Annotated in this window: 48 protein-coding genes and 1 tRNA gene (2 of these 49 running past the window's edge); 28 read left to right on the top strand and 21 right to left on the bottom strand. The window is 72.6% G+C overall.

All coding sequences use genetic code 11. The annotated features are described in order from the left end of the window. The 6 genes from ABZ810_RS19545 to ABZ810_RS19570 all read left to right on the top strand — a co-directional run. Nucleotides 1-1,188, top strand: the 3' portion of a protein-coding gene (locus ABZ810_RS19545; protein WP_358404759.1) for a helix-turn-helix domain-containing protein. The gene continues 78 nt to the left of window position 1, outside the view; 1,188 of the gene's 1,266 nt are visible here — the last part of the coding sequence; its start codon lies off the left edge, out of view; it ends in the stop codon at nucleotides 1,186-1,188. 186 nt (nucleotides 1,189-1,374) lie between these two features. After that, nucleotides 1,375-2,628: an aminotransferase class I/II-fold pyridoxal phosphate-dependent enzyme gene (locus tag ABZ810_RS19550; RefSeq protein WP_358404761.1), complete on the top strand. Its 1,254-nt coding sequence runs from the start codon at nucleotides 1,375-1,377 to the stop codon at nucleotides 2,626-2,628. A gap of 27 nt (nucleotides 2,629-2,655) precedes the next feature. After that, nucleotides 2,656-3,618, top strand: a complete 963-nt coding sequence (locus tag ABZ810_RS19555; protein WP_358404763.1) for a family 3 encapsulin nanocompartment shell protein — start codon at nucleotides 2,656-2,658, stop codon at nucleotides 3,616-3,618. After that, on the top strand, nucleotides 3,615-4,538 hold the full coding sequence (locus tag ABZ810_RS19560; RefSeq protein WP_358404766.1) for a sulfotransferase: 924 nt from the start codon (nucleotides 3,615-3,617) through the stop codon (nucleotides 4,536-4,538). Before ABZ810_RS19555 ends, ABZ810_RS19560 begins: the two co-directional genes overlap by 4 nt. 2 nt (nucleotides 4,539-4,540) lie before the next feature. Continuing rightward, on the top strand, nucleotides 4,541-5,308 hold the full coding sequence (locus tag ABZ810_RS19565; RefSeq protein WP_358404769.1) for an SDR family oxidoreductase: 768 nt from the start codon (nucleotides 4,541-4,543) through the stop codon (nucleotides 5,306-5,308). After that, a complete protein-coding gene (locus ABZ810_RS19570; protein ID WP_358404770.1) occupies nucleotides 5,305-6,504 on the top strand; it encodes an MFS transporter in 1,200 nt (399 codons plus the stop codon). Before ABZ810_RS19565 ends, ABZ810_RS19570 begins: the two co-directional genes overlap by 4 nt. Here the strand turns inward: ABZ810_RS19570 and ABZ810_RS19575 are convergent, their stop codons facing one another. Then, nucleotides 6,505-7,287 (bottom strand): transcriptional regulator, encoded by a 783-nt coding sequence (locus tag ABZ810_RS19575; protein WP_358404772.1) that lies wholly within the window; start codon nucleotides 7,285-7,287, stop codon nucleotides 6,505-6,507. 56 nt (nucleotides 7,288-7,343) lie between these two features. Continuing rightward, a tRNA-Leu gene (locus ABZ810_RS19580) sits at nucleotides 7,344-7,417 on the bottom strand. Nucleotides 7,418-7,511: 94 nt separating this feature from the next. Here ABZ810_RS19580 and ABZ810_RS19585 point away from each other — a divergent pair. From ABZ810_RS19585 to ABZ810_RS19610, 6 genes are all read left to right on the top strand, one after another. Next, entirely contained in the window at nucleotides 7,512-8,126 is a 615-nt protein-coding gene (locus ABZ810_RS19585) for a response regulator (RefSeq protein WP_358404774.1), read from the top strand. 331 nt (nucleotides 8,127-8,457) lie between these two features. Next, entirely contained in the window at nucleotides 8,458-9,618 is a 1,161-nt protein-coding gene (locus tag ABZ810_RS19590) for a branched-chain amino acid ABC transporter substrate-binding protein (protein WP_358404776.1), read from the top strand. A 107-nt stretch (nucleotides 9,619-9,725) separates the two neighbouring features. Next, nucleotides 9,726-10,694: a branched-chain amino acid ABC transporter permease gene (locus ABZ810_RS19595; RefSeq protein ID WP_358404778.1), complete on the top strand. Its 969-nt coding sequence runs from the start codon at nucleotides 9,726-9,728 to the stop codon at nucleotides 10,692-10,694. 32 nt (nucleotides 10,695-10,726) lie between these two features. Beyond that, a complete protein-coding gene (locus ABZ810_RS19600; RefSeq protein WP_358404780.1) occupies nucleotides 10,727-11,809 on the top strand; it encodes a branched-chain amino acid ABC transporter permease in 1,083 nt (360 codons plus the stop codon). Nucleotides 11,810-11,895: 86 nt separating this feature from the next. Continuing rightward, the gene (locus ABZ810_RS19605; protein WP_358405506.1) at nucleotides 11,896-12,636 is read left to right on the top strand and encodes an ABC transporter ATP-binding protein; all 741 of its coding nucleotides are present in this window, start codon (nucleotides 11,896-11,898) and stop codon (nucleotides 12,634-12,636) included. After that, nucleotides 12,626-13,453 (top strand): ABC transporter ATP-binding protein, encoded by an 828-nt coding sequence (locus ABZ810_RS19610; protein WP_358404782.1) that lies wholly within the window; start codon nucleotides 12,626-12,628, stop codon nucleotides 13,451-13,453. The genes ABZ810_RS19605 and ABZ810_RS19610 overlap by 11 nt, the downstream gene beginning before the upstream one ends. Before the next feature lie 123 nt (nucleotides 13,454-13,576). On the opposite strand, the gene ABZ810_RS19615 is transcribed toward ABZ810_RS19610, so the two are convergent. After that, a complete protein-coding gene (locus tag ABZ810_RS19615) occupies nucleotides 13,577-14,113 on the bottom strand; it encodes a DUF4352 domain-containing protein (protein WP_358404785.1) in 537 nt (178 codons plus the stop codon). A gap of 309 nt (nucleotides 14,114-14,422) precedes the next feature. Beyond that, complete coding sequence (locus tag ABZ810_RS19620; RefSeq protein WP_358405507.1) at nucleotides 14,423-14,782, bottom strand: hotdog fold thioesterase; 360 nt, start codon at nucleotides 14,780-14,782, stop codon at nucleotides 14,423-14,425. A 138-nt stretch (nucleotides 14,783-14,920) separates the two neighbouring features. Here ABZ810_RS19620 and polA point away from each other — a divergent pair, with 138 nt between their 5' ends. From polA to ABZ810_RS19655, 7 genes are all read left to right on the top strand, one after another. Next, a complete protein-coding gene (gene polA / locus ABZ810_RS19625; protein ID WP_358404786.1) occupies nucleotides 14,921-17,608 on the top strand; it encodes a DNA polymerase I in 2,688 nt (895 codons plus the stop codon). 135 nt (nucleotides 17,609-17,743) lie between these two features. Next, complete coding sequence (locus ABZ810_RS19630; RefSeq protein ID WP_358404788.1) at nucleotides 17,744-18,865, top strand: polysaccharide deacetylase family protein; 1,122 nt, start codon at nucleotides 17,744-17,746, stop codon at nucleotides 18,863-18,865. 245 nt (nucleotides 18,866-19,110) lie between these two features. Beyond that, nucleotides 19,111-20,604 carry a 30S ribosomal protein S1 gene (gene rpsA, locus ABZ810_RS19635; RefSeq protein ID WP_358404789.1) on the top strand — a complete coding sequence of 498 codons (1,494 nt, stop codon included), beginning with the start codon at nucleotides 19,111-19,113 and terminating at the stop codon, nucleotides 20,602-20,604. A 300-nt stretch (nucleotides 20,605-20,904) separates the two neighbouring features. Continuing rightward, on the top strand, nucleotides 20,905-22,860 hold the full coding sequence (locus ABZ810_RS19640; protein ID WP_358404790.1) for an endonuclease/exonuclease/phosphatase family protein: 1,956 nt from the start codon (nucleotides 20,905-20,907) through the stop codon (nucleotides 22,858-22,860). Nucleotides 22,861-22,897: 37 nt separating this feature from the next. Continuing rightward, nucleotides 22,898-23,392, top strand: a complete 495-nt coding sequence (locus ABZ810_RS19645; protein WP_358404792.1) for a GNAT family N-acetyltransferase — start codon at nucleotides 22,898-22,900, stop codon at nucleotides 23,390-23,392. 21 nt (nucleotides 23,393-23,413) lie between these two features. Further along, nucleotides 23,414-24,046 (top strand): dephospho-CoA kinase, encoded by a 633-nt coding sequence (gene coaE / locus ABZ810_RS19650; RefSeq protein ID WP_358405509.1) that lies wholly within the window; start codon nucleotides 23,414-23,416, stop codon nucleotides 24,044-24,046. Between the two features lie 247 nt (nucleotides 24,047-24,293). Further along, nucleotides 24,294-25,043 carry an integrase gene (locus tag ABZ810_RS19655; RefSeq protein ID WP_358404795.1) on the top strand — a complete coding sequence of 250 codons (750 nt, stop codon included), beginning with the start codon at nucleotides 24,294-24,296 and terminating at the stop codon, nucleotides 25,041-25,043. On the opposite strand, the gene ABZ810_RS19660 is transcribed toward ABZ810_RS19655, so the two are convergent. Then, entirely contained in the window at nucleotides 25,033-26,631 is a 1,599-nt protein-coding gene (locus ABZ810_RS19660) for an MFS transporter (RefSeq protein WP_358404797.1), read from the bottom strand. The genes ABZ810_RS19655 and ABZ810_RS19660 overlap by 11 nt on opposite strands. 95 nt (nucleotides 26,632-26,726) lie before the next feature. Here ABZ810_RS19660 and ABZ810_RS19665 point away from each other — a divergent pair, with 95 nt between their 5' ends. Next, nucleotides 26,727-29,210, top strand: coding sequence for a BTAD domain-containing putative transcriptional regulator (locus tag ABZ810_RS19665; protein ID WP_358404800.1), 2,484 nt, complete (start codon nucleotides 26,727-26,729; stop codon nucleotides 29,208-29,210). A gap of 46 nt (nucleotides 29,211-29,256) precedes the next feature. Here the strand turns inward: ABZ810_RS19665 and ABZ810_RS19670 are convergent, their stop codons facing one another. Beyond that, entirely contained in the window at nucleotides 29,257-35,142 is a 5,886-nt protein-coding gene (locus ABZ810_RS19670) for a TIR domain-containing protein (protein ID WP_358404803.1), read from the bottom strand. A 76-nt stretch (nucleotides 35,143-35,218) separates the two neighbouring features. Here ABZ810_RS19670 and ABZ810_RS19675 point away from each other — a divergent pair, with 76 nt between their 5' ends. After that, entirely contained in the window at nucleotides 35,219-36,448 is a 1,230-nt protein-coding gene (locus ABZ810_RS19675) for an SLC13 family permease (protein ID WP_358404805.1), read from the top strand. On the opposite strand, the gene ABZ810_RS19680 is transcribed toward ABZ810_RS19675, so the two are convergent. From ABZ810_RS19680 to ABZ810_RS19690, 3 genes are read right to left on the bottom strand one after another with little or no spacing between them, the layout of a single operon-like run. After that, nucleotides 36,438-37,322, bottom strand: coding sequence for an inositol monophosphatase (locus ABZ810_RS19680; RefSeq protein WP_358404807.1), 885 nt, complete (start codon nucleotides 37,320-37,322; stop codon nucleotides 36,438-36,440). The genes ABZ810_RS19675 and ABZ810_RS19680 overlap by 11 nt on opposite strands. 22 nt (nucleotides 37,323-37,344) lie before the next feature. After that, nucleotides 37,345-38,073: a hypothetical protein gene (locus ABZ810_RS19685; protein ID WP_358404809.1), complete on the bottom strand. Its 729-nt coding sequence runs from the start codon at nucleotides 38,071-38,073 to the stop codon at nucleotides 37,345-37,347. Further along, complete coding sequence (locus tag ABZ810_RS19690) at nucleotides 38,073-39,086, bottom strand: hypothetical protein (protein WP_358404812.1); 1,014 nt, start codon at nucleotides 39,084-39,086, stop codon at nucleotides 38,073-38,075. The genes ABZ810_RS19685 and ABZ810_RS19690 overlap by 1 nt, the downstream gene beginning before the upstream one ends. A gap of 173 nt (nucleotides 39,087-39,259) precedes the next feature. Here ABZ810_RS19690 and ABZ810_RS19695 point away from each other — a divergent pair, with 173 nt between their 5' ends. Both ABZ810_RS19695 and uvrB read left to right on the top strand, forming a co-directional pair. Continuing rightward, a complete protein-coding gene (locus ABZ810_RS19695) occupies nucleotides 39,260-40,417 on the top strand; it encodes a histidine kinase (RefSeq protein WP_358404815.1) in 1,158 nt (385 codons plus the stop codon). Between the two features lie 92 nt (nucleotides 40,418-40,509). Next, nucleotides 40,510-42,654 (top strand): excinuclease ABC subunit UvrB, encoded by a 2,145-nt coding sequence (gene uvrB, locus ABZ810_RS19700; RefSeq protein WP_358404817.1) that lies wholly within the window; start codon nucleotides 40,510-40,512, stop codon nucleotides 42,652-42,654. Between the two features lie 127 nt (nucleotides 42,655-42,781). Here the strand turns inward: uvrB and ABZ810_RS19705 are convergent, their stop codons facing one another. The 5 genes from ABZ810_RS19705 to ABZ810_RS19725 form a co-directional block, all read right to left on the bottom strand. Next, a complete protein-coding gene (locus ABZ810_RS19705) occupies nucleotides 42,782-43,264 on the bottom strand; it encodes a carboxymuconolactone decarboxylase family protein (RefSeq protein WP_358404819.1) in 483 nt (160 codons plus the stop codon). Between the two features lie 106 nt (nucleotides 43,265-43,370). Further along, complete coding sequence (locus ABZ810_RS19710) at nucleotides 43,371-43,772, bottom strand: nuclear transport factor 2 family protein (protein WP_358404821.1); 402 nt, start codon at nucleotides 43,770-43,772, stop codon at nucleotides 43,371-43,373. 30 nt (nucleotides 43,773-43,802) lie between these two features. Further along, complete coding sequence (locus ABZ810_RS19715) at nucleotides 43,803-44,345, bottom strand: hypothetical protein (protein ID WP_358404824.1); 543 nt, start codon at nucleotides 44,343-44,345, stop codon at nucleotides 43,803-43,805. 12 nt (nucleotides 44,346-44,357) lie between these two features. Continuing rightward, the gene (locus ABZ810_RS19720) at nucleotides 44,358-45,362 is read right to left on the bottom strand and encodes a ribose-phosphate diphosphokinase (RefSeq protein ID WP_358404826.1); all 1,005 of its coding nucleotides are present in this window, start codon (nucleotides 45,360-45,362) and stop codon (nucleotides 44,358-44,360) included. Between the two features lie 38 nt (nucleotides 45,363-45,400). After that, the gene (locus tag ABZ810_RS19725) at nucleotides 45,401-45,679 is read right to left on the bottom strand and encodes a hypothetical protein (protein ID WP_358404829.1); all 279 of its coding nucleotides are present in this window, start codon (nucleotides 45,677-45,679) and stop codon (nucleotides 45,401-45,403) included. On the opposite strand from ABZ810_RS19725, the gene ABZ810_RS19730 reads away from it, so the two are divergent. After that, complete coding sequence (locus ABZ810_RS19730) at nucleotides 45,662-45,787, top strand: hypothetical protein (RefSeq protein ID WP_358404830.1); 126 nt, start codon at nucleotides 45,662-45,664, stop codon at nucleotides 45,785-45,787. The genes ABZ810_RS19725 and ABZ810_RS19730 overlap by 18 nt on opposite strands. 51 nt (nucleotides 45,788-45,838) lie before the next feature. Here ABZ810_RS19730 and fahA read toward each other — a convergent pair whose 3' ends face one another. The 3 genes from fahA to ABZ810_RS19745 are packed head-to-tail and all read right to left on the bottom strand — an operon-like array spanning nucleotide 45,839 to nucleotide 49,034. Further along, a complete protein-coding gene (fahA, locus tag ABZ810_RS19735) occupies nucleotides 45,839-46,984 on the bottom strand; it encodes a fumarylacetoacetase (RefSeq protein WP_358405511.1) in 1,146 nt (381 codons plus the stop codon). Between the two features lie 2 nt (nucleotides 46,985-46,986). After that, the gene (locus ABZ810_RS19740; protein ID WP_358404832.1) at nucleotides 46,987-47,847 is read right to left on the bottom strand and encodes a hypothetical protein; all 861 of its coding nucleotides are present in this window, start codon (nucleotides 47,845-47,847) and stop codon (nucleotides 46,987-46,989) included. After that, nucleotides 47,844-49,034 (bottom strand): cupin domain-containing protein, encoded by a 1,191-nt coding sequence (locus ABZ810_RS19745; RefSeq protein ID WP_358404835.1) that lies wholly within the window; start codon nucleotides 49,032-49,034, stop codon nucleotides 47,844-47,846. Before ABZ810_RS19745 ends, ABZ810_RS19740 begins: the two co-directional genes overlap by 4 nt. 103 nt (nucleotides 49,035-49,137) lie before the next feature. Between ABZ810_RS19745 and ABZ810_RS19750 the strand changes: the two genes are divergently transcribed. Further along, nucleotides 49,138-49,836: an IclR family transcriptional regulator gene (locus ABZ810_RS19750; protein WP_358404838.1), complete on the top strand. Its 699-nt coding sequence runs from the start codon at nucleotides 49,138-49,140 to the stop codon at nucleotides 49,834-49,836. A gap of 335 nt (nucleotides 49,837-50,171) precedes the next feature. Then, nucleotides 50,172-50,867 carry a peptide chain release factor-like protein gene (locus ABZ810_RS19755; protein ID WP_358404840.1) on the top strand — a complete coding sequence of 232 codons (696 nt, stop codon included), beginning with the start codon at nucleotides 50,172-50,174 and terminating at the stop codon, nucleotides 50,865-50,867. Here ABZ810_RS19755 and ABZ810_RS19760 read toward each other — a convergent pair. The 3 genes from ABZ810_RS19760 to ABZ810_RS19770 form a co-directional block, all read right to left on the bottom strand. After that, the gene (locus tag ABZ810_RS19760; RefSeq protein ID WP_358404841.1) at nucleotides 50,864-51,736 is read right to left on the bottom strand and encodes a helix-turn-helix domain-containing GNAT family N-acetyltransferase; all 873 of its coding nucleotides are present in this window, start codon (nucleotides 51,734-51,736) and stop codon (nucleotides 50,864-50,866) included. The genes ABZ810_RS19755 and ABZ810_RS19760 overlap by 4 nt on opposite strands. A gap of 9 nt (nucleotides 51,737-51,745) precedes the next feature. After that, nucleotides 51,746-52,810 (bottom strand): serine hydrolase domain-containing protein, encoded by a 1,065-nt coding sequence (locus tag ABZ810_RS19765; protein ID WP_358404842.1) that lies wholly within the window; start codon nucleotides 52,808-52,810, stop codon nucleotides 51,746-51,748. 89 nt (nucleotides 52,811-52,899) lie between these two features. After that, complete coding sequence (locus ABZ810_RS19770; protein ID WP_358404844.1) at nucleotides 52,900-53,034, bottom strand: hypothetical protein; 135 nt, start codon at nucleotides 53,032-53,034, stop codon at nucleotides 52,900-52,902. Nucleotides 53,035-53,076: 42 nt separating this feature from the next. Here ABZ810_RS19770 and ABZ810_RS19775 point away from each other — a divergent pair, with 42 nt between their 5' ends. Further along, nucleotides 53,077-53,706 (top strand): hypothetical protein, encoded by a 630-nt coding sequence (locus ABZ810_RS19775; RefSeq protein WP_358404847.1) that lies wholly within the window; start codon nucleotides 53,077-53,079, stop codon nucleotides 53,704-53,706. A gap of 2 nt (nucleotides 53,707-53,708) precedes the next feature. Here the strand turns inward: ABZ810_RS19775 and ABZ810_RS19780 are convergent, their stop codons facing one another. Further along, complete coding sequence (locus ABZ810_RS19780) at nucleotides 53,709-54,200, bottom strand: RICIN domain-containing protein (protein ID WP_358404848.1); 492 nt, start codon at nucleotides 54,198-54,200, stop codon at nucleotides 53,709-53,711. 185 nt (nucleotides 54,201-54,385) lie between these two features. Between ABZ810_RS19780 and ABZ810_RS19785 the strand changes: the two genes are divergently transcribed. Further along, nucleotides 54,386-57,384, top strand: partial view of an amino acid adenylation domain-containing protein gene (locus tag ABZ810_RS19785; protein WP_358404850.1) — the 5' portion only. 1,420 nt of this gene lie beyond the right edge of the window; only the first 2,999 of its 4,419 coding nucleotides appear in the window; the start codon lies at nucleotides 54,386-54,388; its stop codon lies beyond the right edge, outside the window.

The following is a 57,384-nucleotide window of genomic DNA, read 5'->3' on the forward strand; positions in this document are numbered from 1 at the left end:
GACGCCGCCCCCGTCCTGGCCTCCTCCCTGCACTCCGCCGGCTCCCGCTACCCGTGGGAGGAGATCGTCCCCGAGCTCGTCGTCCGCATCCTGGAGGGCGCGGTCGCCGGCGAGCCGTCCGGCAGCGACCGCACCCAGGTCGTGGCCGTCGCCCGTCGCTGCGCCCGCGACTGGGTCCCGCTGCAGGAGCTCGAGCACTGCTGCCAGATCGTGCTCAGCACCCTCTTCCGCCATCTTTGGAACGTGGCAAGACCGCGCGCCGCACAGGACCTGCTGGGCCTGTGCGCCGGGCTCGCGCAGCTCCTCCCGCGCGTCACCACCATGCTCCGCCGCGCCTACATCGACGAGATGGGTCGTTCGGGCGGGCGCACGGTCGCCGACCTGGTCGTGACCACGCTCTGGAACGGCGGCGACGTCGCCAGCGTGGCACGGGTCGCGGGCACCGCCCTGCCCGACCCGTGCGTGCTGGTCGCCCTGTCGCCGCTGGCGCCGCCGGACGGCGCCGAGCCCGAGCCGGCCCCGGCGGGCGGCGCGGACGCCGAGCCCGGCCGGCCGCTACCGCCCGGCCGGCCGGTCCGGTTCGGCGCGGTGCCGTCAGGGGTGCTCGGCCAGCTGCCGGGGGAGGGCCTGTGCGCCGCGTCCCCGGACCAGGAATGGCTGGTCGCGCTGCTCCCCGCGCCGCACGACGAGGACCCCGAGAGCCGTCCCGCGGTGCGCGACGCGGCCACGCGGCTCGTCGCGGCCTGCCATGCCGCGTACGGCCGCGGTTTCGTGGCCGGGCTGGCCGCGGTGACCGGCGACGACGCCAAGGCGGCGCTGGAGGAGGCCATCGGCATCGGCGGCCTGCTCGCGGGCCTCGGCGAACCCGACCAGGTGGCGTTCCTGACCGACGCGGCCGTCGGCGCCGCGCTGGCCGGGCGCGGCGACCTGCGGCACCGGCTGGAGGCCCGGCTCGCCGCGCTGCGCTCCCACGAGCCCCTGTGGGGGACGCTGCGCGCGCTCTACCGCTGCGATCTGGACCGCGGCCGTACCGCGCGCTCGCTGGGCATCCACCGCTCGACGCTCGACTACCGGCTGGGCCGGATCGAGGCGCTCGCCGGCGTCTCGCCGACGAGCGTCCAGGGCATCCTGCTCTATTCGGCCGGTTTCTATTCCGAGGGACTGAACGACGACGACCCCGATCCGTGAACGGACGGCGACACGGTGGCGGCGGATCCGACAAACGTCGAAACTGCGCCTGACAATTCCGTCAATTTGCGAACGTTCTTCTCATTCTGAAGCCGATCTCCGCTGCGTACGCTCGGCGCTGCCGCCCGGGTGACGGGCCGCCGAACCGGTGGCGGCCCGGGCGTGCCGACGAGTGGAGGACGCACCGTGTTCACCAGTCAGGAGGCGGATCTCGCCGTCGCGGGGGGCGCACCGGTCCGGACCGGACCGTGGCCCACCTACGACAAGGGCGACGTCTTCATCAGCCCAGCCGACGAGGCGGCCGTCACCGAGGCCGTCCGCACCCGCCTGTACTTCCGCTACGACCACCGGCCCTACGAGGACACCTGCACGGGCCGCTTCGAACGCGACCTGACCCGCTACTTCGGCTCCGCCCACGCCCTGGCGTGCAGCAGCGGCACCACCGCCATCGCGCTCGCGCTCATGGCGTGCGGCCTGGAGCCGGGGTCGCCGGTCGCCTGCCCGGCGTTCACCTTCGCCGCCACGCCCAGCGCGATCCTGCTCGCCGGGCACCGGCCGCTGCTCGTGGAGTGCGACGCCGACCTGCACCTGGACGTCCACGACCTCAAGCGCGCGCTCGCCGAGGGCGCCCAGGCGATCGTCGTCGTGCACATGCGCGGCTTCGCCAGCGACATGCCCGCCATCCGCGCCCTGGCCGACGAATGGAACGTGCCCGTCATCGAGGACGCGGTGCCCGCCCTGGGCGCCCGGATCGGCGACCGGTACCTCGGCACCTTCGGCCGGTTCGGCGCCTTCAGCACCCAGTCCGACAAGTCGCTGAACACCGGCGAGGGCGGCTTCCTGATCACCGACGACGCCGAGGCGCACGCCCGCGCGATCGTCTACAGCGGCGCCTACGAGGACCGCATGGCCCGCCACTTCGACGGCACGCCCCCGCCCGCCGTCGACGACCTCGCCTATCCGATCTTCTCGTTCCGCATGGACGAGATCCGCGCCGCGCTCGCCGGCGCGCTGCTCGACCGGCTCCCGCACCGGCTCGCGCTGCACCAGCGCAACTACGGCCACGTCGCCGAACGGCTGGACGGCATCGACGGCCTGGCCCTCCGCCGCCCCGTGGCGCCCGGCGCCTATCTCGGCGAGGCGCTGGTCTTCCGGCTCGAAGGGGCGACCCCGGACCAGTGCGCCTGGTTCGCGCGGGCGCTCTGCGCCGAAGGCGTGGACGCGAGGGCCCTCGGCGACCGCGGCGACAAGAACGTGCGCTCGTTCTGGAACTGGCGCTTCCTGCTCGGCGACGACGCCGACGCGGCCCGCGCGGCACTGCCACAGACCACCAGGTACGTGGGGGAGGCCATCGACGTCCCGCTGTCGGCCAATCTCGGCCTGGACGACTGCGACGACCTCGTGACCGCCGTCCGCAAGGTGCTGTCCGCGCTCGCCTGAGCCGCCGGCACCCGAAGGGAGTCCCGCATGTCCGCGCAGCCCGTGCCGAACGGCGCCCCCGACACCGCCCATCGACCCCCGAACGCCCAGACCGCCGTGCCGGCCGCCGCGACGCCGGCCGTCGCCCCGCCGGTCGCCGCCGACCCCGCCGCCCCCTCACCCGGACGCGAGCTGGCCGCCGTCCTCGCCGCCGCGTCGCCCGGCGCGTCCGAGGTGGCCCTCGACCTGCCGCTCACGCTGACGACCACCTTCCCGTTCTTCGCCGCCCGCCCCCGCTACACCGTCAGGCACCTGCTGGGCGCGCGTGACCTCGACGGCGACGAGCAGGCCTGGTACGTGAGCGAGCCGATCAGGTCCGACACCCCCGCGCAGTCCGGAGTCTCCTACGCCTCCAGCCCCGAGTCGGCGTTCGAGCCCAGGCTGGAGAGCGCCGGGCTCACCGAGGTCCGCGTCGCGGTACCGCTGCCCGACGGGCTGACCGGCCACCCCGACCTGTTCGGCGCCTACGTCGACCGCCGCGTCGTCGTCCGGCTCTGCACCGCCGAGAACGAGGTCCTGCTGCACGGCAGCGCCGACGAGGCCGTCACCGGGCTGCTCAACGTGCGCGGCCGCCGCACCGCCCGGGGGCGCGGCGGCCTCGCCGCCGACGTCGCCTGGGCCGCCGCCCTGGTCGAGGAGACCGGCGGCTCCTGCGACGGCATGGTGGTGCACCCGGACGTCTACTGGCGGCTCACCCTCGACGGCAGGCTCACCCACCTCAACGCCGTCGGAGTGCGGGTCTCCCGCACCCGCATGATCGACCGGCACCAGGCGCTGTTCGGCGACTTCCGCGCCGTCGCGACGCTGCTCGACCCGGCCCGCTCCCGGCTGGTCCTGCGCCGCGGCGGGGACGGCGCCCCCGACGTCGTCGAGGCGTACTGCCAGGTGGGGCTGGCCGTCCACCTGCCCCAGCACCTGGTGCTCGCCGACCTGGGGGAGGCCCTCCGGTGAAGGTCCTCTACATCACCGGCTGGTGCCGGTCGGGCAGCACGCTGCTCGGCAACATCCTCGGCGAGCTCCCGCGCGTCGCCCACGCGGGGGAGCTGTCCTACCTGTGGTCGAACGGGGTCCTCGGCACCGGCACCAACCCCACCTGCGGCTGCGGCGAGGACCTCCGGGCGTGCCGCGTCTGGGGCAAGGCGCTGGCGCTCACCGCCGCGGACGAGGCCGGCCTGCGCGAGATCGCGGCCGACCGCGTCCGGCGGCACCAGGCCCACCTGCGCACCCGGCACACGCGGCGGCGGCTCGCGGAGGCGCGGGGGAGGGCGGCCCCGGACGCCGGCGTGCGGGCCACCCTCACCGCCATGACCACGCTGTACGAGACGGCCGCGGACGTCCTCGGCGCGGACGTCCTGGTGGACAGCTCCAAGTTCCCCGCCGAGGCCGCGGCACTGTGCGGCCTGGACGGGATCGACGCCCGCGTCCTCCACCTCGTCCGCGACCCGCGCGCCACCGCCTACTCCTGGCGCCGCGCCAAGGCCTACATCCCCGCCATGGACGTACGCCGCAGCACCGCCTACTGGACCGGCTTCAACATCGCGTCCCAATGGATCGGCGCAGCCTTCCCCGACCGGTACCGCAGGCTCCGCTACGAGGACTTCACCACCGACCCGGCCCGCGTCCTCGCCGCCCTCGTCCGCTGGGCGGGCCTGCCCGGCACGCCGCCCGTCACCGCCGGCGGCGTGGCGACCCTCGGCGAGAACCACACCGTCACCGGCAACCCCGACCGGCTCCAGCGCGGCGACGTCCGCATCAGGCCGGACGACGCCTGGGTCGCCGGGCTGCCCCGCGGCGAGACCCTCACCAGCACCCTCATCGCCGCGCCCCTCCTGCGCCGCTACCGCTACCCGCTGATCCCCCGAGAAAGGTGACCATGGACCTCGGACTGACCGGCAAGGTCGCCCTGGTGGCCGGCGGCGGCAGCGGGCTCGGCCGCGCCGTCGCCCGCCGGCTCGCCGCCGAAGGCGCCGACGTCGCGATCTGCGGCCGCGACCCCGGCCGGCTCGCCGCCGCCGCACAGGAGATCGACGCCGCCGGGCCCGGGCGCGTCTGGAGCCGCGCCCTCGACCTCACCACCGACGGCGCCCCCGAGGAATGGGTCGAGGAGACCGTCCGCCACGCCGGCGCCCTGCACGTCGTCGTCACCAACGGCGCCGGCCCGCGCCCCGGCCCGGTGGACACCTTCACCCCCGCCGACTACCGGGCCGCGCTCGACACCGCGTACATCCCGCACGTCGCCCTCGCCCTGGCCGCCCTGCCGCACCTTCGCGCCGCCGCCTGGGGACGCGTCCTGATGATCACCTCCGAGACCGTGCGGCGGCCCATCCCGCGCTACGGCCTGTCGAACGCGACACGCCCCGGCCTCGTCGGTTTCGCCAAGTCCCTCGTCCACACGCTCGGCGCGGGCGACATCACCGTCAACGTGCTCGCCCCCGGCTACCACCGCACCCCCGCGCTGGAACGCCAGTTCGGCGACCCGGACGCGGCCGTCGCCGAGATCGCCAAGGGGATACCGCTCGGCCGGGTGGGCGACCCCGACCAGTTCGCCGCGGTGGCCGCCTTCCTCGCCTCCGAACACGCCGGATTCGTCACCGGCACCGTGCAACTCGTCGACGGCGGCGCCAACGAGGGCATCCCGTGACCGCACCCGCGACGGAGTCACGGGCCTGGACGGGCGCCTTCGCGGGACTGTGCGCGGCCGTGCTGCTCACCTTCACCGCGTTCGGCGCCGCCGTGCCGGTGCTGCCCCGCCTGATCACCACCGAGCTGGACGGGGGCCCCCTCGTCGTCGGCGCCGCGTTCGGGATCTCCGCCGTCGCCGCGCTGCTCAGCCGCCCCTACGTCGGGCGGCTGGCGCAGCGCGGCGACGTCCGCACGGTCATCGCGGCGGGAGCGGCCACCGCGGCCCTCGTCGGCGCCGGGTACGCGGGGGCCGCCGCGCTGGGCGGCACGGCCGGCACCGGCTCGCTGCTCGTGCTGCGCGTGATCATGGGCGTCGCGGAGGCCGCGACGTTCACCGCGGGCTCGCTCTGGGTGGTCTCGCTCGCGCCCGAGGACCGGCGCGGCCAGCTCGTCGGCTGGTACGGCCTGTCGATGTGGGGCGGCTGGACGCTCGGCCCCCTGATCGGCGAGACACTGCGCCGCGAGAGCGGCTACGGCGCCGTGTGGCTCTTCCACATCATGCTGCCCCTCCTGGCCGTCCCGCTCGCGCTGCGCCTGCCCGCTCCCGACCTGGGCGGCGGAGGCGTCTCCCGCAGCCTGATCCCGCGGCCCGTGCTGCTGCCCGGCACCGCCCTGGCCCTCGCGGCGGTCGGCTACGCGGCGCTCGCCGGCTTCGTCGTCCTGCATCTGGAGGAACGCGGCGTGGGCGGCGGCCCGCTCGCCCTCACCCTCTTCGGCGCCGCCTACATCGTGGTCCGCCTGCTGTGCGGGCGCCTGCCCGACCGCGCCGGGGCCGCCCGCATCGCGGTGGCGGCCGGCCTGGTGGAGGCGGCCGGCCTCGCCCTGATCGCCGCAGCCACGACCCCCTGGGCGGCCGGGCTCGGCGCGGCGGTGATGGGGGCCGGATTCACGCTCCTCTACCCGTCCCTCGCGCTGCTGGTCATCAACCGTTCCGACGCCTCCGAACGCGGCGCGGCCCTCGGCGCGTTCACCTCGTTCTGGGACCTGGGGCTCGGCGCGGCAGGCCTGCTCACCGGCGCCATCGCCACCGGCCTCGGCTACCCGGCCGTCTTCGCCGCCGCCGCCCTCACCGCCCTCGCCGCCGCCCTCACCGGCCACCTCGCCGGCCGCCCCGCCCCCCACCCGGCCCACGACCACCCATCGACGGCCACCTGATCAGTACTTGGGCCCCACGAACTCATCCAGACGCGCCACCCCCTCCCGCCTGGCCACCGAGATGGTCGTACGGTTCATCTGCTTCCACGGGATCTCGAGCGCGTCGAGCGCCTCGGCGAAAAGCACCTGGATGTCGAGGGAGAGGTTGGTGAAGTTGTAACGCGGATATTCGTACCAACGCTCCCCGGACGGAAGCTGCCTCCGGACCCTGTTGGTGAAGCGGCTTCCATCCGAGTGGAGAAGCCCGCGGACGAACCGCTCGGGGTGCCTCGCCACGATGGTCTGCTGCCACATCGCCAGTTCCACTTTGCGCAGGTGCTTCTTGCCCGGCGAATGCTGAGGAAACAGACAGGGCCAGTGCTTGGAGTGGCTGTTGACCTCGGTGCAGCCTTCGCGCGGAATGAGGCGCACCTTGTTGTGCGGATGGATCGCTCTGATCGCGGCCTCGCACTCGTGCATGACCCCAGGCCAGGCGTTCGCGCAGGAGATCCGGAGCGCCCAGATTCCTTTGCCGGGGTCTGAGACGGGACTGATGCAGCCGTCCCCCAGATACTGGCCCAGCAGATACGCGTAGTCCCTTTCGGGCTGAGGGCCGCTGGGAGAGCCCGTGCACCGGGGACAGTCACGGGCGCCCGCGACATAGAGGTCACGGCCCTGTTCCGTTCTTAACCGCCACTCACGCAACGCGAAGCGGGAAATGCCGGTGCGGCGGCTCACCTCGCTGATGTTGAGACCAGAAGAGAGGAGTCCGAGAGCGCGATCACGCACTGTGCTGTCGTACATGCGGACAGTGTCGCACCTGGGTGCGACAAGACCGCCGGCCGTAACGGTCGGCAAGGTGCCCCGAGTGGGATTCGAACCCACACTGAACGGTGTTTGAGACCGCACTCTCTGCCGGTTGGAGTATCGGGGCAGGGCGTTCAGGCAGATCATATGCGCGGTGGCAAGATCTTTCGGTCCCCGGTAGTGACCTGCCGAGGACCAGGGTAGCGGGTCCCGGTAGTCTCGTGCGCGTGACGGAGAGCGCGCGACGTGTGGTGATCGCTGAGGACGAGGCACTGATCCGCCTGGACCTCAAGGAGATGTTGCAGGAAGACGGCTACGAGGTCGTCGGCGAGGCCGGGGACGGCGAGACCGCCGTGCGGCTGGCCGCCGAGTTCAAGCCGGATCTGGTGATACTCGACGTCAAGATGCCCGTGCTCGACGGGATCTCGGCGGCCGAGCGGATCTCCGCCGACCGCATCGCGCCGGTCGTCATCCTCACCGCGTTCTCGCAGCGCGAGCTGGTGCAGCGGGCGACCGAGGCCGGTGCCATGGCCTATCTGGTCAAGCCGTTCACCAAGACCGACCTCGCCCCGGCCATCGAGATGGCCGTCAGCCGTTACACCGAGCTGCGCGCCCTGGAGGCCGAGGTCGCCGGGCTGCAGGACCGGCTCGAGACCCGCAAGGTGGTGGATCGCGCCAAGGGGCTGCTGCAGGAGGCGAACGGCTGGACCGAACCGGAGGCGTTCCGCTGGATCCAGAAGACGTCCATGGATCGGAGGCTCACCATGCGCGCCGTGGCCGACGCGGTCCTCGCCGGGGCCCTCGGCAAGCCCGCCGACGAGGCCCCCGACGCCTGATCCGGAGCCGCTTCGGAAGGCCTTCCAGGTGGGGTGGGGTGCCGGACTCCACATTCGGGGAATGTTCGGCGTACATTCATGGGATGTCTGTGTCGATTGGTGACACTCCGTAATCAGCCCATGTACGGGCCGGTGTTCTATGGGCACGGAGCCGTAACGAAGGGGTAACCCTTCTGCCCTTGGATGCTGATCTGTGATGTCTCGTCGGTGTACTAACGACAGGTCCCCGAGTGACCGCTTTCACCCGCTGAGGGCGAGACGTGGGGCTTGACACTCGTACCCGATCCGATTCAAGGATCCGGATGAAAGGTTGGGCACCTTGCGGCGCAACATGATGAGAGTCACCGGAGCGGTGGCGATGAGCGCGGTGCTGGCGCTCGGTGCGGCCGCCTGCGGTGGCGATGACAGCGGCGGCGGCGGCGACACCCTGAACATCGGGTTCATGGGTGACCTTTCGGGGCCGGACTCGGCCATCGTCATCCCGCCGTTCAACGGCGCGCAGCTGGCGGTGGACCAGTACAACGCGACGAACCCGAAGAAGAAGATCAAGCTCATCCGCTACGACACGCAGGGCAAGGAGAACCAGGCCGCGGCGCTGGCTCCGAAGGCGATCAAGGACGACAAGATCGTCGCGATCATCGGCCCGGCGTTCTCGGGCGAGTCCAAGGCGGCCAACGGCATCCTGGAAAAGGGCAAGGTCGCGATGATCACGCCGTCGGCGACCAACCCCGACCTGTCGAAGGCGGGCCACAAGTACTGGCACCGCCTCGTCGCGACGGACGCGGCGCAGGGCGCGGGCATCGCCGAGGCCCTGATCAAGGCCAAGTCGCCGAAGAAGGCCTACGTCATCAACGGCAAGAAGGCCTACAGCATCGGTATCGGTGACTTCGCCTTCAACGCGTTCAAGGGCAAGGGCATCGACACCCAGCGCGACCAGATCGACGAGACGGCGTCGGACTTCTCCTCGACCGTCACCAAGGTCGCGGCGGCCAAGCCGGACGTCATCTTCTACGGCGGCTACTACTCCGAGGGCGGCAAGCTGCTCAAGCAGCTCCGTGACGGCGGCGTGACGGCCCTCTGGGCTTCGGGCGACGGCTCGCTCGACGCCAAGCTGGTCGAGGCGGCGGGTGCCAAGCAGGCGGAGAACGCCCTGCTCGGCTGCCCCTGCTTCATCCCGTTCGGTGAGCAGACCGACCCGACCCTGGTCAAGTTCGTCACGGACTACAAGGCGAAGGTCAACACCAACCCGGCGATCTACTCCACCGAGGGCTACGACGCCGCGAGCTCGTTCGTCGCGGCGATCAAGGCGGGCAACGAGACCGGGGAGAAGATCAACACCTTCCTGGGCACCTACTCGGCGAAGGGTGTCTCCAAGGACATCAAGTGGGCTCCCGACGGTGAGCTCGCGACGACCACGATCCACCTGTACCAGGTGCAGGGCGGGGCGATCAAGTGGCTCGGTACGTCCGCTGAGGCCAAGCCGAAGAGCTGACGCTCGGTTGCCACGGATGTGACGGCGCAAGGGCGGGAGCGCTACCGCGCTCCCGCCCTTGTCAGTCGGACGACGGATCGTCGTCCCCGTCTTGAAGGCGAAACCCATTGCTCAACGACTTCATCAACCAGTTCTGGCCGTCCACGGTGGGCGGCCTGACCGTCGGAGCCATCTACGCGCTGATCGCGCTGGGCTACACGCTGGTCTACGGTGTCCTTCGACTGATCAACTTCGCGCACTCCGAGATCTTCATGATCGGTACGATCGCGGCGTTGTTCACCGTCACGGAGATCATCGGCCTGACCTCGCCCGCCGGCGGCATCGCGATGATCGGCGTCCTGCTGCTGATCATGGTGATCGCGATGGCGGCCTCGGGTGGCGCGGCGGTCCTCCTCGAGCTCGTCGCCTACCGGCCCCTGCGTAAAAAGGGCGCCTCGCGGCTTGCCGCACTGATCTCGGCGATCGGTGCCTCGTTCTTCCTCCAGGAGCTGTTCGCCCTGGAGGTCATCCCCAGGCTGTTCGACCGGCCGGAGGGCCGTAACCAGATCGGGGCGCCGCGCCTCGTCGAACGCGACAAGGTCTTCGAGATCTTCGGCGCGACGGTCCGGCTCGACCACATCATCGTGATCGTCGCCGCCGTGGTGATGATGATCGCCCTCGACCAGTTCGTGAACCGGACCAAGGTCGGCCGTGGAATCCGCGCCACCGCGCAGGACCCCGAGACGGCCGTCCTCATGGGCGTCAACATCGACAACGTCGTGCGGACCACGTTCCTGCTGGGCGGCGCCATGGCCGGTGTCGCCGCGGTCCTCTACCTCGTCGAGTTCGAGCTGACCGTCTTCAACGTCGGGTTCGTGCTGGGCGTCAAGGCGTTCACCGCCGCGGTGCTCGGCGGCATCGGCAACCTGCGGGGCGCGCTGCTCGGCGGGTTCGCGCTGGGCCTGATCGAGAACTGGGGCGCGATCTTCTTCGGATCCGAGTGGAAGGACGTCATCGCGTTCACCGTCCTCGTGGTCATCCTCATGTTCCGTCCCACCGGCATCCTCGGTGAATCCCTGCAGCAGGCGCGCGCATGAACCTCAAACAGTCACTCAGTTCAGGGAGCGGTGTGTCCGACCGGATCCGCGACTGGTGGGCCGGGGCCGCCTGGTACTACCGCTGGGCGATCTACCTTCTCCTGCTCCTCTTCGTGCTGTTCGTCCTGCCGAGTGAGGGCGTCAAGTCGTTCATGTCGCCGGAGACCGACTGGGTCACCACGCTGTGGGACCCGATCGGCCTGTACATCCTGCTGGCGCTGGGGCTCAACATCGTGGTCGGCCAGGCCGGCCTGCTGGACCTGGGGTACGTGGCGTTCTTCGCCATCGGCGCCTACAGCGTCGGCGTGCTCGGCGGCCTGCACGGCTGGCCGTTCTGGGCCACGGTCGTCGCGGCCCTCGCCATCGCCGCGCTCTCGGGCATCCTGCTCGGCGCGCCGACGCTGCGGCTGCGCGGCGACTACCTGGCGATCGTGACGCTGGGCTTCGGTGAGATCATCCGCATCGTCGCCCGCAACACCACCGCGATCGGCGACTCGCGCGGCATCTCCGACCTGCCGCGGCCACCGACGATGTTCGGCCTGGACTTCAACGACGTGCTGGACGTCAAGCCGTTCTACTACCTGGTCGTCGCGATGATCGTCGTGGTCATCGTCGTCTCGGTGCGGCTCAACAACAGCCGTGTCGGGCGTTCCTGGGCCGCGATCCGCGAGGACGAGGACGCCGCCGAGCTCATGGGCGTGCCGACGTTCAAGTTCAAGCTGCTGGCGTTCTTCATCGGCGCGATGGTCGGCGGTCTCGCCGGCACCGGCCAGATGGGCGGCCCGCAGGGCTACATCCAGCCGGAGAACTTCACGTTCATCCTGTCGGCGACGATCCTGGTCTGTGTCGTCTTCGGTGGTTCGGGCAACATTCCGGGTGTGATCCTGGGCGCGTTCATCATCGCCTGGCTGCCGGAGCGTTTCCGGTTCCTGGACGAGTACCGTTACATGCTGTTCGGCGCGGTGCTCGTGCTCATGATGATCCTGCGGCCGGAGGGCCTGCTCCCGTCGAGACGGCGCAAGGCCGAGCTCAAGGAGGGCACCGGCGGGATGGGCGCCATGGGCGCCGAGGTGGCCGGTCCCGGGACCGCGGCGTCGTCGGAGGTGAGCAAGTGAGCGACGTGAGCATCGAGAAGACCCCCGGCACGCCGGGGGAGGAGGCCGCGGCCGCGCGCCCGCTGCTGGAGCTGGCCGACGTCACGATGCGCTTCGGCGGCGTGGTGGCGCTCAAGCAGGTGCGGCTCACCGTCAACACGGGCGAGATCTTCGCCCTGATCGGGCCGAACGGCGCCGGCAAGACCACGGTGTTCAACGTGACCACCGGGGTCTACAAGCCGACCGAGGGCGCGATCGTCTTCGACGGCCAGCGCATCAGCGGCATGAAGCGCTTCAAGGTCACCAAGCGCGGGGTCGCCCGCACGTTCCAGAACATCCGGCTGTTCCACAACATGTCGGCGCTGGAGAACGTGATGGTGGGCGCGGACGCGCACCACAAGACGGGCGCGATCGGCGCGATCCTGGGGCTGCCGTGGCACCACAAGGAGGAGCGCCGGGGCCGTGAGCGTGGTCTGGAGCTGCTGGAGTTCGTCGGCATCGCAGGCAACGCGCACAGCACCGCCAAGAACCTCTCCTACGGTGACCAGCGGCGGCTCGAGATCGCCCGCGCGCTGGCGACCGAGCCGAAGCTGCTGCTGCTGGACGAGCCGGCGGCGGGCATGAACCCCGCCGAGAAGGTGGCGTTGCAGGGCCTCATCCGCAAGATCCGCGACACCGGGGTCACCGTGCTGCTCATCGAGCACGACATGGGACTGGTGATGAACATCGCCGACCGGATCGCGGTGCTGGACTTCGGCCAGAAGATCGCCGAGGGCCTGCCCCACGAGGTGCAGAGCAACCCGAAGGTGATCGAGGCGTACTTGGGGGCTCCCGCCGATGCTTCTTGAGATCGAGGACATCTACGTCCACTACGGCAAGATCGAAGCGCTCAAGGGCGTGTCGCTGACGGTCGACGAGGGTGAGATCGTGACCCTCATCGGCGCCAACGGCGCGGGCAAGAGCACCACGCTGAAGACGATCTCCGGCCTGCGGCCGCTGTCGTCCGGCCGGATCACCTTCGACGGCAAGGACATCAGCAAGGTCCCGGGCCACAAGCGGGTGCTGCTCGGCATCGGCCAGTCGCCGGAGGGCCGGGGGATCTTCCCTGGCATGACGGTCGAGGAGAACCTCCACATGGGCGCGTACGCCCGCAAGGGGGAGCTCACCGAGGACTTGGCCGAGGTGTACGACCTGTTCCCGCGGCTCGGCGAGCGCAAGAAGCAGATGGGCGGCACCATGTCCGGCGGCGAGCAGCAGATGCTCGCCATCGGGCGGGCGCTGATGACCAAGCCCAAGGTGCTGCTGCTGGACGAGCCGTCCATGGGGCTGGCGCCGATGCTGATCCAGCAGATCTTCAAGATCATCGAGGAGATCAACCGGCGCGGCACCACGGTCCTGGTGGTCGAGCAGAACGCCCGGCAGGCGCTCTCGCTGGCGCACCGCGCGTACGTCATCGAGACCGGCAGGGTCATCAAGTCCGCGCCCGCCGCGGAACTGCTGGCCGACCCGGACGTCCAGGCCGCCTACCTCGGTGGCGACCTGGACATCGAGGAGGCCGCGGCCCAGGCCGCCGCCGAGGACGACGCCCCGGCCGACACCGCGCCGGACGGCACCGCCACCGACACGCCGGCGGCGGACACGTCCAAGCGCGAGGGCCAGAGCTGACGGCGGCGCCGCCGGACGGCTGAACGGCTGGAAACGGAGGCCGTGACCGCGGGATCACCCCCCGCGGGCACGGCCTCCGTCGCGCGCCGGGGTGTCACGGCTCGCCGCGGGCGGGGCGGGGTGTCACGCCAGCTTGAGGTCGGTGCCCTCCAGGTCCTTCATGTCGGTGAGCGTGGAGCCCCCGAACAACTTCAGCGACGCGGGCCGGGCGGTCTTGGGGATGTCGTACCAGAGGTCCATCTCCACCCGCATCGCGGCGCCCAGGTCGAGCTTGAACGGCTGCCGCTTGATGATCATCGCGTCGTAGTCGGGCTTGCTCGCCGAGCCGTCGGACGCGACCAGCCGCTGCTTGTCGACGTCCACGAGCGTGGTGGTCCGCCCGTTGTTGACCATCTCCACCCGGACGCGGACGTACTGCCCCTCGGGCTTCATGTTGGCGTGGCTGCCGGTGATCTCGGGCAGCGTGGTGATCCCGATGGCCTTGAACGCGGTGTCGCCGTCGGAGACGGGCGCGATCTTCAGCACCTTCTCGTCGGGCCGCACGGGCCGCGGCGAGAGTTCGTAGGTCGGCGCCGCCTCGGGGGAGCCGTCGTCCCCCGAGCAGCCGCTCGCCAGTCCCAGCACGGCCCCGAACGCCGCCACGAGAACGATCATCCGCATGCCGCGACCGTAAGCAGGCGCCTCGTCCGCCGGGAACACCGGAGACGTTTTTGCAACCTAACCGCAACCGGTGATCGCCTTTAGCCGGTTGCGGCGGGGCGAGGGGAGGGGAGGGGAGGGGAGGGCGGGAACGGCTCCGGACATGATTCGGGCCCGGGACCACCTTTGGGGCCGTACGGGCCTTCCCCGGTCGCGTACGTTGTCTACTCGGTGATCCCGGGCCGTTCCGAACCACGCTACCGATCGTTCGGGGCCGTCCGCAAAGGAAGTGGCGGACTCCGGCCGCACGAACCCCGGCCGGGCGGCGCGTCAGGGCGCCGGGGGAGCGTCGCGCAGCATGCAGGTGAGGCGCGCGGTGCACACCCGCCGGTCCTGGTCGTCGGTGATCGCGATGTCGAACGTGGCGAGCGTGCGGCCCGCGTGCACCCGGGTGGCGACGGCCGTGACGAAGCCCTCGGTCGCCGGCCGGTGGTGGGTGGCGTTGATCTCGACGCCGACCGCGATGCGGCCCTCGCCCGCGGTGAGCGCGGCCCCGGCGGACCCGATCGACTCGGCCAGGACGCAGGAGGCGCCGCCGTGCAGGATCCCGTACGGCTGGGTGTTGCCCTTGACCGGCATCCGGCCCACCACGCGCTCGGGGGAGGCCTCGAGGTACTCGATCCCCATCATCCGGGCGAGGTCCCCGTGCGAGTCGACGCCCGCCTCCGCGAGGATCTCCGCCCGCGCGCGGAGATCCGCCCGCTGATCGCCGGTGTCAGTCACGTATGCCTCCCTGAAACTGTCTCACGGGCAGACTAGAGTCCTAGTGTGGCGAAAGAACCATCGACCCCTGACAAGCAGCGACTCCTCCTCCTCGACGGGCATTCCCTGGCCTACCGGGCGTTCTTCGCCCTCCCGGTCGAGAACTTCTCGACGACCGACGGGCAGCCGACCAACGCCGTCTACGGCTTCACCTCGATGCTGATCAACGTGCTGCGGGACGAGCGGCCGACCCACATCGCGGTGGCCTTCGACCGGTCCGAGCCGACGTTCCGGCACGAGGCCTACGTCGAGTACAAGGCCGGCCGGCAGAAGACGCCCGACGAGTTCCGGAGCCAGATCAGCCTGATCTTCGAGGTGCTCGACGCGCTGCGCATCCCGCGGTTGTCGGTGGCGGGGTTCGAGGCCGACGACATCATCGCCACCCTGGCCGTGCAGGCCACCGAGGCCGGTCTCGAGACCCTGATCGTCACCGGCGACCGTGACGCGTTCCAGCTGGTCAACGACAAGGTCACGATCCTCTACCCGGTCCGCGGCGTGTCCGAGCTGTCGCGCATGGGCCCGGCCGCGGTCGAGGCCAAGTACGGCGTGTCGCCCGAGCGTTACCGCGAGCTGGCCGCGCTGGTGGGGGAGAGCAGCGACAACCTGCCCGGCGTGCCCGGCGTCGGGCCCAAGACCGCCGCCAAGTGGCTGGTCAAGTACGGCGACCTCGACCAGCTCGTCGCGCACGTCGACGAGATCAAGGGCAAGGCCGGCGACAACCTGCGCGAGCACCTCGGCGACGTGCTGCGCAACCAGCAGCTCAACAAGCTCGACGACGCCGTCGGCCTGGAGCTCACCCCGCCGCAGCTGTCGATGGGCCAGTGGGACCGCGACGAGATCCACGCGCTGTTCGACTCGCTGCAGTTCCGCGTCCTGCGCGAGCGCCTCTACCAGTCCCTGTCCGCCCCGGAGCCGGAGGCCGACGAGGGCTTCGAGATCGACCTGCAGACGCTGGAGCCCGGCGCCCTGGGCGCCTGGCTCGACGACAACGCCGGCACCCGCCTCGGCATCGCCGTCACCGGCAGCTGGGGCCGCGGCACGGGCGAGCTGACCGCCCTCGCGCTGGCCTCCCCGGAGGGCCCCGCCGTCAGCCTCGACCCGGCCGAGCTGATCGAGGACGACGAGCGCGCCCTCGCCGCGTGGCTGGCCGATCCCGACCGTCCCAAGGCGATGCACGAGGCCAAGGGCCCGATGCTCGCCCTCCACGCCCGCGGCCTGACCCTGGAGGGCCTCACCAGCGACACCGCGCTGGCCGCCTACCTGGCGCTGCCCGGCCAGCGCACGTTCGACCTGGCCGACCTCTCCCTGCGCTACCTGCACCGCGAGCTGCGCAGCGAGACCGAGGACACCGGCCAGCTCACCCTCGACGGCTCCGGCGAGGAGGAGGCGGCCAACGACCTCGCGGTCCGTGCCCGCGCCGTCGTCGAGCTCGCCGGCGTCTTCGACAAGGACCTGGAGAAGCGCGGCGCCACCCGCCTGCTGCACGAGGTCGAGCTGCCCCTGGTCCGCGTCCTGGCCGACATGGAGCGCGCGGGCATCGCCGTCGACGCCGACCACCTCGCCGGGCTCTCCGCGTCCCTGGGCGGCCAGGTCAAGGAGACCGAGCAGGCCGCCCACGGCGCCGTCGGCCACGAGTTCAACCTCGGCTCGCCCAAGCAGGTCCAGCAGGTGCTCTTCGACGAGCTCAACCTGCCCAAGACCAAGCGCACCAAGACCGGCTACACCACCGACTCCGACGCCCTGACCACGCTCCTCGAAAAGGACGGCCACCCCGTCCTGGAGCACATCCTGCGCTGGCGCGAGGTCGCCAAGCTCAAGAGCATCGTCGACTCCCTCATCCCGATGGCCGACGACGCCGGGCGCATCCACACCACGTTCAACCAGATGGTCGCCGCGACGGGCCGGCTCTCCTCGACCGACCCCAACCTGCAGAACATCCCGATCCGCACCGCCGAGGGCCGCCAGATCCGCGAGGCCTTCGTCGTCGGCCCCGGCTTCGAGACCCTCCTCACGGCCGACTACAGCCAGATCGAGCTGCGGATCATGGCCCACCTCTCCGAGGACGAGGCCCTCATCGAGGCCTTCTCCTCAGGCGCCGACTTCCACACCATCACCGCGTCCCGCGTGTTCGGCCTGCCGCCCGAGCAGATCGACTCCGAGCTGCGCGCCCGCATCAAGGCGATGAACTACGGCCTGGCCTACGGCCTCTCCCCGTTCGGCCTCTCCCAGCAGCTGCGCATCTCCACCGGCGAGGCCGAGGGCCTGATGGAGGAGTACTTCGAGCAGTTCGGCGGCATCCGCGACTACCTCAAGAACGTCGTCATCCAGGCCGGCGTGGACGGCTACACCGAGACGATCCTCGGCCGCCGCCGCTACCTGCCCGACCTCACCTCCGACAACCGCCAGCGCCGCGAGATGGCCAAACGGATGGCCCTCAACGCCCCCATCCAGGGCTCCGCCGCCGACATCGTCAAGGTCGCCAGCCTCAAGGTCGACCAGGCCCTGCGCGACCACGACCTGAAGTCCCGGATGCTCCTCCAGGTCCACGACGAGCTCGTCTTCGAGGTCGCCGCCGGTGAGGAAGAGCGGCTCAAGGCCCTGGTCAAGGAGCAGATGGCCGGCGCCTACGAGCTCCGCGCGCCCCTCGAGGTCTCCATGGGCACCGGACGCACCTGGCAAGACGCGGCGCACTGATCCGGCACCCTCCGTTCCATCTCGGCGCCGGAACGGGGGGGTAGGCGGGTTCGGGGGGCCGGGAGTCTGTTCGGGCGGGACCGGGCGGCTCTAGGCTTGGCGTCGGTCGTATCAGCGCCGATCGACGGGAGGCTCGTGCCAACCCTCCACAAGCTCGCCGCCTGCCTGATCGTCATCGCCGTCGTGCTGGGGCTCACGCTGCCGCGCGCGGAGCCGGAGAGGCAGGGGCGGGCGGCCGACGCCGCGCACGCCGCGCAGCGGGCCACGGCCTCACCCGGGACGACCGCCCGTGCCACGCCGGCGGGCAACACGTCGCCGACCGCGCTGCCGACCGTCAGCCCGACCGCGCCGGTGAAGATCGGGGCGGCCACGCCGCGGGCGGCGGCCGCCAAGGCCAACGAGCTGGGCGAGATCCCGGTGCTGATGTACCACCGGATCCTGAAGAAGCCGACGTTGTCGCTCGACCGGTCCGTCGACGAGTTCCGCAAGGAGCTGGAGCGGCTCGCGCGCGAGGGGTACGTGCCGATCACGGCGGCCGAGATGGTGAGCGGGCGGATCGACGTTCCGCTGGGCAAGCACCCGGTGGTGCTCACGTTCGACGACAGCACGCCGGGGCACTTCGGGCTGGACGAGCAGGGCCGGCCCAAGCCCGACACGGCGGTGGCGATCCTGCTGGAGGTCGCCGCGAAGAACCCCGGTTTCCGGCCGGTCGCGACCTTCTACCTGAACGAGGATCTTTTCCAGATGGGCGACCAGGCCGCGAACGGGCTGACGTGGTTGCGGCGGCACGGGTTCGAGCTGGGTAACCACACGGTGAGCCATCCTGATCTCTCGCAGCTCTCCAAGAAGGGGGTCCAGAAGGAGATCGGCGGGATGGAGAGCACGATCGTCCGGCTGACCGGAACCCACGCCTCCACGCTTGCCTACCCGTTCGGATCCGCGCCCGGCAAGCGGTCCTGGGCGCAGAGGAAGGACGGGGAGTACGACTTCCGGGGGATCTTCCTGGCCGGCTGGAAGCCGTCCGACTCGCCGTTCGACAAGGACTTCGACCGGTTCGCCATCCTGCGCGTCAGGTCCGAGGGCAAGATCAAGGAGAACGACTGCCGGGAGTTCTGCTCGACGGCATGGCTGGACAAGCTGGACAAAGATCCGGACACTCGGTACACATCAGACGGGGATCCGAATACCATTTCCTTCCCGTCCGCGGACGAGGACACGCTGGCCGAGGGTTACCGTCCGTACGGGCGTTCGTACTGAGCGGGGGGCCCAAGTCGCACTCTCCGATTGACCACAGGTGTCTCGTCCCATATCCTGATCGCTGCGCTGTGGGCTTGCGTGCGCTTCGGACAGAGCAGGCTCGCGCTCGGTCAGGTCGTTGACTTCGGTTCGGTTCTTCGACGCGGTTCAGGCTGCGTCCCTTTCCCGGTCCTCGGCAGGGCGGATATAAGGCCCTCCGCGCATCATGACACCTACGCATGTCCGTATCCGGAGCCAGCCGACACATGACGAGCAGCACCGAGGCCACCTCGACCACCCCGCAGGTAGCGGTCAACGACATCGGTTCCGAGGAAGCATTCCTCGCAGCGATCGATGAGACCATCAAGTACTTCAACGACGGCGACATCGTCGAAGGCACCGTCGTCAAGGTCGATCGTGACGAGGTCCTCCTCGACATCGGCTACAAGACCGAGGGCGTCATTCCCTCGCGCGAACTCTCCATCAAGCACGACGTCGACCCCAACGAGGTCGTCAGCGTGGGGGACCACGTCGAGGCCCTCGTCCTCCAGAAGGAGGACAAGGAAGGCCGACTGATCCTGTCCAAGAAGCGCGCGCAGTACGAGCGCGCCTGGGGCACGATCGAGAAGATCAAGGACGAGGACGGCATCGTCACCGGTACCGTCATCGAGGTCGTCAAGGGCGGCCTCATCCTCGACATCGGTCTTCGCGGCTTCCTTCCGGCCTCCCTGGTGGAGATGCGCCGGGTCCGCGACCTTCAGCCGTACGTCGGCCGCGAGCTCGAAGCCAAGATCATCGAGCTGGACAAGAACCGCAACAACGTGGTCCTGTCCCGCCGCGCCTGGCTCGAGCAGACGCAGAGCGAGGTCCGCCAGACCTTCCTCAACACGCTCCAGAAGGGCCAGGTCCGCAAGGGCGTCGTGTCCTCGATCGTCAACTTCGGCGCGTTCGTCGACCTCGGCGGCGTCGACGGTCTGGTGCACGTCTCCGAGCTGTCCTGGAAGCACATCGACCACCCTTCCGAGGTGGTCGAGGTCGGCCAGGAGGTCACGGTCGAGGTCCTGGACGTCGACATGGAGCGCGAGCGCGTCTCCCTGTCGCTCAAGGCGACCCAGGAAGACCCGTGGCAGCAGTTCGCCCGCACCCACCAGATCGGCCAGGTCGTGCCGGGCCGCGTCACCAAGCTGGTGCCGTTCGGCGCGTTCGTCCGGGTCGAGGAGGGCATCGAGGGCCTGGTCCACATCTCCGAGCTGGCCGAGCGCCACGTGGAGATCCCGGAGCAGGTCGTCCAGGTCGGCGACGAGATCTTCGTGAAGATCATCGACATCGACCTCGACCGGCGCCGCATCAGCCTGTCGCTCAAGCAGGCCAACGAGGGCGTCGTGGTCGAGGAAGAGGAGTTCGACCCGACCCTCTACGGCATGCCCGCCGAGTACGACGACCAGGGCAACTACAAGTACCCCGAGGGCTTCGACGCCGACACCGGCGAGTGGCTCGAGGGCTTCGACGAGCAGCGTGAGACCTGGGAGCGGCAGTACGCCGAGGCCCGCTCGCGGTTCGACGCGCACCGCAAGCAGATCGAGGACGCCCGCAAGGCCGAGGCCGAGGCCGAAGCCACCGGGGGCACCACCACGGTCGGCGGCGGCGGCGGCGAGACCTCGTACTCCGGTGGCGGCGACGACGCCGACACCGCCGGTGGCGCCCTCGCCACCGACGAGGCCCTCGCGGCACTGCGCGAGAAGCTCTCCGGCGGTCAGTAAGACCACCAGGATCGGACGCCCGCGCGGCGTCCGGTCCCGGCCGGTGACCTGAGTCACGGCCGGAGGGAGATCCCATCGGATCTCCCTCCGGCCGTGTTCTGTTTCCCGGCCCGTCTCACCCGGCGTGGGCCCTGAAAGTGGCCGTCGTGCGGCCTTCCGTGGTCGTCCCCGGCGCGGTGCTGGGGGCCGTCCCGGCATGTGGGCACGGTGTTTCGACCCGCGGCGGGGAGCCGATACCCTCGGATCTCTGCCAGCAGATCCCGCCCCTCGTCCCGCTCGTCCCCGGAGCAGTTGTTTCCCTTGGCCAGTACAGACGTAGGTACCAGACCCGGTGGGCCCGCACAGCCGGCCGGCCCCTCGATCGTCCCGCAGGGCCCGGCGCGGCTCGTCCTGATCGCGATCACGGTCGCGGTGCTCGCGCAGACCCTCCGGTTCTCGCTTCCCCAGCTGGACCGCTTCGCCGACTCGGCGGGCACCGGCGCGGCCGCCGCGCTGGTGCTGCTGGTCTACCTGTCGGGTTTCCTGAGCCCGCTCATCCGGCGCGCCGCAGGGCCGCAGGGCCTGCTGCTGGCCGGTGTCGGCGGCCTCTTCGCGGTGCGGCTGCTCGCGCAGGCGCTGACGCCGCAGTTGTGGCTGGCGTTCCTCGGCACGGCCATCGGCATGATCGCGGTGGCGGCGCTGTACGAGGGCGCCCGCGGCCTGTCGGGCGTGGGCTTCGCCACGGCCGCGGTGGCGGGCCTGGCGGTCGACTCGGCCGTCCGGATGGCCTTCGCCACCTGGGATTCGGCGTGGCGGGACGGACCGTGGCCGTGGCTGCCGTGCCTGCTGTTCGTGGGGCTCGGCGCCGCCGCGCTCTACCGGGAGATCTCGTCGGGCCCGATCGCCGCACCGGGCATCTCGTGGCGGGACGCGCTGGGCGCCGCCGCGCTGGGGCCGTTCCTGGCGCTGCAGATCCTGGTGCTGTCCAGCCCCGCCTTCGTCGCCTCGTCCGGCTGGCAGAGCCTCGTCGGGGCGCACATCGTGATCGTGGCGGGCCAGGGGCTGGCGCTGGCGTTCCTGGCCTCCGGGCTGGCGGTGCGGGCCGTCCCGGGCGGCGTGTGCGTGCTGGGCGGCACCCTGCTGGGGGTGGGCGCCGGCGCGATCGCCGGGACGTACGCGGTCTCCGGCATCGAGGTCGTCCCCGTCGTGATCGTGGGCCAGGTACTGGCCGCGTGGCTGCTCGCCGTCGCCTGCCGGGCCCCGCTGCGGCGGGCCGGAGTCGGCGGCCCGGTGTGGCGCGTCGACGTCGGCGCGGCCATCGGCGGCCTGCTGATCGCCGCGATCCTCGTCCCGTACCAGGTGAGCGCCGTCACGCCGCTGCCGGTCCCCAACAACGTGCTGCCCGGCCTGGCCGGGATCCTGCTGGGCGCGCTGGCCGCCATCGCCGCCGCGCGCGGCGGCCCGCTCCCGGCCCGGGCGCCGCTGCGCGCCCTCACCGCCGCGGCGGCGTCGCTGGCGCTGCTGCTCGGCTCCGCGATCTTCACTGTGGCCACGCCGCAGAAGGAGGCGCGGGCCGCGGGGGCGTCCGGGCGGGTCCGCGTCGTCACCTACAACATCCACGACGCCGTCAACCAGAAGGGCCGGCTCGACCCCGAGGGCATCGCCCGGGTCATCGAGGGCCAGAAGGCCGACGTCGTCCTCCTCCAGGAGGCCAGCCGCGGCTCGCTGCTGTCGGGCACCACCGACGTGGGCGTCTGGCTGTCGCGGCGGCTCGGCATGAAGCTGATCTGGGGACCGGCCGCCGACGGCCAGTTCGGCAACGCCATCCTCACCTCGCTGTCGGTCCGCCGGTCGGGCACCGGCCGGATGCCCAAGGGCGACTGGTCGCAGATCCGCGGGTACGTGTGGGCGCGGCTGGGCGTGGGCGACTCCACGATCGACGTGTGGTCGACGCATCTGGAGGGCGGCGCCGACCAGCGCGACGAGCGCCTCCGCGAGGTCGCCGCGCTGCTGCGGGCCTGGGGCGGCGCGCCGCGCACGATCATCGGCGGCGACATGAACGCCGGGCCGGGCAGCGAGGAGATCATTCACCTGCTGGAGGGCGGCGGGACGTTGCGCAGCACCGCGAGCGGCGACGCCTCGCCGACCACGCCCGACGGCGAGCGCATCGACTGGATCTTCGGCACCGACGACCTCATGTTCACCGACTACGAGGTGACCCCGTCGGAGGCGTCGGACCACTATCCCGTCGGGGTGACCGTCCGGATCGGGCGCTGAGCGGACCGGCGGCGCGGGGCCCGGTAGGGTTCGCCCTATGAGCGCACAGGACGTCAGGATCGAGCCGGCGGATCCCGACGACGCAGGGGAGCTCCTGACCGTGCAGCGCGCCGCGTACGTCAGCGAGGCGCAGCTGTACGGCGACCCCTTCATCCCCCCGCTGGTCGAGTCGTACGAGCAGCTGGTCAAGGTGCTCAACGCCGACGCGGTGGTGCTCAAGGCGATGCTGGACGGCCGTCTGGTCGGTGCCGTGCGCGCCCAGTTCAGCGACCACACCTGCCTGATCGGCAGGCTCGTCGTCGCGCCCGACATGCAGGGCCGCGGGGTCGCCCGCGCCCTGATGGAGGCGCTCGAACGCGAGGTCGCGGGCCGTGCGGACGCCTGCGTGCTGTTCACCGGGCACCTGTCGGAGGACAACCTGCGTCTCTACCGCCGCCTCGGCTACACCGAGACCCACCGCGAACGCGTCGCGGCGCACCTGACCCTCGTTCACATGCGCAAGCCCCTGGTGCCCGCGGCCCAGGAAGCGTGATCCCGTACGCTGGGGCGCGTGCTGCTGCGAGTGGGCCTGACCGGCGGGATCGGGTCGGGCAAGAGCGAGGTCTCCAGGCGCCTGTCCGGGCACGGCGCCGTGGTCATCGATGCCGACAAGATCGCCCGTGAGGTGGTCGAGCCGGGCACCCCGGGCCTGGCCGCCGTCGTCGCCGAGTTCGGCGACGAGGTGCTGCTGCCGGACGGCGGCCTCGACCGCGACAAGGTCGGCTCGATCGTGTTCGCCGACGCCGAGCGCCTCAAGGCGCTCAACACGATCGTGCATCCGCTCGTCGGCGAACGTATGCAGGAGCTGATGGACGCGGCCCCCGAGGACGCGATCGTCGTCTACGACGTCCCGCTCCTCACCGAGAACGACCTGGCCGGGTTCTACGACGTCGTCGTGGTGGTCGACACTCCGGTCGAGACGCAGCTCGACCGGCTGACGTCCCGCCGCGGCATGACCGAGGAGGCGGCACGGTCCCGCATCGCCGCCCAGGCCACGCGCGAGGCCCGGCGTGCCATCGCCGACCACGTCATCGACAACTCCGGCACCATCGACGACCTCAAGGCCAAGGTCGACGCGGTCTGGGAGGACCTGAGGTCCCGAGCCGAGGCCAAGGCGGCCGCCAAGCCCGGCGACCCGGCCCCCTGATCCGGCCGCCGCTGACCCGGTGCGCGCAGGTCCTTGGGGTGCGCTGGTCCGTGGGGTGCGCAGGTCCGTGGGTGTGCTTGTCCTGATGCGTGCTTGTCCTGGGCGTGCCTGCTCGAGGTGCGCATGATCGGCCGGATGGCTGCGGGGACGCCAGACGCCGGAGGCCAGGCGGTAAAGGCAGCGCGGCGGAGCCGTTGGCGGCGGTGCGGCGTCCAAACGGGGGCGTCGGCTCGGAGGAGGTTTCGGGATGCGGGTGACGTGGGCGACCGATCAGGGCGGTCCGGAGCGCCGGAACGAGGACTTCGTGGCGGCGGCGCCGGGGGCGGTCGTCGTCCTCGACGGCTGCGGCCTGGAGCTCGGGACCGACCTGGGGTGCGTCCACGGCACGGCGTGGTACTCGCGTTCGCTCGGGACCCGCCTGCTGGCGAGGCTCACGGACGGCCTGGGGGAGGCACCCCCGGCCGGGCCGCCGGTGGGCCCGCCCGAGGGTGCCCACCGGCCCGCCCGCAGGCCGCTGGTCGGGCGCCTGGCGGGGGCCATCGCGGACGTGGCGGACGCCCACCGGGCCACCTGCGACCTGAGCGTCCCCACCACGCCCGCCGCCACGGTCGTGGCGTTGCGCGTCCGGGGGGACGTCGTGGACTATCTGGTCCTCGCCGACTCGACATTGCTCCTGGAGACCGCTGAGGGGCTCCAGGAGGTCACCGGACGCCACCCCTTCGCCGCGGCCGACCCGGACGTGGCCGAGGCGGCCATCACGGGCTCGGTGCCCCTGGAGGGCCTGCGGCGCGCGTTCCTGCTCACCGACGGCGCCGCCCGGCTCGCGGACGACTTCGGCCTCACCGACCGGCCCGGCCTCGTCCGCCTGATCGACGAGGCCGGGCCCGAGGGGCTGATCGGCCGGACGCGGGAGGCCGAACGCTCCGACCCGGACGCCTCCCGCTGGCCGCGTCACAAGATCCACGACGACGCCACGGTCGCGGTCGTCACGCCCTGACGACCGGCTCCGCACCGGCGCCGGGCCCGTCCGCGCCGGGCGTCCGCGTGCCGGGCCCGTCCGCGCCGGGCGTCCCGGGGGCGGCCTCCTCGGCGGGCTCGCCGGTGGCGGGCGCGATGGAGCGCAGGACCACGACCGAGACGACGGCGAGCACGGCCATCGCCGCGGCGCAGGCGAACGAGACGGCCATGAGGGCGTCCCCGAACGCGGCGTGCGCGGCGTCCAGCAGGGTGCCGGCGGCGGGGGCGGAGAGGTGCCCCGCGGCCTCGGCGGCGGCGCTCAGCGAGTCCTCGCCCGCCGGGACGTCCATCCGCAGCCGGTAGACCGCGCCGCCGAGGCTGCCCAGCAGCGCGATGCCGAGCGCGATGCCGAGCTCGCCGCTGGTCTGGGCGATCGCCGAGGCGGCGCCCGCACGTTCCAGCGGAGCCGACCCCACGATCAGGTCGAACGCGAAGACGCCGACCGGCGCGGTGCCGAGGAACGCGATGACCAGGCCGGTGAGGAGCCCCGCCAGCCCGTCGGCCACCGCCATCGTCACCAGCCCGGCGGCCGCGACCGTGAAGCCCAGCCCCAGGATGTGGGCGGGCCGGAACCGGCGCGCGATGAGCGGCGCGGTCACCGACCCGACGCCCATCGCGACGGCGGGCGCGACCAGCCACAGGCCGGCCTTCAGCGGCGTCATGCCCTCGACCAGCTGGAGGTACTGGCTGGCGAAGAGGTACAGGCCGCCCTGCATGATCATGGTGACCAGCAGGATGGCGAGCGTGGCGGTGAAGGCGCGGCCCTTGAACAGGCCGAGGTCCAGCAGCGGGTCGGCCAGGGTCAGCTGGCGCCTCACGAACCACGCGCCGAACGCGAGCCCGGCGGCCAGGACGAGGTAGGGCGTCAGGCGCCCCGGGTCCTCGGCGATCTCCTTGAGCCCGTAGATGACGGGCATGATCGTGGCGAGCGACAGCGCGACGCTGGCGAGATCGACCCGCCCGGCGGCGGTGTCCCGGTACTCGGGCAGGATCACCGGCCCGGTGATCAGCAGGAGCGCCATCACCGGCACGCCCAGCAGGAACACCGAGCCCCACCAGTAGGACTCCAGCAGGACGCCGCCGGCGACGGGACCGAGCGCGGCGCCGCCCATGAAGCACGCGGTGAAGATGCCGAACGCCAGCCCGCGCTGCCGCGGGTCGGTGAACATGGTGCCGACCAGGGCGAGCGCGGACGGGCCGAGCGTGGCCCCCGCGACGCCCAGCAGCAGCCGGGCGATGATCAGCATCTCCGCGCTGCCCGAGAAGGCGGCGAGGACGGAGGCCGCGGCGAACGCGGCGGCGCCCAGCATCAGCAGCCGGCGCCGGCCGATCCGGTCGCCGAGCGTGCCCATGGTGATCATGAATCCGGCCACCATGAAGCTGTAGACGTCCATGATCCACAGAAGCTGGACGGCGCTGGGGTCCAGGTCGGCGCCGACCTGCGGCGCCGCCAGGAACAACACGCTGTTGTCCAGGGCGAGCAGCAACATGGGCAGGGCGAGCACGGCCAGCCCCGCCCACTCTCTGGCCCCGGCGCGGCGCGGGACGTGCGTTGACGTCGATGACATGGCGAACCCTTCTCAACGCGGAATGTCGATCCCACGGTGCGCCGGGGGCGTTATGGAGAGATTCGGATTCGCTTACGGCCGGTTAACGTGGCTCTATGCGCTTTGGGGTGCTGGGCCCTCTGGAGGTCTGGACGGACGCGGGCGGCCCGGTGCGGGTGCCGGAGCTGAAGGTCCGTGCGCTGCTGGCGGACCTGCTGGTGAACGCGGGGCGCCCGGTGTCGGCCGACCGCCTCGTCGACGACCTCTGGCCGCGCGACCCGCCAGGCAAGCCCCTCGGCGCCCTGCGCGCCAAGGTGTCGCAGCTCCGGCGAGTCCTGCGGGAGGCCGAGCCGGGCGGTGCCGAGCTGGTCCTGTCCCGGCCGCCCGGTTACCTCCTGCACGGCGCGGACGTCGACGCCCGGCGCTTCGAGGAGCTGACCGGCCGGGCGCGCGCGGCCGCCGGGCCCGCGGCCCGGGCGGCGCTGCTGACCGAGGCGCTCCTGCTGTGGCGGGGTCCGGCGTTCGCCGATTTCGCCGACGACGCGTTCACCCGCAGCACGATCGCCCGCCTGGACGAGGCGCGGCTCACCGCCCAGGAGGACCTCGCCGAGGCGCGCCTGGCGCTCGGCGAGCACAGCGCCCTGGTCGGCGAGCTGCACGATCACGTCGACCGGCATCCGCTGCGCGAGCGGTTCGGCGCCGCGCTCATGCTCGCGCTCTACCGGTCCGGGCGGCAGAACGAGGCGCTCGACGTCCACCGGGCCCTGCGCACCCGGCTGGACGGTGAGCTGGGCCTGGCCCCCGGCCCCGAGATCGACGCGCTGCACCAGGCGATCCTGGAGCAGTCGCCGTCCCTGGACGCGCCCGCGCCCGCGGCCCGCGCCGGCGCGCTCGCCGCGCGGCCGCTGCCGGTCCCGTACACCGAGCTGGTCGGCCGCACGCCGCTGGTGGACGAGGTCCGCGTGCTGGTCGGCAAGGAGCGGCTGGTGACGCTCACCGGGCCCGGGGGAGTGGGCAAGACGCGGCTGGCCCTGGAGGCCGCGGCGTCCGAGCCGTTCCCCGACGGCGTCCACCTGGTCGAGCTCGCGGCCCTCCCGCCCGGCTCGCCGGACGGCAAGGTCGCCGAAGCCGTCGCCGACGCCCTGGGGCACGACGGCCCCGAACCCGCCGCGGCGCTCGCGGGCACCCACGCGCTGCTGCTCCTGGACAACTGCGAGCACGTGGCCGAGCCGGTCGCCGCGCTCGCCGACCGGCTCCTGCGCGCCGTTCCCGGCCTGCGGATCCTCGCCACGAGCCGGGAGCCCGTCGGCATCGCCGGCGAGATCGTCCGTCCCGTGCCGCCGCTGGACGAGGACGCCGCGGCCCGGCTGTTCGCCTCCCGCGCCGCCGCGGCGGCGGGTCTCACCCTCGGCCCCGGCGAGGCGGGCGCGGTCGCCACGATCTGCCGCCGCCTCGACGGGCTGCCGCTGGCCCTCGAACTGGCCGCGGCCCGCGTCAACGGGCTCGGCGTGCACGAGCTGGCCGCCCGCCTGGACGACCGTTTCGGCCTGCTGGGCGCGGGCCGGCGCGGCGCCGTCCCCGGCCGCCAGCGCACGCTGCGCGCGACGATCGAGTGGAGCTGGGACCTGCTGGCCGAGCCCGAACGTGTGCTGCTGCGCCGGCTCGCCGTCCATCCGGGCGGCTTCACCCTGGAGACGGCGGAGGAGACCGGCGGCGTGGCCGGGGCGCCCGCCGTGCTCGCCGGCCTCGTCGACCGTTCGCTGGCCGTCCGCGCCGAGACCGGCCGCTACCGCCTGCTGGAGTCGATCGCGGCGTACGGCGCCGAGAGGCTGCGCGAGGCGGGCGAGCTCGACGCCGTGCAGCGGCGCCGCGACCTCTACTACACGATGCTGGCCGAGTGCGCCGAGGTCTACCGCCACGGCCCGGCGCGGCTGCGCTGGATCGCCCGCCTTGACGCCGAGACCGCCAACCTGCGCGCCGCCCTGCGGAGCACGCTCGACCGCCGCGACACCGAGCTGGCCGTGCGCCTGACCGGCGCGCTCGCCTGGTACTGGATGCAGAACGGCCGTCCCGGCGAGGCGAGCCGGTCGCTGGGAGACGTCCTGGCGTACGCCGCCGAGACCCTGCGCGCGGAGGCGTCCGGCGAACGCGGCCCCCGCCGCGCCGCGTTCGCCCTCGAAGGACTCGCCGCCGCCTACCTGCTGACCGGCCGCGCCGGCGAGGCGGCCCGCCTCCTCGGCGCCGCCGCCGCCCTCCGCCTCCCCGCGACGCCCGCGCGCCCCTCCGGCGCCCGCCACGACGGCGCCCCGGACCGCGAGCCTGCTCCGGGCGGCGCCCCGGACCGCGACGGCCTCGATGGCAACGGTCAGGAGCGCGAGCCCGGTCCGGATCGTGGCGTCGGCGTGGACCTGGGCGGCGGCCCGGGCATGGAGCCGGACTGCGAGCCCGGCTGCGACCCGGTCGACGGGCCCGCCCGCACGGACCTGGAGGAGAACACGCGGATCACCGCCGCGGTCCGGGCGGCGCTGGGCGACGCGGTCTACGAGGCGGAGTTCGCCGAGGGCCTCGGCGGTGCCGGCTTGGCGCTCGCCGCCCGCTGACCCGGCCGTTCCCCGGGTGCGGGCGGCCTCTGGGGGCGCAGGTGGGCTAGAGGTCGGCCTCCAGGGCCAGCCTGCGGACTTCGGGCAGGTAGGGGTCCAGCTCGCCGGGCTCGAAACGGCACATGCCGATGCCGTACCAGAACTCGGCCGTGGCGTTGCCCTCCCACTTGTAGCGGCCGTCCGGGGTGAGCGCCGCCCAGCCCTCCGACAGGCCCAGCAGCGTGGCGCGCCGCGCCGGCGCCGACGGGTCGCCGACGTCCCACAGCAGGATGGCGCCGTCGTCGCCCGCGCTGGCCATGGTCACGCCGTCCGGGGAGAACGCCAGCGACCACACGCGGCGGGTGTGGCCGGGCAGTGTGTGCAGGTGCCGTCCGCTGTGCGGGTCCCACAGGCGGATCACCAGGTCGTCGCCGGCGGTGGCCAGCAGCGAGCCGGACGGGGCGAACGCGGCCGTCCACAGGCGCCCGGTGTGGCGGGTCAGGACGTGCCGGGTCTCGCCGGTGCGGTGCTCCCAGAGCCGTGCGGTGCCGTCGTTGCTGGCGCTGGCGACCAGGTCGCCGTCCGGGTGGAAGGCCACGCGGTAGACGCGGTCGGCGTGGCCGCGCAGCGTCGTGAGGCACTCGCCGGAGCGGGTGTGCCAGATGCGCACGAGCCCGTCGTCGCAGCCGGTGGCCACCAGCGTGCCGTCCGGGCTGAAGTCGATCGAGCGCACGCGGCCCTTGTGGTCGGCGAGGTTGACGGTCTCGCGGCCGGTGGTCCAGTACCAGAGCCGGACGCTGTCGTCGTCGTTGGCCGTCGCCAGGATGTCGCCGGCCGGGTTGAACGCCTGCGCCCACACGTGGTCGGTCTCGGCGTTCAGCTCGCGTTCGAACGTGCCGGTGCCCGCCTGCCACAGGTGCACGCCGCCGTCGTTGGTCGCGGTCGCCAGCTGGGTGCCGTTGGGGTTGAACGCGGCGGACGTCAGGTTGTCGGCGGTGCCGCGCAGCGGCTCGCCGACCAGCCGCCCGGTGCGCGGCTCCCAGAGGCGCACCAGGCCGTCGTTGCCCGCGCCGGCGAGCAGCCCGCCGTCCGGGCTGAAGCACACGGTGGTGATGCGCCGGCCGTGGCCGCGCAGCACCACCCGGCACTGCCCGGACTCGGCGTCCCACACGCGGGCGGTGCCGTCGTTGCTGCTGGTCGCCAGCTGCGCGCCGTCCGGGCGGAACGCGAACGGCCACACCGCGCCGCGGTGCCCGGCCAGCTCCAGCCGCTGCCGTCCGGTCTCGGCGTCCCACAGCCGCACCGACCCGGCGCTGTCGGCGGTGGCCAGCCGCCCGCCGTCCGGGCTGAACGCGGCCTGGTAGATGGCGCCGCCGTGACCGGCCAGGGTCAGCTTGTGCCGCGCGTCCTCCCAGATCCGCACCGATCCGTCGGTGTCGCCGGTGACCATCAGCTCGCCGCCGGGATGGAACGCCAGCGCGTAGACGCGTCCGGTGTGGCCGAGCAGCTCCTGGCGGATCTCGCCGGTGCGGATGTCCCACAGCCGCACCACGCCCGCCTCGTCGCCCGCGGCCAGCAGCGACCCGTCGGGATGGAACACCGCCCGGTAGACGGCTCCGCGATGGCCGGTGAGGGTGCGGTCGAGCTCGCCGGTCGCCAGGTCCCACACGCGCAGGGTGCCGCTCGCGTCGCCGGTCACCATGCGCGGCCGCACCGGGTCGAAGACCGCCGTGTAGACCGGCGCGGTGTGGCCGGGCAGCTCGTGCCGCAGCTCGCCGGTCGCCGCGTCCCACACCCGGATCACGCCGTCGGCGGCGCCGGCCGCCACCTGCGCGCCGGGGCCGAAAACCACCGGCCAGACGCCCTCGTCGTGGACGGTGAGGGTGTGCGCGCAGCGCCCGGTGGCCAGGTCCCACAACCGTACGGCGCCGTCGGCCGAACCGCTGGCCAGCATGTTGCCGCCGCGGTCGAACGCGACGGCGTAGGCGCGGTCGCGGTGCCCTTCGAGGGTGCGCAGCGGCGTGCCGGTGACGGCGTCCACGATGAGCACGCCGCCGTCCTCGCTGCCGACCGCCAGCACCGCGCCGCCCGGGCTGTAGGCGAGGGGTTGCGGCAGGCGGCTGGTCTGGAAGTGGAACCCGTACGGGACGCCGACGGCGGCGGGCGCGATCTGCACGTCGATGGGGCGGCCGGGCGCGATGGCGGCCTCGCGCAGCTCGGGCGCCTGGGCGAGGCGGTCGGGGAGGGCCGCGGCGATGAGCGCGGCGCGCGTCCACGTGCTGCCCTCGATCGCCGCGTCCCGCAGGTCGGCGTTGGCCAGCCGGGCGCGGTTGAGGTTGGCGCCGCGCAGGTCGGCGCCGGTGAGGCGCGCCTCGTCCAGCCGCGCCCCGGCCAGCGAGGCGTCGCGCAGCACCGCGCGCGACAGGTTGGCGCCGACCAGCTGCGCGTCGGTGAGGTCGGCGCCGGTCAGGTCGACCTCCTGGAGGTCGCGGTAGGAGAGGTCCTCGCCCTGGAGGTTGGCGCCGCGCAGGTCGGCGCGGGCGGGCGTGCGCAGCCTGGTGGTGACCTTGATGGCGTTGGCGCGCTCGACGTCCTGGCGGTCGGCGTCGGCCAGGACGGTCTCCGCCCACCGCTGCAGCGCGCGCGTGTCGGCGAGGTCGCACAGGAAGTCGACGGTCAGCTGCGACAGCGCGCGCGTCGACAACGCCCGCGGCGGGGCGTCGCGCGCGAACTCGGCGGCGATGTGCCGGGCCACGAGCCACTCCATCACCGAGCCGTGGATGAAGCCGAACAGCCCGTCCTCGGTGCGGACCAGCAGGCTCCCGGCGCCGACGGCGTGCGTGACCTGGTGCGCCGACAGGCGTCCCTCGGCGAGGTCGGTGAGCGTGTCGGCCACGTCCGACAGCTCGTTGAGCCGCAGGAACGACTCGTTGCTCTCCCACAGGCGCAGCGCGAGCGTGCCGACGGCCCGCCACATGTCGTCGGTGCCGAGCCCGGAAGGGCCGCCGGTGGCGCGCACCCGTTCGGTCTCGTGCGTCAGCCAGGACGTGAGGATCTCGCGGTAGAGATCGGCCGGGCTGACGGTGTGCCGGGCCCGCGCGACGGCGCGCAGCCGGTCTTCGGGCAGGTCGGCGATGAAGCTCAGCATGCGCGGGTTGCTGGTGAGGCCGAGCAGCTCCTCGATGCCCGACAGGATGCGCAGCCGGTCGTCGGCGGTCTCCTCGTCGCCGTACCGGTGCACCAGGTAGGAGCGGACCTGCGCGGGGGTGAAGTCCTCGATGCCGAGCACGCGCCGGTGCGGCAGCACGCCGACCCTCTCGCCGAGCGCGGTGAGCACCTGCGCCTGCGACTTGAAGTGCTGCGTCCGGCTGGCCACCACGATCTTGGCCTTGTCCTGCGCGGCCTGGAGCAGCGTGTCGAGGTGGTCGGTGGCCTGGTCGTAGGTCACCCGGGTCACCAGCTCGTCGAAGCCGTCGAACAGCAGCACGATGCGGCCCTGCCGCAACATGTAGTGGAACGCCTTGAGGTCGATGAGCTCCTCGCCGTGGTTGGCCAGGTGCGCGGCGACCAGCCCGTCCACCGAGTGCGCCTTGTCGAGCGCCCGCAGCTCGATGAGGATCGGGATCACGTGCGGCAGCTCGGCCGGGATGCGCCGGGCCAGCTCGCGCAGCGCGAACGTCTTGCCGCGCCCGAAGTCGCCGAGCAGCAGCAGGAACCGCCCGTGGTCGGCGGCCAGCAGCCGCACCATCTCGCCGACCAGGTCGTCCTGCGCCTCCGGCCCCGCCGCGGGCCGGTCGAGGTCGCGGTAACGCTGCGGGACGTACAGCGACGGCGGGTAGAGGCCGCCCGAGGCGAGCCGGCTCGTCTGCCCGCTGACGTACTCCGACAGGTCGAGCAGCCCCTGGAACTCGGTGAGGCTGCGCACCCGGACGCCGCGCCGGAACGCGTCCTCGCGCAGCGACCGCGGCGGCGCGGTGCCGAGGTAGACCAGCTCGGAGCCGTGGTCGGCGCCGTCGGCGTGCACGTGGCGGACGAACGCGTCGATGTCGTCGGCGCCGACGGTGCCCACGTGCGCGCCGATCCGGTATTGCCGGACGAACCCGTCCTCCATGTGCGTCAGCAGCAGGTGCGGCGGCTCGGCCGTGCTCCCGCCGCGCGAGGCGGGGACCACGCGCCGGATCGTGGCACGTTCGAAACGGGTCTCGCACGCCTCGGCGATGCGGTCGAGCAGGTCGGCGGTGGGGTCGGCGGCGGGCTCGACCTGGACCTGGCGCGGGCCGATCTCAGGCGTCGGGCCGACCGCGGTCTCGCCGGCCGGGCGGCCCGCCTCGCCGGGCGGCGGCGGGAACGTGCCACCGACCTTGACCCACGCGCGTTCGAGGCGCTCCGGGCCGCGGCGGGCGGCCTCCTCCGGGATCCAGCGCTCCAGCCCGCCGCGCCGGACGACCACGACCTGGTGGCGGCCGGGGCCGAGCGCCGGGACGCACGGGGCGCCGGACGGCAGGTGCGGGAGGCCGCTGCCGAAGTCGGGCTCGGTGCCCTGGAAGAAGAGGTTGACGTGGCCGCCGAGCAGCGAGTCGACGGTGGCCGGGTCGGGGGCGCGCAGCGCGCCGGGCTCGCCGCCGATCGGGGTGTGCTCGACCGCCGCGAGCCGCAGCCAGCCCTCGTCCTCGAAATGCCGCAGCCGCTCGGTGAACCACGCCGCCTGCGCCTGGCCGACCTGCCCGTACCGGTCGCCCTCGCGGTGGGTCTGCGGGAGCGTGGAGTTGAGGCCGGCGATCACGACCTTGAGGTCGGGCACCGGGAAGAGCGTCCACGGCTGGGCGCTGTCGAAGACCAGGCTGTCGAGGCCCTGGTAGAGCTCCTTGAAGAGCCCGGCGAAGTGCCGCCACTTGGGCCAGTAGGGCGGCTGCGGGTCGATGTCGTCGGCCTCGCAGCTGGAGAAGTAGGCCTGCGACGCGGCGCGGTTGACGTCGTGCGTGCCCGGCACGATCACCACGCGCTGCGCCTCGAGGCCGAGCAGCGCCCGCAGGCTGGTGAGGAACGACAGCGCCTCGGTGAACTCCTTGCGGCTGCCCGAATGGGTGAGGTTGCCGGTGACCACCAGCAGGTCGGGCCGCGGCACGTCGGAGTCGGCCAGCCGGGTGACGTCGCTCCAGATGCGGTCCTGGAGCTCGGTGGCGGTGGTGGGCTCGTCGGGATCGGCGAGCGTGCGGCCGAACCGCGGGCCGCTGACGTGCAGCACGCTGACGTGCTCGCGCGGCTCCGGGGAGGCCCCGGACGCGGCGGGGAACGCGGGCGCGGCGACCGGGGCGCGGCGGGCCGGGCGTTCACCGGCCGGCTCGGGCAGCCGCGGCCCGCCCCGGTGGTGCGGCTCGGCGGCGCGGTACGGATCGCCGTGGCCGGAGTCGTCGCGCTCGACGTGGCCGGTGAGCGGGGCGCGCCCGCCCGGGCCGGGGCCGCCGGCGGTGCCCGCGCCGCCGGGGAAGCCGGGGCCCGCGGCGGGCATCGCGTGCCCGGCGAGCGCCTCCTGGATGCGCCGCATCAGCAGGCCGCGCGCCTCGTCGGGATCCTCGACGCCGACGAGGTCGACGTAGGTGATGGTGGACAGGAGCCCGTCGATCGGGCAGTCCTCGATCCGTACCGTCACCAGCTTGTTGGCCGGGTCGTCGGGGTCGGCGCGCAGCGCGGCCATCCACTCCCACCGGCCGTAGCGCGAACGCAGGTAGTTGCGCGACAGCACCGCCACCACGACCTTGGCCTCCGACAGGCCTCGGTCCATGAAGTCGATGAAGTTGGTCCCCGGCACGAAGTCCCAGGCCTGCATCATCGTCCGGTGCCCGGCCGCCTCCAGCTGCCAGGCGATCCAGGCCGCCCACCGCTCGTCGGCGGGGGAGTAGCTGATGAAGAAGTCGGTCGGGCGTTCCTGGCGTGACTGACCGGGGGGAGTCATGCAGCGATTATCGCCCGGCGCGAACCGGGGACGCAGCATCGCGCGGCCCGGCGGGGCATATGGGATCATGTTCGCCGTGTCACGTCCAGCTCAGGTCCTCCGCACCGCCGCGGACTCCATGGGGGTGCTCGACTGGATCCGGATCGGCCTGCTGCTGCTCGGGCTGTTCTTCGTGGCCACCGGCCTGCTGCCGCGCGCGGACGCCGAGGCGAGCATCGAGCGCATCGCGCCCCTGCTGCTGTTCCTGTTCAGCGTCATCGTGCTGGCCGAGCTGACCAAGGAGGCCGGGGTCTTCGACGCGATCGCGCAGCGGCTCGCACGGTGGGGGCGCGGCGACTACTTCGCGCTGTTCCTGCTGTGCGTCGCGTTCGCCTCGGTCAACACCATCTTCCTCAACCTCGACACGACGGCCGTGCTGCTGACGCCGGTCATGCTCGCGCTGGCCGTGCGGGCGCGCATCGCGACGCTGCCGCTGGCGATGACCACCGTGTGGCTCGCCAACACCGCGAGCCTGCTGCTGCCGGTGTCCAACCTGACCAACCTGCTCGCGGCCGATCGGGTGGCCCTGGAGACGCCGGAGTTCGCCGCGCGCATGTGGGCGCCGCAGCTCGCCGCGATCGCGGTCACGATGGTGCTGCTGTGGGTCTTCTTCTGGCGGCGGTCGATGCGCGGTGAGGACGCCGCGCGGTACGAGCCGCCCGAGCCCGAGCCGGTGCGCGACCGCACGCTCTTCTCCGCGACGGGGCTGGCCTGCCTGCTGTTCATCGGTGCGATCCTCGCCGGGGTGCACACGGGTGTCCAGCTGGGCATCGCGGCGACCGTGGCGGCGGCGGTGGCGGTGGCCGCGTTCGCGGTCCGCGACCGCGCGGCGCTGCGCCCGTCGCTGATCCCGTGGCAGCTGATGGTGTTCGTCACCGGGCTGTTCCTGGTGGTGCCCACGCTGGAGCGGTTCGGGCTGGACGAGGTGATGCGGGCGCTCATCGGCACCGACGACGGCGCCGCCGGGGCGGCGCGCGCCGCGTTCGCCGGCGGCGGCCTGTCGAACCTGCTCAACAACCTGCCCGCGTACGTCGCGGGGGAGTCGGCCGTCCCCGAGGGCAACCAGGACCAGCTGCTGTCGCTGCTCATCGGCACCAACGTCGGGCCCGTGATCACGCCGTGGGGCTCGCTGGCGACGCTGCTGTGGTTCGAGTGGTGCCGCCGCTGGGACGTGCGGGTGCCGATGCGCAAGTTCGTCCTGACGGGCACGGCGCTCGCGGTGCTGGGCTGCGCCGCCTCCGTCGCGGCGCTCCTGCTCACCGGGTGACGGCGGGGCGGGCGGCGGAGGCGCCGCCCGTCGTCTCCAGGAGGCGGCCGAGCAGGTCGGGACGGGCCGCGACGAAGCTGCGCGCCGCGTCCGGCAGGTCGATGCCCGCCGCGTACGGGCCGCCCCCCAGCGCGCGGAGCTCCGCCCCCGCCTCCTGCGCCAGCAGCGCCCCGGCGGGCAGGTCGATCAGCTCGGTGCGGTAGCCGACGATCCCGTCGATGTCGCCGCGCGCCAGCATCGCCCAGGCGACGAGCGGCGCCCACAGCTGCAGCAGCCGCCCGCCGTGGAAGTCGAGCATGCCCTTGAGCCCGGCCGCGGTGGCGTCGTCGCGCGGCACGCCGTGCCCCTGCACCCACGCCAGCACGGGCCGCTCGGCCCGGCCCGGGCGCGGCCTGGCCGGGAGCCGCAGCGCCGCGCCGTCCGGGCCGCGCGCGCCCTCGCCCTGCACCGCCGTCCACGTCCGGCCGCTGACCGGTTCGTGCACGACGCCCAGCACGGGCATCGGGCCGGCGCACAACGCCAGGCCGACCGCGCACACCGGCATCCCGATCGCGACGTTGTTGGTGCCGTCCAGCGGATCGACCAGCCAGGTGAACGTGCCGTCGGGCGCGCCGACGACCCCGGCCTCCTCGGAGATGACGCGATGACCGGGGAAGGCCGCGCCGAGCCGTTCGAGGATCACCGCCTCGCAGGCCAGGTCGAGGTCGGTGACGACGTCCACCTCGCTGTGCTCGGAGTCCTTGATCCGCACCTCGAACGGGCCCGTCATCCGGGCGCGCAGCAGCTCTCCGGCCGCCTCGGCGGCCCGGGACGCGACGTCGCGCGCCTGGTGAAGATCGACGAGAGGGGCCGGGGCGGGGGTCGATGGGGTCATCGGGGCCTCTCCGTGGTGGTGATCAGAGCCTGGCCGACCTGCGGCCGTCATCGGGGGCGGGACCGGCGGGTCCGGGCGGGCCGGGCGGGCCGTCGTGGGCGGCCTCCAGCAGGCGGGCCGAACGGTGCGCGGCCCGCGCGATCTCGCCGGGGTCGCAGTGCGTGCGGCGCGTCCGGTGCGTGGGGGTGTCGAGCGGGCCCAGCGACAGGTCGCCGCCGCCCGGCGTCTGCCGGCCCAGCGCGACCGTCGCCGCGTCCGGCCCGTCCTCGATGTCGGTGCTGTGGAAGACCCCGGCGGGCAGCGTGTAGGTGTCGCCGGCGCGGTGGACCGCCGAGTCGCCGGGAGAGAAGCGGACCGTGCGCGGCGTGGCGTGCAGCTCGTCCTCCCCGCTCCGGCTGACCACCTGGAAGACCCGGTGGCCGGCCCCGGCCCCGGCGGGGAGCTCGTCCACCCGCGCGCGGGTGTTGCGCAGCGCCCCGTACAGCACGAAGCTCATCAGCTCCCAGCTGTGGCAGTGCACCGGCGAGGTGGTGGCCGGTGCCGCGGGCGCCTCCGGCGACCAGATGTGCAGGCAGACGCCCAGGTCGCCGGTACGTTCCACGGGCAGGCACAGGAAGCCGAGCGGATGCCGCACCGCCGCGACCGCCAGCCGCCCGGCCGCGATGTCGTCCAGCACGCGGTGCGCCCACGCCGGCAGGACGTCCGTCGCGGTGCCCGCGACGAGCGCGCCGTGGATGTCGTCGTAACGCATCACTCGAAGGGGTCTTTGGCCCGGAGGGCCTTGCGGATGATGTCGATGACGTCGCGGTCGGAGTAGCCGCGGGCCAGGTCGATGCCGAGCACCTCGAAGAGCTTGCGGGTCTCCTCGACGGTCGGCTCGTCGTCCAGCGGCGCCAGGCGGGCCTGCTCGATCGGGACGCGCCGCGCCTGGTCGAGGCTGACCTGGAGCTCGGCGCTGTACCAGCCGTAGTAGAACTTGTCGTTGTTGATGACCAGCGCCTCGCCGCGCGGGTCGTCGCGGGTGACCACCACGCACGCCTTGGACAGGTCGTAGCGCAGGGTCGTCATCGTCTGCGAGAGGCCGAGGTCGATGTCGAGCATGCCGAACCGCTGCTTGTGCCAGCAGGCCGCCAGGATCGTCGCGTACGCCTCCTTGCGGGTGCGCTCCAGCGTCCACGGCTCGCCGGTCGCGTCGGTCTCGTCCGACACCGAACGGCGGTGCCGCGCGTACGCCTCGCAGACCTCCACGTTGGTCGGATCGAGGATCTCGACCCGGAACAGCAGGGTGCGGCGCTCCCGCCGGGCGGCCGCCACGCACTCGGGCAGGGTGCGGGCGCGGATGTAGGTGCCGGTGCCGCCCTTGAAGAACCAGCGGTCGGTGTCGCGGCGCGCCTCGGCGAGCACCTGCCCGACCTGGGCGCCGCTGATGACCCGCACCACGGCGGTCTCGTCCAGCGCCCGCTTGGTGTCGGAGATCACATCCTCGAAGCGCTCGATGTGCTCCAGGCGCTCGCTGAGCCCGGTCAGCGTGGCCGACGACGCGCGCAGCGTGTCGCGGACCTCCGCCTCCACCGGGATGCGGCGGCCCCGGTCGCGCAGGATCGAGGACGCCAGCAGGCCGACGACCGCGAGGATGGCGCTGTTGACCACCTGCGTCTCGTTCGGCACCTGCAGGCCGAGGCTGATCACGGCGACGACGATGGCGAGGGTGAGGGCGATGACGGCGTCGGCGTTCTTCCCGAGCCAAATGGCGAATCGGGTCATCGTTGGCTAATTCCCCGTTTCCCTGGGCGGCGCCGTCATCGTAACCAGACAGTGGTGTCCAGGCCAGGCGATACGGTCCGTCTCGTAGGGTCCCGGCGGGCCGGGCCCCGGGACCTGGGGTGATGGTCAAGTATCGGGGCAGGCCGGGCAATGCCTGGCTATAGGCTCGTCACATGCGCTTTCGGAACTGGTGGTCGGCGCTGTGGCCGACCCGTCGGTCCCGGATTCTCGACATCTCCCTGGCGGCCGGCACGGCCGTCTTCGACGCGATCTGGTTGTGGCACGCCCCGCAGGAGTTCTACCTGCCGCCGCCGGTCGTCTCGGTCTGCAGCGCCGTCCTGGCACTGGGCCTGGTGGTCCGGCGGCGCCACCCCGTCGCGCTGGCGCTGTTCATGGTGGTCTTCAGCACGGTCACGGGCGCCGGCGGCATCGCCGGGCTGATCATCGTCTACTCGCTCGGCGCGTACGCCGCGTCCCGCCGCGCGGTGATCGCGATCGCCGCGGCCGTCTACCTCTCGTTCCTGATCTTCCCCGGCCCGACCGCGGTGGGCGAGCCGTTCCTGGCCCTGGCGACGTTCGGGCTGGCGTTCACGGCGCTGCCGGTGGTGCTGGGCCTCTACATGGGCGCGCGCAAGCAGCTGATCGCGTCCCTCCAGGAGCGCACCCGGCGGCTGGAGCGCGAGGTGCACCTGCTCGCCGAGAAGGCCCGGGCCGAGGAGCGCACCCGCATCGCCCGCGAGATGCACGACGTCGTCGCCAACCGGGTGAGCGTCATGGTCGTCCACGCCGGGGCGCTCAAGGCCGTCGTCACCCGCGACCCCGACCGGGCCGCCGAGACCGCCGCGGTGATCGGCGACATGGGCCGCCAGGCGCTCGACGAGCTGCGCCAGGTGATCGGCGTTCTCCGGCAGGGCGAACGCGCCCTCCAGGCCGGGACGCCCACCATGGACGACTTCCGGGCGCTGGTCGACCAGTCCCAGTCCGCCGGGCTGCGCGCCGAGATGCTCGTCCAGGGCGAGGAACGCGACATCCCGCCCGCCGTCGGCCGGACCATCTACCGGCTCGTCCAGGAGGGCCTGACCAACGTCCACAAGCACGCGGGCGACGCCAACACCATGATCGGCATCCTGATGTTGCCGGACGCGGTCGAGGTGGAGATCGAGAACGCCCCGCCCGGCGGCCGGCCCGAGCACGGCCTGCCCAGCGGCGGCAACGGCCTGGTCGGCCTGCGCGAGCGGGTCACCGCCCTGGGCGGCACGTTCAACGCCGGGCCCATCGCCGACGGCGGTTACGCCCTGCGCGCACGGATCCCCCTGCCGGCCGGGAAATAGCACGGTCCGCGCGATTGTCATACCCCCTGCATAGAGTTGGGGGGAGCGGGCCGGTCTCGGCCCGGGCAGCTTGATCAGGGGAGAACGAACGCATGCGGCCCATCACTGACCTGCAGCGCAAGGTGGCGCCGATCGAGGTCGTCACCGAGATGACGCCGTCCGGCGACCAGCCGCAGGCGATCGCCCGGCTGGCCGAGCGCATCGAGGGCGGCGTCAAGGACGCGGTCCTGCTGGGCGCCACCGGCACCGGCAAGACCGCCACCATCGCCTGGCTGGTCGAGAAGCTCCAGCGGCCCGTCCTGGTCATGCAGCCCAACAAGACCCTGGCCGCCCAGTTCGCCAACGAGCTGCGCGAGATGATGCCCAACAACGCGGTCGAGTACTTCGTCTCGTACTACGACTACTACCAGCCCGAGGCCTACATCCCGCAGACCGACACCTACATCGAGAAGGACTCCTCGATCAACGACGAGGTCGACCGGCTGCGCCACTCGGCCACCAACAGCCTCCTCACCCGGCGCGACACCGTCGTCGTCGCGTCCGTCTCCTGCATCTACGGCCTGGGCACCCCGCAGGAGTACGTCGACCGCATGGTCCAGCTCAAGGTGGGCCAGGAGATCGAGCGCGACGCCCTGCTGCGCCAGCTCGTCGGCATGCAGTACACCCGCAACGACCTGGCGTTCACCCGGGGCACGTTCCGCGTCCGCGGCGACACGATCGAGATCATCCCGCAGTACGAGGAGCTCGCCGTCCGCATCGAGATGTTCGGCGACGAGATCGAGAAGCTGAGCACCCTGCACCCCCTCACCGGCGAGGTCATCACCGAGGACACCGAGCTCTACGTCTTCCCGGCCTCCCACTACGTCGCCGGCCCCGAGCGCATGGAGCGGGCCATCGGCGGCATCGAGGCGGAGCTGGAGGAGACGCTGGCGACCATGGAGCGGCAGAACAAGCTGCTCGAGGCCCAGCGCCTGCGCATGCGCACCACCTACGACATCGAGATGATGCGCCAGGTCGGCACCTGCTCCGGCATCGAGAACTACTCGCGCCACATCGACGGCCGCGAGGCGGGCACCGCGCCCAACACCCTGCTCGACTTCTTCCCCGAGGACTTCCTCCTGGTGATCGACGAGTCGCACCAGACCGTCCCGCAGATCGGCGCGATGTACGAGGGCGACGCCTCCCGCAAGCGCATGCTCGTCGAGCACGGCTTCCGGCTGCCGTCCGCCATGGACAACCGCCCGCTCAAGTGGGAGGAGTTCCTCGAGCGCATCGGCCAGACCGTCTACCTGTCGGCCACGCCCGGCACCTACGAGATGAACCGCGTCAAGGGCGACGTGATCGAGCAGGTCATCCGCCCCACGGGCCTGATCGACCCCGAGGTGATCGTCAAGTCCACCAAGGGCCAGATCGACGACCTCATCCACGAGATCCGGCTGCGCACCGACAAGGACGAGCGGGTCCTGGTCACCACCCTCACCAAGAAGATGTCCGAGGACCTCACCGACTACCTGCTGGAGCTCGGCATCCAGGTCCGCTACCTGCACAGCGAGGTCGACACCCTGCGCCGCATCGAGCTCCTGCGCGAGCTGCGCTCCGGCGAGTTCGACGTCCTCGTCGGCATCAACCTCCTGCGCGAGGGCCTCGACCTGCCCGAGGTGAGCCTGGTCGCCATCCTGGACGCCGACAAGGAGGGCTTCCTGCGCTCCGAGACGTCCCTCATCCAGACCATCGGCCGCGCCGCCCGCAACGTCTCCGGCCAGGTCCACATGTACGCCGACACCGTCACCCCGTCGATGGAGCGCGCGATCGAGGAGACCAACCGCCGCCGCGCCAAGCAGCAGGCCTACAACGAAGAGCACGGCATCGAGCCCACCGCCCTGCGCAAGCGCATCGCCGACATCCTCGACTCCCTCGTCCGCGAGGACGCCGACACCGAGACCCTCATCGGCGGCGCCGGCCGCCAGCAGAGCCGCGGCAAGGCCCCCGTCCCCGGCCTGGCCTCCCGCCGCAGCGGTGCCCAATCGCGCGCCTCCGGCACGGCGCCAGGCCGCCACGCCGCCGACCTGGTCGGCGACCGCCCCCGCGAGGAGATGGAGTCGCTCATCGAGCAGATGACCGACCAGATGCACCAGGCCGCCACCGACCTCCAGTTCGAGCTCGCCGCCCGCCTCCGCGACGAGATCAAGGAGCTCAAGCGCGAACTCCGCGACATGAAGGAAGCCGGCGTCAAATAACGCTCCGCAGCGCCCCGGCGAACGGCTGTGCGGCGGCTTCTCCTGCCAGGTATCAGCCGAGGTCGAGAAAGCGTGCGCGGGGCCGTCCGCGACGAACGGAGGCCCCGCGCCTCGGCCCGCTGCCGGGTCAGCCGGCGTCGCGCCACTGGGTGGCGGGGGTCAGGCCGGGGAGCGGCCTGCCGATGGTGGCCAGCGGGATGAAGAAGCAGACCTGGCCGATCGCCATCGTCAACGTGGCGAGGGCCCGGTCGTCGTAGTGCTCCGACGCCTCGGCGTACAGCTCGTCGGAGACGCGTTCACCCGCCGCCGCGGGCGTCAGCACGGCCTCGACCAGCGCGAGCGCGACCCGTTCGGCGTCGGTGAAGCCGGGCGCGTCCCTCCAGGTGGCGACGGCGGGGATCCGCTTCTCGGACTCACCGGACATGCGCAGGGCGCCGGTGTGCAGGACCGCCAGGTAGGTGTTGCCCACGAGCTGGCCGGCGCGCAGCTGGATCAGGCTGATGGTGCTCTGCGGCACCGACCCGTTCCCGGCGGCCTTGGCCAGCGCCCCGGCGACGGCGCCGAGCTCGGGAACGAGCTTGGCCGGATTGGGCAGGCGTGACTCGGTCATGGTGGTGTCCCTTCAGGATCCTCGTTGGCTCCGCTGCCATGACGGATCCCGGGCGGACGATGTGACAGCCCGTTGTTCAGCCACGTCCTGTCGTGTTTCGGCCGCCCTAGGAGATGAAGGCCTCGTTGGGGTCGGCGTAGGCGCGCATCCGGATCACCTGGCCGTCGCGGACGGTGAAGACGTCGGCGACGGTCGAGGCATGGCGCGTGCCGTCGGTCAGGCGGCCATGGACGCGGTGGACGATGATGATGCGGTCACCGTGCCGATAGGGCATGCGTTCGGACGTGAGTTCGGACCACAGAGCGATCGACGCGGTGAGATATTCGGCGACCGAGGCCGGGCCCGTGCGGCGCCCGCCAAGGGGGAACTCGTCGGGCTCGATCCATTCCACCTCGGGATGCAGGGCCGCGGTCGCGGAACGGATGTCACCCTTGACGAAATCTTCGTACGCCTTGAGGACGAGAGCCACGTCGGGCTCGTTGGGATCGGCGGGACGGCGAGCGCTCATCAGCGATTTCTCCGGCGGAGTAAGAGCTCATCAAAGGGAGGTGGGACGGCCGAGAATGTGGGCATCGTAGGGTTTGAGCCACGCCGAGTCGAGGATACGGCGTTCGATAAAGGTGATCACCTGGTGGTCGCGCAACTCGCTCACTTGCCCGCTGACGAAGCCCGGCAGGTCTTCCAGAACGGCCAGTTCGGACTGGTAACGGTCGAACTCGGCGTGGGCGACGTAGAAGACCGTCCCGGGCGGGGAGATCACCATGCCGTCGGGGTCGGGGAAGTCGGGGAGCGGCTCCTCGGTGCCGGCGTGCTCGGCATTGGGCGTGACGACATAAAAGCCTTTGAGGGCCGCCGCCAGCCGCGCCTCTCGCACGGTCGCGATGTCGTCGTAGTTCTCGGGCAAGATGCCGCTTCTCCACGGTGGTGCCACGGGGGATAAGTCCGGGACGAAAACGAGCCGTGTCGTGTGATTGAGCGTGACGTTGAAGATGCCGGCGTAGAGGTGGGCGGTCTCCGGCTCCTTTTCTGTTGATTCGCTGAACACCTTCACGGGGAAGTCCGCAAGCGGTCTGGGCTTCATTCGGCGATCATCTCATTCGACGGTGGTCTTTTCAGTCGCATTCGGTGATCGGTGCGTCCGCCGCGCCGCCTGGGGGCGGGGGTCGAAGAGGGCGCTGACGGACTCGCCGTCATGGATGCGGCGGATGGCCTCGGCCAGGGCGGGCGCGACCGAGAGAACCTTGAGCTTGGGCACGCGCTTCGCCTCCGGGATGGGGACGGTGTTGGTGCAGACGATCTCTTCGACGTCGTCCTGCGCGCCGATGCGGTCGAGCGCGCCGTGCGAGAAGAGGCCGTGCGTGCAGGCGACCCGGATCGACCGGGGTTCGAGCTCGCGCAGGCGGGCGAGCAGCTCGATGACGGTGCTGCCCTTGGCGATCTCGTCGTCGAGGACGATGACGTCCCGGCCGGTGACGTCGCCGATCACCGAGCTGATGGAGACGCTGTCGTCGGTGAAGCGCTGCTTGGCGCCGGCCGCGACCCGCGCGTCCAGGAGGCGCGCGAAGGCGACGGCCTCCTTGGCGTTGCCGAGATCGGGGGAGACGACGGTGGTGTTGGACAGGTCGTACCGCCGGAAGTGCGCGGCGAGCTCGCGCAGCGCGTGCAGGTGGTCGACGGGGACGCTGAAGAAGCCGTGCACCTGGGGCGAGTGCAGCGCCATGGCCAGGACGCGGCTCGCGCCCGCGGTGGCCAGGAGGTCGGCGACGAGACGTCCGCCGATCGAGATCCGCGGCGCGTCCTTCTTGTCCGAACGCGCGTACGCGTAGTGCGGCATCACGGCGGTGATGCGCGCCGCCGAGGCGCCGCGCGCCGCGTCCATCATGAACAGCAGCTCGACCAGGTTCTCCTGGACGGGCTCCACCAGCGGCTGGATGACGAAGACGTCCCGCTCCCGGCAGTTGCCCTGGAGCTGCACCTCCAGGCAGTCGTTGGAGAACCGCTCGATGCTGGCCGGGTGCAGCGGCACCTCCAGGTGGGCGCAGATCTCGGCGGCCAGTTCCGGGTGGGCGTTGCCGCTGAAGACGGCGATCTCTCGCACGGGGCAGTCCTTCGTCAGATCGGCGGACGAGGCGCATGCTACCGACCGCGGTGCGCGCGCCATCGCGGCGGGGTGACGGCCGCGTGGTGCCCGGCGGGACGTTCGAGGGCTCGGCGCTGGGCGGTGGTGAGGCGTTCGGGGCGTGGCCTGAACGTGCAGGTGGTCGCGGTCGGGTGGTGGAGGACGATCGGGTCGGTCAGGTCCGGCCGGCGGGCGGCGTCGTGGAGCGCCTGGGCGACGCGGTCCCCGGGCCAGCCGAGGGCGGCGGCCAGCGCGGCGGCCGTCAGCGGTGCGGCGGCGTGGACCAGGGCGGCCATGACGGTGAGGACGTCGCCGAAGGCGATCTCGATGTCGCGCTGTCGGGAGACCGCCTGACCGAGAGCGAGCTGAGCCCGGCCATGAACGCCGGCTTCGCCGCTCCCTGACCCCGCCGGGCGTCCGGAGAGCCTAGGACCAGACGGCCGGGTGGACGTGGTCTAGGAGGGGACGGCAGGGAGGACGCGGCCGGTGACCTCGCCCAGCGAGACGCGGCCGGCGAGGGCGGTGCCGCCGATGGTGACCTCGTCGCCGTCCTCCAGGAAGGTGCGCGTGCTCCCGTCGGCGAGCTTGAGCGGCTCCTTCCCGCCCCAGGTCAGCTCGATGAACGAGCCGCGCTGGCCGGCGGCGGGGCCGGAGACGGTGCCCGAGGCGTAGAGGTCGCCGGTGCGCAGGGACGCGCCGTTCACGGTCATGTGGGCGAGCATCTGCGCCGGCGACCAGTACATCGAGGCGTACGGGGGGCGCGAGACCGTCTGGCCGTTCAGCGACAGCGAGAGCGACAGGTCCAGGCCCCACGGGTCGTCCTCGCGCAGGTAGGGGAGGGGGGCGGGGGACTGCGGCGGCGTGGGGACGCGGGCGCCGGCCAGGGCCTCCAGCGGGACGACCCACGGCGAGATCGAGGTGGCGAACGACTTGCCGAGGAACGGGCCCAGCGGCACGTACTCCCAGGCCTGGACGTCGCGCGCCGACCAGTCGTTGACCAGGCACACCCCGAACACGTGGTCGGCGAAGGCGCCGGTGGGCACCGGCGTGCCGAGCGGCGAGGGCGTGCCGACGACGAAGCCGACCTCGACCTCGACGTCCAGCCGCCGGGAGGGCCCGTGGTCGGGGACGTCCTGGCCGGGCGGCCTGCGCTGACCGGACGGCCGCACGATGCCGGTGCCGGACGGCACGACCGTGCCCGAACGCCCGTGGTAGCCGACGGGGAGGTGCTTCCAGTTGGGCAGCAGCGGCTCGGAGTCGGGACGGAACATCCGGCCGAGGTTGGTGGCGTGCTCCTCCGAGGCGTAGAAGTCGACGTAGTCGGAGACCTCGAACGGCAGGTGCATCCGGACGTCCGACAGCGGGCGCAGCGCGGCGCGTCCGCCGGTCAGGACGTCGGCGACCTGGGCGCGCACCTCGGTCCAGCGGGCACGTCCCTGCGCCATGAACGGGTTGAGCGAGGGCGCGGCGAACGCGGGGTCGCCGAGGGCACCGGCCAGGTCGAGGACCTGGTCGCCGTACCGCACTCCGACGCGCGGGCCGCCGTCGGCCGTGGAGAACACGCCGTACGGGAGATTGTCGATCCCGTAGCCGTCGGTCATCGTCATCCTTCCTCCAGGCCCAGCTCGCGGGCCTGCTCGATCGGGGTCGCGGTGCTGCACGAGCCGTAGCTCACCAGCGAGCGGCGGACCCGGGGGCCGTCCAGCCGCCGGAGCCGGGCGATGACCGCGCCGGGGTCGGTGAGCTCCAGCGCCGTCCGCACGTCGTACGGCTCGGCGCCCGCCGCCGCCTCGCCGGTCGCCAGCAGCAGGTTGAGGTAGCCGTGGTGGGTGAATCCGGTGTGCGGGTCGTGGTGCCGGATCGCCTCGTGCAGTCCCGCCGTGGCCTTGAACGCGACGCTCGCCGCGACGGCCGTGACGATGGCGCCGGCGAGGCTCGGCGCGGACGGGAAGAGCCCGGCGCGGACGCCGCCGCAACGCAGCTTGAGCCCCTCGTCCCCTTCGAGGACCTGCACGGTCCGCGCCACGCGGTCGTAGGAGGCGGGTTCGAAGAACGACGGCACCGCCAGGCCGCCGGTCACGGCCCTGACCGCGGCGATCGCGCCCTTCTCGTCGCCCGGGACCGCCGCGAGCGGCACCTCCAGCAGGGCGATCTCCAGCCGCGGGTCGACCCTGATCTCGGCGAGGGCGTCCGCGAGCCCGTCGACGCCGGTGTCGGCGATCAGGCCGACCCGGACCCGCTGGCCGCCGCTGAGCGGTCCGCGCAGCTCGGCCAGGCGGCTCGCCGGGCACAGGAACCGGTGGCTGAGCATCGGGTGCCGCGCGGCCTGGTCGGCCAGATGGCGGCGGAGCGCGTCGGCCATGTGCAGCGAGGTCGGCGGGAACAACCCCGCGTCGTCCACCAGCCCGGCGAGCAGCCCCGGGACGGCCGCCGGGGGCGTCGTCGAGGGCCCCGGCGGGGTCACCGGCGGCCGCCCGCCCACGACCAGGCGTACGCCTCGTCCTCGCAGGCCAGCCCGCCCTCGCCGACCTGGAGCGGCTTGAACGTGTCGACCATGACCGCCAGCTCGTCGAAGTACTCGGCGCCGATGCTGCGCTCGTACGCGCCGGGCTGCGGGCCGTGCGCGTGCCCGCCGGGGTGCAGCGAGATCGAGCCCTGGCCGATGCCCGCCCCCTTGCGCGCCTCGTAGTCGCCGCCGCAGTAGAACATGACCTCGTCGGAGTCGACGTTGGAGTGGTAGTACGGCACCGGGATCGACAGCGGGTGGTAGTCGACCTTCCGCGGCACGAAGTTGCAGATGACGAAGTTGTTCCCCTCGAACACCTGGTGCACGGGCGGCGGCTGGTGCACCCTCCCGGTGATGGGCTCGAAGTCGGCGACGTTGAACGTGTACGGGTAGAGGCAGCCGTCCCAGCCGACCACGTCGAACGGGTGCCGCGGATAGACGTACCGCGTCCCGGTGATCTCGCCGCGGGCGCCGCGGTGCTTGACGAGCACCGGGACGTCCTCGCCCTCGGCCGTCAGAAGCGCCTCCGGGCCGTGCAGGTCGCGTTCACAATAGGGAGCGTGCTCCAGCAGTTGCCCGTACTTCGACAGGTAGCGGCGCGCGGGCGCGATGTGGCCGGCGGCCTCGACGCAGTAGAGCCGCAGCGGCTCGCCGCCCTCGGGCACCCAGCGGTGCGTGGTCGCGCGCGGCAGGATCACGTAGTCGCCCTGCCGGACGGGCAGCGCCCCGAACACCGTCTCGACCGTGCCGGTGCCCGACTCGACGTAGACGCACTCGTCGCCGACGGCGTTGCGGTACAGCGGAGAGGCCTCCCCGGCGGCGGCGTAGGACAGCCGGACGTCGTCGTTGCCGAGCAGCAGCCGCCGCCCGGTGACCGCGTCCTGGGCCTTCCAGTCCTCGGTGAGCTCGTGCGTCTTCAGGTGGCGGGGGCGCAGCGGGTGGTTCGGGGTGAGCCGCACGCTCGGCGGCTCCCACGGCTGCGCGTCCACGATCGCGGACGGGATGTGCCGGTGGTAGAGCAGCGAGGAGTCGGACGAGAAGCCCTCTTCGCCCATGAGCTCCTCGAAGTAGAGGCCGCCCTCGGCGGTGCGGTGCTGCGTGTGGCGCTTGGGCGGTACGTCTCCGACCCGCCGGTAGTAGGCCACGACCCGACCTCCTTTGTCCGATTATCGGAATGAACTATCCGATAATCGGTTAGCCTACGAAGGTGTGCCCGGTCACGTCAACGGGCCGGAGAGGGGAGCGGGGATGCCGGAGATCTCCAAGACCGCCGACCAGGCGCTGGCGCTCCTGCTGAACGTGGCGGAGCAGGGCCCCGGGACCACCGCCGAGCTGGCCGAACGGCTCGGCTACCACCGCACGGTCACCCATCGCCTCCTGGCCACCCTCGAGGGCCGCGGTTTCGTCCGCCGCCGTCCCGACGGCTACGGCCTGGGCACGGTGCTCCGCCGGCTCGCCGACTCGGTGGAGGCCGACCTGCTGACCACCGCCCGCCCGGTCATGGCCGAGCTCGGCGCCGCCACGGGCGAGACGATCACGCTGCACGTGCGCGAGGGCACCGAGATCGTCGTGGCCGAACGGGTCCTCGGCACCCGCCACCTGGTCAAGGTCGACTACCAGCCCGGGCACCGCCGGCCGCTGGCCCTGGGCGCCGCCGGGCGCGTCATCCTCGCCCACCTCGGCCCCTCGCCCGTGCCCGTCGACGACCCCGCCCGGCTCGCCGAGATCCGCCGCGCCGGGCACGACTACTCCCACGACGAGCTGCGCGCCGGCGTCAGCGGGGTCGCCGCCCCGGTCTTCTCGCAGCTCGGCATCCAGGCGGCCCTCAGCGTCGTCGTCCCCGTGAGCCGCGACGGCGACCTGTCGCGATGGCTGCCCGCGCTCACCACCGCCGCCCGCGAGATCACCGCCTGCCTCGGCGGCCACCCCGCGCCCCCGGCCGGCTGACGTGCGGACGGTGCCCCCCGACCGGGCGCCCGCGGGCTGGACCTGCGAACCGCCGCGCCCGTGCTCGAGCCGCACCGCGAGTACGGCACCCGGTCGTCGGCGCGGAGCGGCGCGGCGCCCGCGAATATCGCTGGCGGGGCCCGGGGACCCGTTCTACGATGTGAGCATGATCGGCTCGACCACCCTCGGCGGCCCGCGCGCCTCGCGCGCCGGCCTCGTGGTCGTGCCCGCTCCCGGCCGTCGATGAGAGGGGCGCCGCTTCGCGGCGCGACCCCGTCCATCGACCGCCGCCGTCCACCGTGCACGGGTGCGACGGCCGTTCCAGGAGCTTCGTCATGTGCGTCGTCGAGATTCGACCGGGCGAGGGTGGAGCCGACGCGCTCACCTTCGCGAACGAACTGGCCGATACGGTCACGGCCTGGGCCGCCCGCCGCGGCTGGCCCGTCGAGCGAACGGCGGCCGAACCCGGCCGCACCACGGTCCTCGTGCTGACCGGCGTACCGGTGGCACGGGTGGAGTGGCTGGCCGGCACCCATCGGCTGCAGCACGTGCCGCGCAACGACCGGCGCGGCCGCCGCCACACCTCCACCGCCACCATCGCGATCCTGCCCGAGGGCTCCGCGGCCGGCGCGCCGGTGGTGCGCGGCGAGGACGTCCGGGTGGAGACCATGCGGGGGCGCGGCAGCGGCGGGCAGCGCAAGAACAAGGTCGAGACCGCGGTGCGGCTGCGCCACCTGCCGACCGGAATCGTGATCACGCGGACGTCGGGACGGTCCCAGGCCGCCAACCTGGCGTCCGCGCGCGCCGACCTGGAACAGCGCCTGCGGGAGCGCGCCGAGCGCGCGTCGCGGCACGCCACCGACCTGACCCGCCGCGCGCAGGTCCGGCCGGACCGCGCGGCCAAGTCGTTCACCCACAACGGCCAGCGCCACGAGGTCGTCGACCACGACACGGGCAGGCGCTGGACGCTCCGCGCGTGGCGCCAGGGCCGCCTGGACTTAAGGCGCCCGGGCCGCACGAGGTCCGGCTAACTCCCAGGGCCGCCGGGGAGCGTCTTCTCGAACCAGTGGTGGGCGTACGGCTCGTCGCTGAAGACGTCCACCTCGCGGTATCCCGCCGCCCGGTAGAGGCCGATCGCCTCGGTGAGGGCGCGGTTGGTCTCCAGCCGGACGGCGGTGGCGCCGCGGGCGGCGGCCTGCGCCTCCAGCTCGCCGAGGAGCCGCCGCCCGAGCCCCAGCGCCCGGACCGGCGGCGCGACCCACATGCGCTTGATCTTGGCGATGGCGCCGGGCTTGAGGGCGCCGCACGCCACCGGCTCGCCGTGCAGCGTCGCGATCAGGAGGAGCCCGCCGCCGTCCTCGGCCGCCCGGTAGGTGGCGGCGTCGAACCCGCCCTCGAAACGTTCGGCGAGCTCGGCGAAGTACGCCCGCTCGCAGTGCCGGGCGTGCGGATGGTCCGGGTCCGTGACGGCGATGTCGACCAGGGAGGCGGTGAGCAGCCGTTCGACCTCGGTCATCGCCGCGACGAGGCGGTCGCGCTGGCGCTCGCTGAGCGGCGCGAGGATCGACGCGGCCTGCTCGTCCGACAGCCGGTCGAGCTCGCGGCGCTCGGCCAGGCCCGCGGGCGTCAGCCGGGCCACGCGCGTGCGGGCGTCGGCGGGGTCGGCGTGGACGACGGCCAGCCCGTCCGCCTCCAGGGCGCGCAGCAGCCTGCTGACGTAGCCCGAGTCGAGGTCGAGCCGTGAACGCAGGTCGCGGACGCGGGCGCCGTCCGGCCCGATCTCCCACAGCAGGCGGGCCTGACCCAGCGGGCGGGACCGTGCGAGGAACGCGTCGTGCAGCGCGCCGACCCGCTGCGTCACCGTCCGGTTGAAATGCCGTATCTGCTCGACCGCGGTCATTCTCTGACTTTAGTCAGAGGTTTCGCCGTTCGCCAGTGCGTCGTAGGCGGCGAAGACGATCGAGAGGGCGCGCTCGTAGCCGGTCCAGAGGATCTGGTTCATCACGTACGCGACCACCATCCGGTGCTCGAAGTCGACGAGCACCAGCGAGCCGCCCCAGCCGCCCCACGAGGCGGTGCGGCCCTCGAGCCGGTAACCCATGCCGTAGCGCATGGGAACGCCCAGGACGCGGTCCTCGCCGTGGAACTGCTCGTCGAAGACGCGCTCGCATCCCGCGGCCGACAGCAGCCCCAGGCCGCCGCACGCCAGCACCGACTGCACCGCCGCGACCGACCGCGCGTTGCCGAAGCCGCCTATGGCGGGCATCTCGGCACGCCGCCAGCCGACGTTGTTGGAATCGGCCACGCCCACCGCCCACCCGGGCGGCTTGTCCCCCTGTGGATCCGGGATGAGCGGCGCCACCCGCACGTCGTGCTCGGCGGGCAACCCGATGTGGAAGTCGGCCCCGAGCGGGCCGGCCACCTCCTCGGCGAAGAACGTGCCGACGCCGCGCCCGGTCACCCGCCGGACGACCTCGCCCACGAGGAAGCCCCACGTGATCGAGTGGTATCCGCCGACCGTGCCCGGCTCCCATTCGGGCGCCTGAGCCGCCAGCAACCCGGTCACGCGCTCCCGGTCATAGAGGTCCCGCGCCGTGAGGGGCTCGTCCCAGGTCGGCAGGCCCGCCGTGTGCCCGAGCAGGTGCCGTACCCGCACGTCCCGCTTGCCCGCGGCGGCGAACTCGGGCCAGTACGCCGCGACCGGAGCGTCCAGATCGAGCACCCGCCGATCGGCCAGGATCAGCGCGCACAGCGCCGTCATCGTCTTGGTCGTGGACCAGACGTTGGTGATGGTGTCCCGCTCCCACCCGGTGGTCCGGGCGGCGTCGACGTGCCCGCCCCAGATGTCCACCACCGGCTCGCCGTCCAGGAAGACGGCTGCGGAGGCGCCCACGTCATCCGCGTCCAGCGAAGCCGAGAGCGCCTCGCCCACTTTGCCGAACCGGTCCGCGCACCGGCCCCGGATCTCCGCCATGCCGGCAACGTAACCCCGCCGTTCGCCCGGAGGCCAACGAATATCTCAGTGGACGGCAGGCCGACGGCCGCGGAGTGCGGCCCTGGAGGTCAGGAGCCGGCGGAGGTCTCGCCGGCGCGGTCGTGGAGGCGTTGCCTGATCTCGTCGGGGGTGTAGGCGCGGCGCTGGCGTTCGTTGCGCGCGATCACCACGCCCGTGGCCGCGACGCCTGCGAGTCCTGCCACTCCGAGTATCTTCAGCCAGCGCATGTGCTTAGGCTAGCGAGCATGTCCGCCACGAGCATCCCGCTTGAGAAAGCCATCGACCTGACCCGTACCGGCGACGTGTGGCTCTTCCGGGGGCGCACCGCGGCCGATCGGGCCATCCAGACGATGACCAACAGTCCGGTCAACCACGTCGGCATGGCGATCGTGGTCGACGACCTGCCGCCGCTGATGTGGCACGCGGAGCTGGGCAAGTCCCTCCCCGATCTGTGGACGGGCGGCCATCACCGGGGGGCGCAGCTGCACGATCTCCGGGACGCGGTCAAGGTGTGGGCCGACCGCTACGGGCAGCGGGCCTGGTTGCGGCAGCTCGACCCGCCCGCGTCCAAGGCGATGGAGGACGCGGCGCTCAAGGCGGTGGCGCGGCTGGACGGCACGCCGTTCCCCTCGACGTCGCGGATGGCGTCGCGGTGGTTTCGCGGGCGGGTTCCGTTCCGGCGTCCGGCGGAACGCGACCCCGATCTGGAGACCGCGTTCTGCGCGGAGATCGTCGCCGTGACCTACCAGTCGATGGGACTGCTGCCGAAGGGGCGGCGGCCCAACTGGTTCGACCCGGGGCGCTTCTGGAGCGGTGACGACCTGGAGCTGGAGACGGGCGCCCGGCTCGGCGGCGAGATCCAGATCGACGTCTAGGGCTACCAGAAGTTCCAGCGCTGGTAGTCGAGGCTGTTGCACGGGAAGCCGCGGACGCCCACCTGGCTGTCGTCCAGGCAGAGACGGGTCTTGCGGTTCCGCAGCTCCAGCGCGCCGCCGGTGTCGAGGATGATCCACTCCTGGTGGGCGTTGCCGTTGCACACGATGCTGCGCAGGCCGTACTCGTCGCTGTGGTCCAGGCAGCGGCCGGTGGCCAGGTTCGTGACGGTCCAGCTCGCGTCGCCGCGCAAGATCGTGTTCCAGCGCTGGAAGTCGAACCCGTTGCAGGGGAACCCGCGCAGCCCGTACTCGAAGCTGTCGTCCAGGCACGCGCGCGTGAAGCGGTTCTGAAGGGTCAGGATGCGGTTGGCCAGCAGCGCGCCGTGGGCGGAGACGGCGGCGGGAGCCCTTTCCGGTGCGGTGGCCGCGACCGCGGGCGCCGGGGTCAACGTGGCGACGGCCATCGCCGAGATGAGGAGGAGCCGACCTCTCATTGGTGATCTCCTTTCCGTCCCGGTGGGAGCGGAAGGTGGAGTGCGTGGTGCCGCGATCGTCTAACAGACATTGATGTCTGTCAATGAAGTCCCGGCGCCCGGCGCCCCGCCGGATCCGGCGCGCACCACCCTGTAGATACACTCCGTCATCACATAACTGCTTACAGTGATTGTCGGAGGTGCCTGTGAACGGGGCGCAGGTGTCCGCCTGGCTGATCGGATCGAGCTCGCTGGTCGTCGAATGCGCGGCCCTGCTGGCCGAACGCGGGCACCGGGTGTGCGGGATCGTCTCGGGCCGCGCGGCGGTACGGCGGCAGGCGGCGGACCGGGGGATGCGGGCCGAGCCGGCGGCGAGGCTCGCGGAGGTGCTGGGGGAGAAGCCCTTCGACCACCTGTTCAGCGTGGTCAACCTGCGGATGCTCGCGCCGGAGGTGCTCGCCCTGCCGCGCCGTTCGGCGATCAACTTCCACGACGCGCCGCTGCCCCGCGATGCCGGGGTGAACGCGGCGGCCTGGGCGGTCGCGGCCCGCGCGCCGCTGCACGGGGTGACCTGGCACCTGATGGAGGACGAGGCGGACACCGGACCGGTCCTCGTCCAGCGACAGATCCCGCTCGACCGGGACGAGACGAGCCACTCGCTCAACCTCAAATGCCGGCAGGCGGGCCTCGACTCGTTCGCCGAACTGCTCGACGGGCTCGGCACGATCGAGCCGCGGCCCCAGGACCTGACGGCCCGGACCTACCACGGGCGCGCCGACCGGCCGTACGGCGGCCTGGCGATCTCATGGCGGCGGCGCACCGCCGAGGAGATCGCGGCGCTGGTCAGGGCGGCCGACTTCGGCCCTCATCCCAACCGCTTCGGCCTGTGCAGGCTGCTCGCCCCCGGCGGCTGGGCGGTCGTCCGCGCGGCGGCGGTGAGCCCGGTGTCCTCGGGCGCGGCGCCCGGCACGGTCGTGGCGGGCATCGACTCGGGCGGTGGCGCGGGTGTCCGGGTCGCGACGCGTGACGGCGACGTCGTCCTGTCCGGTCTCACATCGCTGCATGGCGGCGACCTCGGGGTGCGGGAGGGCGACGTGCTGCCGGAGCCCGACGCCGAGGCCGCCGCGGCCGAACGGGCGGGGCTGCTTCGGGAGGCCTTCTGGGTCCGCGGGCTCCGCGACGTGCGGCCCCTCCGGCTCGAGGCGGACGGAGCGCCGCAGCCCGTTCCGGTGCCCGGCTGGGTGGCGGAGACCGACGACCCGGCCGGCACTCTGACCGCGGCGGCGATGGCCTACCTGGGCGAGCTGACCGGCGAACCGGGCACGTGCGTCAGCCTCGCCCTGCCCGGTGGCCATGCGCTTCTCGCCGATAGGGTCCCGGTCCGGCTCCCCGATCCGTGCGACGGCTTCGCCGCCTATCGCACCGAGGCCCTGAAGGCGATCGAGGAGTGCCGGAACGGCTCGTACCTCCGCGACCTGCCGCTGCGCCGCCCGGAGGTCGAGGTCCCGGCGCTGCCGGTGACCATCGGGCCCGGCGGCACCGTGGAGATCCGGCCGGACGGACGTGGCGCGCTGATGCGCGGGGACGGCCTGGCCGAAGGGTTCGGCGCGTTCCTCGCCGCGCTCCCCGGCGACGGCCCGCGTCGCGCCCCGCTGATCTCACCGGCCGAGGCGGAACGGCAGCGGGCCCAGAACGCGACGGATGCCCCGTACCCGGACGGCCTCTGTGTCCACGACCTGTTCCGTGAACAGGTCGCACGCCGTCCGGAGGCGACCGCGGTGGTCTTCGGTGAACGCCGCCTGACCTATCGCGAGCTGGACGAACGCAGCGGGACGCTCACCGCCCATCTCGCCGCGCGCGGAGCCGGTCCGGGCGCGCGCGTGGCGGTCTACCTCGAACGTTCGGACGACCTGCTGGTGGCGCTGCTCGCCGTGCTCCGCACCGGCGCCGCGTACGTGCCGGTCGACCCGGTCTACCCTGCGGCCCGCATCGCCTCCATGCTGGAGGACGCCGAGGCCTCGCTGATCGTCACGCAGCCGGCCCTCCGCCACAACACCGGTGACGTACCCGCCGTCGTCCTGGACGACCGCGCGCCGCTGGAGCCTCTCGCCGGAGTGCCCGCCGCGAAGGTCGATCCAGGGAGCCTGGCCTACGTCATCTACACCTCGGGCTCCACCGGCCGCCCCAAGGGAGTCCAGGTGCGGCACCGGGGCCTGACCAACTTCCTGTGCTCGATGGCGCGCGAGCCCGGCTTCACCGCCGACGACACCGCGCTCGCCATCACCACGGTCTGCTTCGACATCGCCGCGCTGGAGTTGTTCCTGCCGCTCGCCGTGGGCGGCACCGTGGAGATCGCCCCGGGCGGCGTGGTCGGCGACGGCGAGGCGCTGCGCCGCCATCTCGCGTCCAGCCCGGCGACCGTCCTCCAGGCCACCCCGGTCACCTGGCGCATGCTGATCGACGCGGGCTGGACGGGCGATTCCGCGTTGCGCGTCCTGTGCGGCGGCGAGGCGCTGCCCCGCGACCTGGCCGACGCGCTCCTCGCGCGGGCCGGGCAGGTGTGGAACATGTACGGGCCGACCGAGACCACGATCTGGTCGACCGTGCGCAGGGTGCACGCCGGCGAGCGCGTCACGGTCGGCCGCCCGATCGCCAACACCACGTGCCATGTCCTGGACGGGGCGATGCGGCAACTGCCGGCGGGCCTGCCGGGTGAGCTCTACATCGGCGGAGACGGCGTCGCCGCCGGCTACCGCGACCGTCCCGGCCTCACCGCCGAACGGTTCGTCCCCGATCCGTTCCGTCCCGGCGGCGTGCTCTACCGCACCGGCGACCTCGCCCGCCGCCTGCCGGACGGCGACCTCGACCATCTCGGCCGCGCCGACCACCAGATCAAGCTGCACGGCCACCGGATCGAGCCGGGCGAGATCGAGGCCGTGCTCCGCGAGCATGCCGCGATCACCGACGCCGTCGTGATCGTGCGCGCCGGACGGCTGCTCGGCTATGTCGTCGGCGACGGCGCCGCGCTCACGGGAGTCCGCGACGACCTGCGGGCCCGGCTGCCCGGCTACATGGTCCCCGCCGTCCTCACCGTCCTGCCGGAGTTCCCGCAGACGCCGAACGGCAAGCTCGACCGCAACGCGCTGCCCGACCCCGGCGACGCCCCGGAGCGGCTCGCGCCCGCCGTCCCCGAACGTTATGCGGA

Source organism: Spirillospora sp. NPDC047279 (genome assembly GCF_040643285.1).
Taxonomy (GTDB): domain Bacteria; phylum Actinomycetota; class Actinomycetes; order Streptosporangiales; family Streptosporangiaceae; genus Spirillospora.

Bases quoted from the DNA above. Each gene is read 5' to 3' on its own strand.
- ABZ810_RS19760 (WP_358404841.1), bottom strand. From the start codon at position 51,736: ATGACCGCGGTCGAGCAGATACGGCATTTCAACCGGACGGTGACGCAG.
- ABZ810_RS19755 (WP_358404840.1), top strand. From the start codon at position 50,172: ATGTGCGTCGTCGAGATTCGACCGGGCGAGGGTGGAGCCGACGCGCTC.
- ABZ810_RS19670 (WP_358404803.1), bottom strand. From the start codon at position 35,142: ATGACTCCCCCCGGTCAGTCACGCCAGGAACGCCCGACCGACTTCTTC.
- ABZ810_RS19620 (WP_358405507.1), bottom strand. From the start codon at position 14,782: ATGATGGGGATCGAGTACCTCGAGGCCTCCCCCGAGCGCGTGGTGGGC.
- ABZ810_RS19695 (WP_358404815.1), top strand. From the start codon at position 39,260: ATGCGCTTTCGGAACTGGTGGTCGGCGCTGTGGCCGACCCGTCGGTCC.
- ABZ810_RS19710 (WP_358404821.1), bottom strand. From the start codon at position 43,772: ATGAGCGCTCGCCGTCCCGCCGATCCCAACGAGCCCGACGTGGCTCTC.
- ABZ810_RS19685 (WP_358404809.1), bottom strand. From the start codon at position 38,073: ATGCGTTACGACGACATCCACGGCGCGCTCGTCGCGGGCACCGCGACG.
- ABZ810_RS19705 (WP_358404819.1), bottom strand. From the start codon at position 43,264: ATGACCGAGTCACGCCTGCCCAATCCGGCCAAGCTCGTTCCCGAGCTC.
- ABZ810_RS19750 (WP_358404838.1), top strand. From the start codon at position 49,138: ATGCCGGAGATCTCCAAGACCGCCGACCAGGCGCTGGCGCTCCTGCTG.
- ABZ810_RS19725 (WP_358404829.1), bottom strand. From the start codon at position 45,679: ATGGCCGCCCTGGTCCACGCCGCCGCACCGCTGACGGCCGCCGCGCTG.
- ABZ810_RS19665 (WP_358404800.1), top strand. From the start codon at position 26,727: ATGCGCTTTGGGGTGCTGGGCCCTCTGGAGGTCTGGACGGACGCGGGC.
- ABZ810_RS19680 (WP_358404807.1), bottom strand. From the start codon at position 37,322: ATGACCCCATCGACCCCCGCCCCGGCCCCTCTCGTCGATCTTCACCAG.
- ABZ810_RS19780 (WP_358404848.1), bottom strand. From the start codon at position 54,200: ATGAGAGGTCGGCTCCTCCTCATCTCGGCGATGGCCGTCGCCACGTTG.
- ABZ810_RS19765 (WP_358404842.1), bottom strand. From the start codon at position 52,810: ATGGCGGAGATCCGGGGCCGGTGCGCGGACCGGTTCGGCAAAGTGGGC.
- ABZ810_RS19715 (WP_358404824.1), bottom strand. From the start codon at position 44,345: ATGAAGCCCAGACCGCTTGCGGACTTCCCCGTGAAGGTGTTCAGCGAA.
- ABZ810_RS19605 (WP_358405506.1), top strand. From the start codon at position 11,896: ATGCGCTTCGGCGGCGTGGTGGCGCTCAAGCAGGTGCGGCTCACCGTC.
- rpsA (WP_358404789.1), top strand. From the start codon at position 19,111: ATGACGAGCAGCACCGAGGCCACCTCGACCACCCCGCAGGTAGCGGTC.
- ABZ810_RS19575 (WP_358404772.1), bottom strand. From the start codon at position 7,287: ATGTACGACAGCACAGTGCGTGATCGCGCTCTCGGACTCCTCTCTTCT.
- uvrB (WP_358404817.1), top strand. From the start codon at position 40,510: ATGCGGCCCATCACTGACCTGCAGCGCAAGGTGGCGCCGATCGAGGTC.
- ABZ810_RS19655 (WP_358404795.1), top strand. From the start codon at position 24,294: ATGCGGGTGACGTGGGCGACCGATCAGGGCGGTCCGGAGCGCCGGAAC.
- ABZ810_RS19555 (WP_358404763.1), top strand. From the start codon at position 2,656: ATGTCCGCGCAGCCCGTGCCGAACGGCGCCCCCGACACCGCCCATCGA.
- ABZ810_RS19775 (WP_358404847.1), top strand. From the start codon at position 53,077: ATGTCCGCCACGAGCATCCCGCTTGAGAAAGCCATCGACCTGACCCGT.
- ABZ810_RS19690 (WP_358404812.1), bottom strand. From the start codon at position 39,086: ATGACCCGATTCGCCATTTGGCTCGGGAAGAACGCCGACGCCGTCATC.
- ABZ810_RS19645 (WP_358404792.1), top strand. From the start codon at position 22,898: ATGAGCGCACAGGACGTCAGGATCGAGCCGGCGGATCCCGACGACGCA.
- fahA (WP_358405511.1), bottom strand. From the start codon at position 46,984: ATGACCGACGGCTACGGGATCGACAATCTCCCGTACGGCGTGTTCTCC.
- ABZ810_RS19615 (WP_358404785.1), bottom strand. From the start codon at position 14,113: ATGCGGATGATCGTTCTCGTGGCGGCGTTCGGGGCCGTGCTGGGACTG.
- ABZ810_RS19610 (WP_358404782.1), top strand. From the start codon at position 12,626: ATGCTTCTTGAGATCGAGGACATCTACGTCCACTACGGCAAGATCGAA.
- ABZ810_RS19565 (WP_358404769.1), top strand. From the start codon at position 4,541: ATGGACCTCGGACTGACCGGCAAGGTCGCCCTGGTGGCCGGCGGCGGC.
- ABZ810_RS19660 (WP_358404797.1), bottom strand. From the start codon at position 26,631: ATGTCATCGACGTCAACGCACGTCCCGCGCCGCGCCGGGGCCAGAGAG.
- ABZ810_RS19590 (WP_358404776.1), top strand. From the start codon at position 8,458: ATGATGAGAGTCACCGGAGCGGTGGCGATGAGCGCGGTGCTGGCGCTC.